The following is a 56947-nucleotide window of genomic DNA, read 5'->3' on the forward strand; positions in this document are numbered from 1 at the left end:
TGTGCGCAAAACTCCGCTGTTATCCAAAACTTCTACGGAATAGGTACCTTTTGGAAGAGCATTCAAATCATAGCGCTTGGCGAAAGCCTCAGACTTGTTGATCCGATCTCTCAAAACCAATCGGTTTTCCTCATCCAAAATTTTAACAATCACGGTACTACTTGGAGCTTCAGTCATAGCAACTGTTACTTTAGCAGCATCTGAGTGAATAATTTCTACAGATTTCTCTGCACCTGTGGCAAAGGCTCCTGTTGCCATCCCGGCAACAAAAAGCATAGTCATTAATTTTTTCATACTAATAATTGGTTTAATAGGTTCTAGTTTTTCTGTGTAACCCAGGAATGGCGAATCCATTCAAGGGGGGGGTATTTTGGGCTACAGGGTCCATCGGGTCTGATGGGTTTGTCTTCAAATGACATTACAAAGGTAGCAAACGGATCTAAAAATGAAAATGTTTCAATTTTTTTACTGATTTATTTATAAATCAATAATTATACAGCTTAATAATTGAAAATAATATAATCAATTCCCGCAATCGATAGCGAAAGTCTAGTTCATTGGAAAAAATGAATGTTTATAAAATTTTATTTCGTAATTACCTATTTTATAAAAATCATGTCATAACATCAATTACTCATTCCCATATTTCGCAATCGATTGTATCGAATAAAAAATTTTTCAATCTTTTTTTAAAACCTTATGATTTCTATGCAAAATGATTGTTTTTTCCAAAAAGTAAAGAAGCTTGAACTGAGTGTAAGGACTCTTTTTATTATCAAAGAAAGTACCCAAAAATAGTCCATGAAATTATCCTTTTCCCCTTATTTCAAATGTTCAAATAGTCGAGTAATTTGATAAAAAAAGCTACCAACTTTCGTTGATAGCTTATTATCCTTTAAAAGGAAAAATCCTACTTGCTATGCTTCATCGCTTCCGCGACCAATTCTTGAGCAAAACTTCCTTTGAGCTCGACAACCATCAAGTCGCCTTCATCTCCTCCCACCAAGACTACCAAATCTGAAATGGTTTTGCCTCCTTTAGAATAAATGACAATCTCCCCTTCGTCTGACATCTCCATGAGAAGCTCGTAGCGCTCTTTTTCCAGTCCTTTTTTCAAGGTCTTGTATTCATCACCGCTTCGATCAGCATTTTCCGGCAGTTTGAAGAAGTTAAGTTTCTCAATGGATTTGGCTACGGTGGCCATATCATCTTCATCCAAATCAATTTTGAAGCCTTCAGCGAAATTCATGAAATTCCCTCCTAGCTCCATGTGGAAGAAGTCCTCTTCCCCCCTGTATTTTTCATACAAGGCCTTTACAGATTTACTTTGTGCCTGTGCGGAAAAGATGATTCCCAAGAAGGCGATTGCAAAAAACAGCTTTTTCATAATACGTAGTTTAATAAATAATAGTGATTTAGTTTATTGTGGCATATTTCCTTTTCCATATTCCTCCATTCCGGGAATATTGGTCTTTTCCGCGAGCATGTTCAGATCTTCGTAGGTGAAATTTCCTAACATGGAGAGCAAGGTGAATTCACCTTTATCACCGGCAAGCATGAGAAGTTCCTTGACAAGTCCGTTTTCTTCCCGTACCAAAAACTTGATGCTGGAATCCTTATCCTGAACATCCATCAGCTCTTCATATTTCTGCTTCGTCAAAGAACCATAGGCTTCATTGTACATTTTCATTCCATCGACTTCATCAGAAGAAAGGATTCGAATGCCTTTGATTTTCTGGATTAAAGCGCCCAGTTCCTGTGAGTCGGCTTCCTCTGCATTATTTTTCAGAAAACCTCCAGCCATCTGCATCATTTTAGGTGAAATGTACACTCGGCTAAAACGATCATCTTCCATATAATTGGAAAAGAATCGCTGGATCGCATCATCCTGGGCCATTACTTGAAATACCGCCATCAGGACAAATACAGGGATTAATAGTATCTTTTTCATATGTTTATTTTTTTTGATTTTCAAACAAAGAGTTTGTTGTATTGAGGTATTTCAATTCATTCATTTTTTGCATTTGGCTTTGACCCTCCGAAAACTTGTCCTGGATAAGCGATAAGGCCGCTACTACTTCCCGATAAGCCTCTTGCTGCTGCTGCCGTTCGTAAGCCTGCCAACCTGAATAGGAGCCAATCAGGATAAGAATTGAAACTGCCCAACCTAACCATGAGAAGCTCCGGGATTTTCCTTTACCCGGTATTTTAAGTCCGACGGGTTCTTCCATAGCAAGGTCTTGAAGAGAAAGAAACCATTCCTTTTCTGTTTCATAGCCTTCTACCTTAGAAAGCAAGTCCCGCAACTCAGCCTCCTCCGCTAGCGTGGATTCTGTGTTCCAGTATTTTTCAAGTAACTCTTCAATTCGGGTATTCATGACTTGGTTTCTTTTTTGGCAAATTCCTCTCTGAGCTTTTTTCGAGCCCGGTGAAGATTAACTTTAACTTGCTCGATCGATATTTCCAGGTATTCCGCCACCTCTTCGTAGGTTAGTCCTTCAACTTCCCTAAGCTGAAAGATTTGCCGTTGCTTTTCGGGAAGACGGTGGACCAACTGGAGAATCTTTGGAATCTTGGAATCGCTTCGCTCTGGTTCCGGATTTATAAGTCTCGCTTCTCCATTCTCATCCAGGGCAACCATTCGCCCAGTTTTACGAAAGTGCATCAAAGCCTCATTTTTCAAACTTGTGATTAACCAACCTGTCAAATTCGGATGATGCTGCAGTTCCTCTTCTTTCCGGTAGGACTTTTCAAATACATTTTGAAGAATGTCTTCAGCCAAAGCCCGGTCTTTTACCCAGAGAAAAGCCATCCGGAAAAGCTTCCCTCGCAAAGGCCAAATATTTCCTTCGAAAAATGAATTCATTTGTGTAGGTGATGCGGGTCTTTTTCAAATGTTACACTTTTCATAAAATATTTTTCAAAAACCCCAAGATATTGACGGAGGCCTCCAACACTCAGCTCTCACCGGAGTTTAGAATTTACCAGTAAAACAGATTTTAGATTTATTTTAAATTAAGCTTAAAAAATAGTATGCATGCAGACTATTTCTTACTTTGCATCCATGAATGATCGGACATCAACTATCACAAATCAGAATCATAAGGGCATAAAAAAAGCCCCGAATTGCTTCGGGGCTGGTGGTGATGAGTGGACTCGAACCACCGACTCACGGATTTTCAGTCCGATGCTCTACCAACTGAGCTACATCACCTTTTCATAAAGTGATGCAAAGGTAGGTATTTGTGATTTTGATACAAATCATTCGCATAAAAAAATATTAAAAAGAGTATTCACAATTCATTAATTGCATCAAAATGAGCTTTTTACCTCAAGTAGCATTTTTGATCATCTTAGCGGTTGCTGTATTCATTTTGACCAAGAGGGTTCGTTTCCTGAAACGAAACATCCAATTGGGCAAAGCTGAAGCCCGCAATGATCAACCTGAAGCCCGCTGGAAAACCATGCTTATGGTGGCATTTGGACAGCAAAAAATGTTCAAGCGCTTCATCCCGGCTTTCCTCCATTTGCTGATTTATGTCGGCTTTGTGGTAATCAATTTGGAAGTTCTTGAATTCATTCTAGATGGTATTCTTGGAACGCATCGGCTTTTTGCACCTATATTAGGCTCTATTTACACGGCTGCGATCAATATTTTCGAGTTTTTAGCTGTAGCTGTGTTGTTTTCTTGCGTGGTGTTTCTCTTTAGAAGAAATGTCACTAAAGTCCCCCGCTTCCAAAAGCCAGAAATGAAAGGTTGGCCAACCTTGGATGGTAATTTGATCTTGGTTATCGAAATCATCCTCATGTTTGCCATTCTTACAATGAACGCGACGGATCAAATTTTAGCTAATCGTGGAGATGAGCATTACATCGCTTTGGGCACCTTGTTTTTCAGCAGTTTGATTCAGCCACTTTTTGAGGGAATGAGTACCGGTACCTTGGTGTTTGTGGAGCGATTTGCCTGGTGGTTTCACATTGCAGGGATTTTAGCTTTCGCAATCTATGTGACCTATTCCAAGCATTTGCATATTTTCTTGGCCTTCCCGAATACCTGGTATTCAAATTTGAAACCGAAAGGGGAAATGGCGAACATGCCCGAGGTCACCAATGAAGTGAATATGATGCTGGGAATCCCAACTGATGCTCCAGCAGATCCTCCTGCGGAAATTGGGAGATTTGGGGCAAAAGACATCAATGATCTTTCTTGGGTGAATATTCTCAATTCCTACTCCTGTACGGAATGCGGTCGCTGTACTTCTGAATGTCCCGCAAACCTGACCGGGAAAAAACTTTCCCCCAGAAAAATCATGATGGATGTCCGGGATCGAGCAGAGGAAGTTGGAAAAAGCATAGACGCTGGTGGTCCTGGTTTGGAAGATGGCAAATCTCTGCTCGGGGATTATATCACGAAAGAGGAATTGAATGCCTGTACTTCCTGCAATGCCTGTGTAGAGGCTTGTCCGGTCAACATCGACCCACTGAGCATTATCCTTCAAATGCGCCGCTATGTAGCAATGGAGGAATCCGGCACGCCGGCACAATGGAACGCGATGTTCCAAAACATGGAAACCAGCTTTTCCCCTTGGAAATTCAGCCCTCAAGATCGATTCAACTGGGCTGATTCTGTAAAAAATGAGGAAGTAAAGTAATTACCCTCTTGCTTCTTTTCTCTAATATCTAAAAGTCTAAAAAATGTCAACATATCAAGTTCCAACCATGGCCGAAATGGCCGCTAAAGGCGAAAGTCCGGAAGTTCTTTTTTGGGTCGGATGTGCAGGTTCCTTTGATGACCGATACAAGGCAGTGACCCAAGCATTTGTAAAAATCCTGAATAAAGTCGGTGTCTCATTTGCAGTTTTGGGTCCTGAGGAAGCCTGTACAGGTGATCCAGCAAGGAGAGCCGGGAATGAATTTTTATTCCAAATGCAGGCCGTTGCTAATATCCAAGTACTCAATGGCTATGAAGTAAAAAAGGTGGTGACTGCCTGTCCTCACTGCTTCAATACGATTAAAAATGAATATCCTGCCTTAGGAGGCAATTATGAAGTGATTCACCATTCGCAGTTTCTTCAGCAATTAATAAACGAGGGAAAAGTTGTCTTGAAAGGAGGCGGTGAGTTTAAAGGAAAAAAAATCACCTTCCACGACTCTTGCTATCTAGGCCGCGCAAATAATGTTTATGAAGCTCCTCGGGAAGTCATCAAGGCACTGGATGTGGAATTAGTGGAAATGAAAAGATGCCGTACCAAGGGTCTTTGCTGCGGTGCAGGTGGGGCGCAGATGTTTAAAGAGCCGGAACCTGGCAAAAAAGACATCAATATTGAACGTACCGAAGAAGCCTTAGCCACAGGAGCACAAGCGATTGCAGTAGGCTGTCCATTCTGCCTGACCATGATGACTGATGGTGTGAAAAACAAAGAGCGGGAGAATGATGTCAAGGTTTTTGATCTTGCTGAAATGATCGCCAAAGACATGGGAATATAAGTGAAGATAAAATTGAATCAATTCGACCCTTTTTGCCGTTAGGTAGAAAGGGTTTTTCTTTGTCAAAAAATCAAATTATGTACGTAGCATTCCAAAATTTATCAGAATCAAGTCGTGTTTGGGTATACCAAGCTGACCGAAAACTCAATGAAAAAGAATTGGAGATAGTCAAAAGTGAATTGAAAAAATTCTGTGAAGGATGGAATGTACATGGAAATGGAATTTTGACTTCTTTTGAAATTTTAGAAGATCAGGTAATCGTTTTGGCTGCGGATGAATCTCAGTCCCAAACAAGTGGCTGTTCAATAGATAGCTCCGTTAGAGCCTTGCAAAAGTTGGAAAACCTACTCCAGATCAACCTGACGGATCGAGGAAAAGTAGCATTTAAAGAATCAGGCCAAATCCAAGTTGCGCCGGCTTTGGGAATTCGAAGCAAAGTTCAAGAAGGTGCGATTGTTTCTGATACGCCCGTAATTAATCCCCTCATCCAAACTAAATCCGATTTGAATTCTTTGTGGATTCCTGCTTCAAAAAGTTGGTTGAACAAATACTTTCCAAATTAATTAGTAATATTCAGACAAGATCATCAAAACACCGTCAGATGAAACAGTACTTTTTGAGTCTATTCGTCTTTATGCTTGTTCTTGGAGGCTGTAAAAGCTTGCAAGAAAAAGGCACTGACCAATACCTCTCTGGACAATACCAATATGCTATCAATACTTTTTCGCAAATTTTAGAGGAAGACCCTGAAAACGAGCAGGCAAATGAGGTCATTGCAGAAAGCTATCGACTTTCCAATCGCATCGAAAATTCTGCAGATTATTACCAAAAGCTGATCGAAATCGATCCGAGCTTTGAACGCTATTTCTTTTTAGGACAAAGCCTAAAAGCACAACAAAAAAATGAGGAGGCGAAGGAAGCTTTTGAAAATGCCAAAGATTATACGCAGGACGAAGCATTACTTGCTCGAACCCTGCGGGAAATCGAATCGATTAATCTTGCCGCAGGGATAGAAAATTATTGGCCTTTTCACGAATTAGTTAATTACCGGGAATTGAATAGCCCGGGCGGAGATTATGCTCCAATTGCGAGCGAGAACTTCTTGTATTTCACTTCCGCTCGGCAAGCTTCCGGAATCTATCCGGCTACAGGTACTCCCTACACCAAACTGTTCCGAGCTCGGGCAGATGGTCTACGGGTGGACGTAGGAGCCATTCAGGCTTTACCGGAATTCCCCAATGAAGAAGGATTGAATCAGGCGGCTTTGGCTATCAGTCCTGATGGAAACACGCTGATTTATGCACGTGGAAATTCCACTTCTCCCAAAGATTTGCCAGAAACAGCACTTTTTGCTTCCTACTTTAGAGGAGGGGGATTTACGCTTCCAATTTGGCTTCCTGTAAATGAAGAAGAAAGCTGGTGGAATTCTACACCGGCTTTCAGCCCAGAGGGAGATGTATTGTATTTTGCTTCCAATCGGCCAGGCGGTTATGGGGGAATCGATTTGTACAAAGCTACCAAGCTAGCAAATGGAGATTTTGGAAATGCGGTGAACCTCGGTCCAACCATCAATACTCCCGGAAATGAGCTTTTCCCTCGACCTACCCCGGATGGGAAATTTTTCTTTGCATCAGATGGACATCCAGGCTATGGAAAACTGGACCTTTTCGTAGCGGAACAGGATGAGTCTGGGAAGCAAGTCATCAAGAATTTAGGTGAAAACATCAATAGCACTGCGGATGATTTTGGGATCTTTTTTACCAATTATCCCAAAGAAGGGTTCCTTTCTTCCAACCGGGAAGGTGGAATTGGCGACGATGATATTTATTATTTCGAAGACAAAACTCCGAAACCGAAAATCGTCAATGTTTTGCTGAATGTATTTACCAAGCAGCGCGTAGCAGGAGAGCCTGATCAAGTGCTCGACCAAGCTCGAGTTGTCCTATACGATGGGAATAACAAGCAAATTGGAGGCGACTTCTCCAATCGGAATGGCCGAGTTCGATTCACTTTAGAGCCTCAATCAGATTACACCATCATCGCTTCGAAAGGAGGATATTTCTCGAAATCTGTTCCTTATTCCACTCGGGGAAAAACTCCTGACCCAGCAACTTTAATCCAAGATGTAACCAATATCGATTTGGATACTACGATTGTGTTGGATCAATTGATACTCGAAAAATCTATTGTTCTTGAGAACATCTACTATGATCTAGATAAGGCTGACATACGGCCGGATGCAGCCCAGGAATTGGATAAATTGGTGCAAATCCTAAAGGATAATCCAAACATCCGAATCGAGCTGAGCTCTCACACAGACTCCCGATCTTCAGATGAATACAATTTGGACCTGTCGCAGCGAAGAGCTGAGTCTGCGGTAAATTACATCGTGTCTCAGGGAATCGATCCAAGCCGATTAGTAGCTAAAGGCTATGGAGAAACCCAGTTGATCATCAAAAATGCCCAAACAGAAGAAGAGCATCAGGTTAACAGAAGAACCGAGTTTAAGGTGATTGAGATTAAGGAGTAGACGAATATGTCTCTCGCTACGACGCAGCGGCGCGACGGTTTTTCTCACGTCAAGAGGCAAAGTTGTGAAGAAATTCTGAAGATTATAGAATTATTAGCTTCGGACTGAAAGCCAAGGAATTTTCAGAGACGCTGAAGGCGTCAAACTGTGGATAACCCTAGGTAAGGCAGAACGACGTAACCCGGGGAGAAAAGATCCAAAATACCCTAGCGCTGGCTCATTCTCATTGTGTGAAAAAAACACGATCGCCAGCAAGATGAAAACGAAATGTTTTTGGGATATTTTCAAAGGCAAGGCAGTCAAGAGACTGCCTTACTTTGGGTCCAAATCCTGAGACTTGAGCAATCCTAGCTCGCACGCGAACTGAAACATATTTAAATAACTTCCCTTATTTGATCATATATCAGCCGAGGAACGAGGCTATATTTCGCCGCAGGCGTATTTCACCGAGGGAAGGGAGGGATATATCCCCGAAGGTATCCTAATTCAAGAATATCGTTTCCAGATTTCGGCTTTTTGCTTTTGTCGCTCCCAAAGTGCTTTTGCTAAATCTTCCGCAACTTGATCTGGAGCAGACTCATGTAAAATCTCCTTCAATCGTTGCTCTGACAAATCAATTCGATAACAGATTTGAAGCAATTTTTCCAAGTCCCGATTCAATAGCTCCCCCACTGCTTTGGCAATAATCTTTACTGCCCGGTCCTCATCGAATTGTTCTGGGAGTTCGGGCAAATCAAATTGCTTTCTTGCTAGCGCATAAGCTGTTTCAACCAATTCTGGATTTTTCATGGATTAAAAAAGCCCGGTTTTCCCGGGCCTTAAATTTTATTCAGTTTCTTTCTCTTCTGTCTCTTCATCCGAAGCTTGTAATACCTCAGGTATTTGCTGATGGATGATTGAATACCAAGAAATCAATTTTTTAATATCGGATACATAAACCCGAGACTCGTCCACTTCAGGCAGAATATGCTTCATAAATGCGCGAAGTTCTGCCTCATCTGGATTCGAATCCAATCCCAAGTCACCCTGAAATTCAGCTTCGATTTTCTTCATCACGCTTTCCAAAGGTTCGGCACCTTCTTCATTCAGGGTATAAATGGAAATATCGGCAAGAATGGAAACTCGATGGGAAATTCCGGCTACGAGCTTGGCTTTTTTAGCATCCAAACTCTCTAGAATTACTCCAGTTCGGGTTGGTTTTAAAACTCTAAATAATCCTGGCTTTCCAGATACGGTAGCAATGTCTTTAAAATTCATGGGTTTAGATTTTCAGCTTGCAAATATAAAAGTTGCGCTCAATCCTGCGCACCAGTTTCGTATTCTTTGACCAATTCATCGATAAATTCCAGTAATTCATCTTTCCCGAAAGCGGTCTCCGAACTTGTAACAAAATAATCCGGGGCCTCCTCAAAGATTTCTTCAGTCTTTTTCAGGAATTTCTGAACATTCTGATGGGTCTTAGTTTTGGACTGTTTATCGGCTTTTGTAAAAATCAAAGCCGCAGGTACGCCATTCACCCCACACCAAAGCAAAAACTCCAAATCAATTTTTTGAGGTTCCAAGCGGCTATCGATCAAGACAAATACTCCAGTAAGATTATCCCGTTTCGTCAGATAAGTTTTGATCATATTTTCCCAACCCTGCTTGACCTTAACGTTGACTTTCGCAAATCCATAGCCCGGCAAATCCACTAAATACCACTGATCGTTGATCAAAAAATGATTGATCAATTGCGTTTTTCCAGGCTTTTGCGAGGTTTTTGCCAAATCCTTTTTGCCAGTCAACATATTGATCAGCGAACTCTTACCAACATTGGACCGCCCAATAAAGGCCACCTCTGCCCTGTCTGGCTTCGGGCATTTGCCTGGGTCTGAATTGGAAACAACGAATTCTGCTTTTTTGATCATGTCCTTGGAATTTGATCACAAAATTAGGGTTTAATTCCATAGCGAACACCCTGTATCTTTTTTAACATTTTTCACTTCCTCGGGTTTCTTCAGTATTATTGCGCACCAAAAGTACCATTCTGATGTCCGTAGTCCCTTATAAAGATAAAGAAGACCCTAAAAAAGCACAGGTAGCTGAAATGTTTAACAACATCAGCCCCAAGTATGACCTACTCAATCATGTGCTGAGTTTAGGAATTGATATTATTTGGCGAAAAAAAGCCATCAAAATGCTCCAAAAAGATCAACCTAAATTGATTTTGGACATTGCTACAGGTACAGGGGACTTCGCTATTGAGGCTTTGGCTCTAAATCCAGAAAAAATCATTGGGGTAGATATCTCCGAAGGGATGCTGGAAGAAGGTCGAAAAAAAATGAAGAAACGAAAACTGGATCATATCATCGATATGCAACTGGGAGATTCAGAAGGTTTGTTATTTGAGGATAATAAGTTTGATGCAGTCATCGTTTCATTTGGAGTTAGAAACTTCGAAAATCTGGAAAAAGGCCTAGCCGATATGTATCGTGTATTGAAACCTGGAGGGAAAACAGTCATTTTGGAATTTAGTAAACCAAAGGCTTTTCCGATGAAACAGGCCTATTCCTTTTATTCGAATGCGATCCTGCCTCAAATTGGAAAAATTGTATCCAAGGACAATTCTGCTTATACTTATCTTCCAGAATCAGTCCAGGCTTTTCCGGATGGGGAAGATTTTCTGGCTGTATTGAAAAAAGTTGGATTTCACAGCACGGTATGCAAACCACTCACTTTTGGAATAAGCTCAATTTACGTAGGGAAAAAGTAGGTTTTCTTGCTCTTCTCCTTTTTTTAGTTGCGAATTCAGCTAATTCCCAAGGGCTTTTTGGATTAACCAGCACTTCAGGTTCTGACGATAAATTCATCTCCTACGGGTTTTTCTTGGCTGCTCATACAAATACTTACCGACTGAAATATACCGATGAGTTTGTAAGGGCTTCTGATCCTGCTTCGCCCAATGTACGCGGCATTTTCCCACAGTATAATCCCGGGTTTTCCTTGGGATTCATTGGAATGATGCGTTTTCATGACCAGGTCCAGCTTTTATTTACCCCCAAAATCGGGTTTTATGAATTCCGAACGGAAGTTCAGTACTTTCCGACGGATTTCACTTCTGACCTGGGGAATACACCCGAAGAACCAGTAACACCTGTTGCGGATGTTAATACAATTATCAATGAGGCAACGATGATTGAATTACCGTTACTTTTAAAATACCGCTCGCAACGCTTCAACAACACCCGGATGTATTTCCTTGGAGGAGCTAGTTACCAGTTCCGGACAAAAAGCCAGGATGAAGCCAATTTGGAAGATTTGGTTACTACCGGGCAGGATTATTCCATCGAACTGGGAATGGGTTTCGAGATTTATTTTCGTTTTTTCAAGTTTGCGCCGGAAATCCGGTTTTCGCATGGACTCAATAATATATATCAAGCGGAAAACACCAACCCAGACATCCGAGACGCCATTTCAAGCATCAAACGGAAATCCGTCACGCTCTATTTGAACTTCCAATAAGTGATATCTTTTTAGAAATTTTTCTTTTCCCCTAACTTGGGGCTATGGAAAGAAAAATCGCACTCATCACCGGAGCAACTTCAGGTATTGGAAAAGCTTGTGCTCTTATTTTAGCAAAAAACGGATATGATCTAATCGTCACTGGAAGGAGAAAGGACCGGTTGGAGGAATTGAAAAAAGAAGTGCCATCAGGCATTGAAATTTTACCCTTGACCTTTGATGTTCGGGATAAAGAAGCTGTATTTCAAATTCTAGGAAACCTTCCCGATCGCTGGAAAAATATAGACGTATTGATCAACAATGCTGGGAATGCGCATGGTCTTGACCCTATCCAAACAGGAGATACCGATGATTGGGACGCCATGATGGATATCAATGTCAAGGGGCTATTATACGTTTCCAAGGCAATTATTCCAGGGATGACCGAACGGAAATCAGGCACTATCATCAATATAGGATCCATTGCGGGGAAAGAAGTCTATCCAAATGGAAATGTGTATTGTGGTTCCAAACATGCAGTGGATGCAATCACAAAAGGGATGCGAATCGATCTAAATCCTTTTGGAATAAAAGTAATTGGCATTCATCCTGGATTGGTTGAAACGGAGTTTTCTCTTGTTCGATTCAAAGGAGACGAAGAGCGGGCAGAAAAAGTTTATCAGGGCTATGAGCCGCTACATGCCCAAGATATCGCGGAAATCGTAGAGTTTTGCATTAATCGACCTCCACATGTCGTATTGGCGGACCTTGTGGTACTTCCTACAGCACAAGCATCTGCGACATTGGTAAATAAAAATGCCTAATCCTCTGATGAGATTCCTGTATATCGCCCTTGTTTTGATTATTTGGAGCTGTAGTACCCCAAAAAGTGATCAGGAAATTTTCTCCGAAAAACAAAAGGAAAACCTGTCTCCTATTGCTCAAGTAGAGCAAGAATCTATCCCAACATTAGAACAAACCTTGATTGACCAAGGATTGGTAAATCTAGAAGATGTAATTCCAGGGATTCGGATAGAATTGAAGTATTCTACTACGGACAATTTTTTCGGACAGGATGTTTATGGAGATTTAACTCATGCCTACCTTCAACCGGAGGTTGCGGAGCGATTAAAAAAGGCGCAAGAGATTTTACAAGATGAATATCCGCAGCTTTCCCTTTTGGTTTATGATGGGGTTCGGCCACTTTCTGTACAGCAGATCTTATGGGATAATTTGGACAAACCCGACAGCATCAAGCCACTCTATGTTGCAGATCCCAAAAAAGGCAGCTTACATAACTTTGGCGTGGCGGTAGACCTGACCATCTTTGACACGGAGGCAGATTCTGTTTTGGATATGGGAACTGGCTATGATTTCTTTGGCTATGCTGCCTATCCGGACCGGGAAGCCCAAATGCTGGCCGAAGGAGTCCTCACGGAAGCTCAAATAAAGAACCGGGAAATCCTTCGAAAAGTCATGACTGAAGCTGGATTTACCGGAATTGGATCAGAATGGTGGCATTTTAATGCTTATTCCAGAAAAGAAGCTGGTGAGAAATTTAAAATTGTAGATTAACCCAAACATGGAAAAGCATTTAGGGTCTAAACCTTGAGGTTATTCCAGCTAAAAATTTTGGATCGGATTCCCTACTTTTGCCTGTAGCGAAAAAACCATTTCCCGTGTACAAATCCCTACTCAAACCGCTTCTTTTTACTCAATCTCCTGAAGCTGCCCATCATTTCACCTTCGACTTAACAAAGACCACCTTCAATCTTCCAATCATTGGAAGTATCATCCGAAAGTCTTTTTCATTTGAGGATAAAAAGCTGGAGCGCGAAGTTTTTGGATTGAAATTCAAAAATCCGGTTGGATTGGCTGCGGGATTTGATAAGGATGCCAAACTGATCGATGAAATGGCGATGCTTGGATTTGGTTTCATCGAAATCGGGACCTTAACGCCAAAACCACAAGACGGCAACCCAAAACCTCGCCTTTTTCGCCTTCCTCAGGATGAAGCGCTCATCAATCGAATGGGCTTCAACAACGGTGGTGTTTTAGCGGCCGTCGAGCGATTGAAAAATCGAAAATCAGATGTCATTGTGGGTGGAAACATTGGAAAAAACAAAGTCACTCCCAATGAAAAGGCTGTTGAGGACTACCTCTTTTGTTTGGAAGCCCTGCATCCTTATGTGGACTATTTTGTGGTAAATGTAAGTTCGCCTAACACCCCCAACTTACGGGATTTGCAGGAAAAGGAGCCGCTTAAAGCCTTGCTGACGGCAGTCAAATCAGCCAATGACGCAAAGGAAAAACCGAAACCTATTTTACTCAAGATTGCACCTGATTTGACCGATGGGCAGTTGGATGACATTGTCGAAATCATTCAAGAAACCGGAATAGATGGTGTAATTGCGACCAACACGACCATCGACAGAACTCAATTAAAAACTGACAAAAACCAAATTGAAGCGATCGGTGCAGGAGGTGTCAGCGGAAAAGTCTTAAACAATCGAAGCACAGAGGTCATTCGTTACCTCCATCAAAAATCCAAGGGTACTTTCCCCATTATTGGAGTGGGAGGAATTTTTGGGCCAGAGGATGCAATTGAAAAACTAGAAGCGGGTGCATCCTTGGTACAGGTTTATTCAGGCATGATTTATGAAGGACCTAACCTTATTAAACGCATCAAAAAGGGCTTGGCTACATATTTCTCCAACTAATTTTACGAAACCGACCCGAAACCTTATCTTCAAATTCAGGAATTGAACCGCATCTATGCCCAGCAATTCACCCAAACAAAATACTTTTAGGAAAAAAGGCGAAAAGAATACAAAGACCAAATCAAAAGGATCTGGAATTAAACTATCCTTTGGAGGTTTTAAAAGTTCAAAAATCGTCCTCACCCTTGGGATCATCATGATGTCCTTGGGCATCTTTCTATTTTTTGCATTTATTAGCTATCTTCTGAACGGTCCGGCTGATCAAAGCCTGGTCATGAACAATCCGGTTTCCGAAAGCCGGGAAATTGCACAGGAATCCCAAAATTGGCTGGGACTTTTGGGGGCAAAAGCAAGCCATATTTTGATCTATCGATGGTTTGGTATTGCAGCCTTTCTCATCCCTCCTTTTCTATTCATTTTGGGATTTCGATGGGCTTTTAAGCTTTCTTTAATTTCCCTCACCCGCTACACGAGTTTCGCACTCTTCTTTACATTCTGGCTTGGGTTGCTCACCGGATATATCGTTATTCTGGTAAAAGGATATTCCTATTGGAGTTTCTTGTCGGGTGGATTTGGCTATGAATTAGCCAAGCTTTCCGCTGATTATTTAAGTTGGGGAACCTTTATTTTATTGGCAGGCTCCCTGCTGGTTTTCGTGGTTTTCTTTTTTGACATTGACAAATTGGAATGGTTCAGTACCAAAAATTCAGAGACTGATCTGGATTTATTGGAAGATGATAAAATTACCGAGGATGAATTAGCAATAAAGCCAAGCTCTAAAAATGAGGATCCATTTGGATTAGACGAAGAGGAAGATGAGGTCTTGGACGATGGCTCTTCCTGGACGGTAAAAAATTCAGAAGAACCAGAGACTGAAGAAAATGAATCAGAATTGGATGATTTATTTGAAGTCAAACAAGTAGATCTTCTGGCTGAAAACACGGAAAAACCTACTTCTAAGCCTATTGAAGAAAAACAGTTTTCGGTAACAAAAGCTCAAAACCAGGAGAAGACAGCGGAAGAAGTCGAAAATCTGGATCCCTATGACCCAACCTTGGACCTTCCTCGCTATCAATACCCAACCCTTGATCTTTTGAATGAATATGATCTTCAAAAAGTAACTGTCACTAGACAGGAACTCGAAGAGAATAAAAATAAAATCGTAGAGACCTTAGAGAATTTCAAGATCGGAATTCAGGAGATCAAAGCGACCATTGGTCCTACAGTTACGCTCTATGAAATCGTACCAGAACCAGGTGTAAAGATTTCTAAAATCAAAAACCTGGAGGATGACATCGCCTTGAGTTTGGCTGCTTTGGGAATCCGAATCATTGCTCCGATCCCAGGAAAGGGAACTATCGGTATTGAAGTTCCAAATAAAAATCGGGAACTCGTACCGGCGCGAGCAGTCATCGGCACTGAAAAGTTCATGCGATCGGACAAAGATCTCCCGGTAGCTCTTGGCAAAACGATTTCCAATGAAGTTTTCGTGATGGATCTTGCAAAAATGCCTCACTTGCTGATGGCAGGGGCAACGGGTCAAGGGAAGTCTGTGGGCTTGAATATGATTTTGGCTTCTCTGATTTATAAGAAGCATCCAGCTCAATTGAAATTTGTCCTAGTCGATCCGAAAAAGGTGGAATTGACCCTTTTCAATAAAATTGAGCGGCACTTCCTCGCAAAACTTCCGGGTTCTGAAGAGGCTATTATCACCGATACCAAAAAGGTAATCTTCACATTAAACTCGCTCTGTATTGAGATGGACAACCGATACAATCTTCTTAAAGATGCCGGTGCCAGAAACCTCAAAGAATACAATGCGAAGTTTATAGCCCGGAAACTCAACCCTGAAAAAGGACATCGATTCATGCCTTACATCGTACTCGTGATCGATGAGTTAGCGGACTTGATGATGACGGCAGGAAAAGAGATTGAAGGTCCGATTGCACGATTGGCACAACTGGCACGAGCTATCGGAATTCACTTAGTTGTAGCTACCCAACGACCTTCTGTAAACGTAATTACAGGTATTATCAAAGCTAATTTCCCAGCACGCCTTTCCTTCCGAGTTACTTCAAAAATAGACTCCCGCACGATTCTCGATGCAGGCGGAGCGGATCAATTGATAGGAATGGGTGATATGCTTCTTTCTCAAGGTTCTGAGGTGATCCGCTTGCAATGTGCCTTCTTGGACACTCCCGAAGTAGAAGCAATTTGTGATTGGATTGGAGAGCAAAAAGGATATCCAGATGCCTATCTGTTACCTGAATATGAAGGAGAGGATAGCGACAATTCCATTGGAGATGTTGATCTATCAGATCGGGACCCTTTGTTTGATGAAGCTGCTAAACTCATCGTATTGCATCAACAAGGAAGTACCTCCCTGATTCAGCGAAAATTGAAACTTGGGTATAACCGCGCGGGAAGAATTATTGATCAATTGGAAGCCGCTGGAATTGTAGGGCCTTTTGAAGGATCAAAAGCAAGAGAAGTCCTAATCCAAGATGAAGCTAGTTTGGAACAGTTATTGAATAGTTTGTAGTCGCTGTTTTTAATACTTACGGCTACAAATTCATGAAAAAAATTGCCCTAGTTTTCTCCATCATTGTATTGGGTCTATTTAGTACCCAGGTGGAAGCCCAACAAGATCCCAAGGCCAAAACCATTTTGGATGCAATGAGTCAAAAGTTCCAGAGCATGAATGGCTTTACAGCTCAATTTGATTTTATTTTTCAGGATGCTACCGGTAGTAGTGACCGACAAACCGGAGAAATAGCAGTCAAAGGAGAACAATACCGTCTCAAACTTCCCGAGCAGGAAATCTATAATGATGGTAAAACGGTTTGGACTTTTATTCAAGCAGATGGCTACAAGGAAGTGACCATCAATGATGTCTCCCAGATGGAAGGTGAACTCACCCCTTCGAATATTTACCGGATGTACGAATCAGGGTACAATTACACTCTTTTACCATCCAAGCAGTTTCAAGGCAAAGCTGTGGATGTGGTGGAATTAATTGCATTAGACGGAAATGCTCCATTCGAGCAGGTCAAATTAATGATCGATAAGAACAGCAAAGATCTTTTGGGATGGGAAATGTTTGATGGACAAGGAGGGATGTATTCTTATACATTTAAAAACCTACAGCCAAATGCCAATTTGCCTGCTACCTATTTTGCCTTTGATACCAAAAAGTATCCCGGAATTGAAATTATTGATCTGAGATAAGCAGCCCTCGAAAGGACTGCTTTTCTATTTTCCAATGGTTGCTTCTTTTACTTTTTCAACCAGCTCTTCAAATTTACTTTTAGTGGATTTTACCGATGGGAAGAAAGGCTCTACCGCATCAATCACGGTTGGCGCTAAAGGTTCAACATAGCCGATTAACTCAGATTCGCGCTTCCATTTTTTAGGAAGATCCAAATCAAACTCTTTGGTGAACCACAAAAAAAGACTAAGAAAGAATCCAACTTTCAGCACACCGAAAAACAATCCCGCCACTTGATCAAAAGAGCCTAAAATGGTCAGATCCATGAATTTTTTCAGCACCCAACCCACACTATTGATCAGAAGGACACTAATGATAAAAATAATCAGAAAGCCAATAATCGGATAGGACAGGTTGACGGTTTCTACATTCTCCTCCAGCCATGCTGCTGCCGGTTCCATAAAATAAAATCCTAAAACTAGCGCTACAACAAAGCCGACAAGCCCCAGAATACCCAAAAGAAAACCTTTTTTGTACCCTTCATAGGCACCTAAAGCCAGCACAGCTACGATGACAATATCAACAATGGATTTTATTTCCAAGGCTTATGCGTTTAGTAAAGCTTTTACCTGATCAGCAATAGCCTTGCCATCTGCCTTCCCTGCTAATTCTTTGCTGGCCATTCCCATCACTTTTCCCATATCCTTCATACCACTTGCACCGGTTTTAGAAATGATTTCAGCAATGGCAGCCTTGATTTCTTCCGGAGATAAAGCTTTCGGCAAAAACTCCTGGATCACCTTCAATTCTGTCATCTCTACTTCATACAAATCAAAGCGTCCCTGCTGCTCATAGATATCGGCAGAATCCTTTCGCTGCTTGGCTGCTTTGGTGAGCAATTTCATTTCTTCATCCGCAGAAAGCTCACCTTTTGCCCCTCCCTTCGTTTCTTCCAATAAAATCAAAGATTTGATGGCACGGAGCGCAGTGAGACGGGTTTTATCTTTTGCCAGCATGGCTGACTTAATTTCACTTTCTATGTTTTGTTTTAAACTCATGGGTACTCAGTTTATGTTATAACTTTGTTCTAAAGACAAAAATACCCTTTTCGGGCTTTTTATGACCAAGCTTAGTGTAAATATCAATAAGATCGCTACCCTGCGAAATGCACGAGGGGGCAATAATCCCAATGTGGTACAAGTGGCAAAGGATGCAGAACGTTTCGGTGCCGAGGGCATTACCGTACATCCTAGACCCGATGAACGCCATATCCGGTATCAGGATGTTTTGGATTTGGCAGAGGTGGTCACTACAGAATTCAATATCGAAGGCTATCCGGATAAACGCTACATGGAATTAGTTAAGCAGGTCAAACCTGCTCAAGCTACCTTGGTTCCCGATCCACCGGATGCATTGACATCGAATACCGGCTGGGATACCATCACGCATCAAAGCATGCTTCAGGATATAGTCGCAGAGCTCAAAGAAGCTGGTTGTCGAGTTTCTATTTTCATCAATCCAGAGGCTAAGTACTTTGAACCAGCAAAGCAAACGGGGACAGATCGGGTGGAACTTTACACCGAACCCTATGCTGTCCTTTTTCCAAAAGACCGCGAGAAGGCCGTTCAACCCTATGTAGAAGTTGCCCTTATTGCCCGTGAAATTGGATTAGGGCTCAATGCCGGTCACGATTTGGACTTGAATAATCTAGCGTTCCTGAAACATAAAATTCCTTTTTTGGATGAGGTTTCCATTGGCCATGCTCTTATCTGCGATGCCCTGTACTATGGATTGGAAAATACCATTCAGATGTATAGAAGGAGGTTGGAGCTTTGATTTTTTGTCAACAGACGACAGTCAATAGCCGACAGTTGTTAAAAAGATAATTTCACTAACAGTATCAGCTAAAGAAATGGCTTTTAAATTCGAAGATTTACGAGTTTGGAAAATAGCAATTGAATTATCCGGAGAAATAAATCAAATAACCAAAGCTTTCCCTTTGGAGGAGAAATTTGTTTTAGCTACCCAAATTCAACGTGCTGCAGATTCTGTTGCTTTAAATATTGCGGAGGGGTCGACCGGACAATCTACCCCGGAGTTTAAAAAGTTTCTTGGGTATTCAGTTCGCTCGGCAATTGAGGTGGTTAGTTGCCTTTATCTTGGCAAAAAGAGAAACATTATTAGGGAAGAAGACTTTACTAAACTTTACAGCTCTTATGAAGATTTAATTAAAAAAATTCAAGCCCTAAAAACTCAATTTAAAAACGAAAATTTAACTATTCATAAGTTGGCTGTCGTCTGTTGACAGTGGACTGTTGACTCAAAAATTATGAAATTAAACTATAAAAAATCAGGCACTGGTAAACCCCTCGTAATTCTTCATGGGCTTTTTGGCTCGGCAGATAACTGGTTTTCCATTGCAAGGGAATTGGAAAATGAGTTTACACTTTACCTTGTAGATCAACGGAACCATGGAGAATCTCCACATGCTGAGGAGTGGAATTATGAGGTCATGGTGGAAGATTTGCGGGAATTGATCGATGAAGAAGGGCTCAGCGAAATTTTCCTGATGGGGCATTCCATGGGAGGAAAAACCGCCATGAATTTTGCAGTGACTTATCCAGATCGAGTTGAGCGGTTAATCGTTGCGGATATATCTCCTCGGTATTACCCAATCCATCATCAGACCATTTTGGAGGGATTGAATTCCATCAACCTTTCCGAGATCCAATCCCGAAAAGATGCGGATGATCAATTGGCTAGATATATTAACATCCCAGGAATTCGCCAGTTCCTTTTAAAAAGTCTTGGGAGAGATAGAAACGGTTTTTATTGGAAAATCAACCTGCCGGTCATTACCGAAAAAATCGAAGAGGTAGGAAAAGCATTAGAGGAAGACACCGTCTATGAAGGACCTACCCTTTTCTTAGCAGGAGCCAATTCCAATTATATCCAGCAAAGTGACCTCCCAGATATTCTGGAACACTTCCCGAATTATGAACTCGAGTTTATTGAAGGAGCAGGACATTGGCTGCATGCAGAAAAGCCAGATGCAGTAGTTCGGGAAATTCGTAGATTTCTATTATAAAAACAGAACATTGATGAAAGAAGCCATGCTAGAGATGTTGGTTCAGATGGAACTGACTAGTTCAAATCTTCAACAAGTACAAGACATACACTGGAATTGGAAACTTAATAAAAACTCCAATTCCATTGGATTTATTCTCTTGCATATGGGTGAAATCGTCAATCTTTTTGGGACTTTTTTTGAGATCCCTACTGATGTCCAAAACACCACTTTAGGCTTTGAAGACAATGGGCAAGGAAAGGACATTCAAGCCAGCCTAGCCCTAATAAAGGAAGGATTCTCCAACTTAAAGGACCTAATTGAAAGCTCTGAAGAGGAGTTCTGGAAAGGAATTATTTTCACTCCATTCTTTGGTGAGGTAAGCAGATTTCGCTTATTCTCTCATATCCTCTTCCACCACTTTCACCATTCAGGTCAGATTTCTGCCATAATGAAAAAGGGTAGAAAATTTGACTAAGTCTACCAATAAACCATCTGAAATGCCCCAAGGAAAGCTTTTCTTAATTCCAAATGTGCTCGCTGAAAATACAGCTGATGCTGTTATCAGCCCCCAGGTTCGGGAAGTAATTCGACACACGAAAGTATTTTTGGTCGAAAACCCTCGGACCGCGCGCCGATATATTTCCAGTTTAAAACTAGGTGTAAACCTGGAAGAAGTACACATGGAAATTCTGGACAAAAACACAGCTCCAGAATCCGTAAACCGTCTACTACAACCTCTTTTTAAAGGAGCTGATGTAGGGATAATATCCGAGGCAGGTTGCCCGGGGATAGCTGATCCGGGTGCGCTCGCCGTAGCACATGCTCATACCAGAGGGATTCAGGTGGTTCCACTTTCTGGACCCAGCTCTATGTTTTTAGCTTTGATGGGATCCGGTTTTTCCGGGCAATCTTTTGCTTTCCATGGGTATCTTCCGATTGACAAAAAAGAACGAGCCCAAGCCTTAAAAAAGTTAGAAACTGAATCCCTTCGGGAAAAAAGAGCCCAGATATTTATGGAAACCCCTTTTCGCAACAATCAGCTTTTGGAGGATTTACTGCGGGCACTTGCTCCGCAAACCAAACTTTGCATTGCGAAAAATTTAACTGCCTCGGACGAATTGATCCAAACCAAAACCATCCAAGACTGGAAAAAAACATCGATTGATCTTCACAAAGTACCTACTGTTTTTGTTTTACAAAGCTTCTGAACATGTTTACCGTTGACGCCCACTTGGACCTGAGTATGAATGCCCTCGAATGGAATCGGGATCTTACGAAGCCGGTATTTGAAATCAATGCAAGAGAAGTTGGACTAGACGACAAACCTGACAGAGCAAAGGCCGTTGTCTCTTTACCCGAACTCCGAAAAGGAAATATTGGCTTGGTAGTAGCTACTCAAATTGCTCGATATGTTGCCCCTGACAATTCCCTTCCGGGATGGCATTCTCCTGAACAGGCATGGGCACAAACCCAAGGACAATTGGCTTGGTATCAGGCCATGGTAGAAAAAGGGGAAATGGCACAAATTCGAAATAAGGCTGAACTCGAAAATCATGTAGCGCTTTGGGAAAACGGAAAAGACAACAGCCAAAAACCAATTGGGTTTATTCTTTCTCTCGAGGGTGCCGACTCCATTATCTCTTTGGATTACCTTGAGAAGGCGTACGAATCCGGATTGCGTGCACTAGGTCCTGCCCACTATGGTCCGGGCAGATATGCTCATGGCACAGACGCCTCTGCCCCGCTAAATCAGCAAGGAAAGGAATTACTCCGGAAAATGGATGAATTGGGGATGATTTTGGACGCTACCCATCTTTGTGATCTGGCCTTTTGGGATGCACTGGAAATTTTTCAAGGTCCCATTTGGGCGAGCCATAATAACTGTCGGGCCTTAGTGGATCACAATCGGCAGTTCTCAGATGAGATGATCAAAGCCTTGGTAGATCGAGGTGCTGTTATCGGGGGAGCTTTTGATGCATGGATGCTGAGTCCTGAATGGATTCGGGGGAAAAGCACGCCTAAACAACGAAATGTCACCATTTCCACCGTGTTGGATCACCTAGACCACATCTGTCAACTGGCCGGAAATGCCAACCATATTGGGATTGGATCCGATTTAGACGGAGCCTTTGGAAAAGAACAATGTCCTTGGGATTTGGAAACCATCGCAGACTTGCAGAAAATCCCGGATTTGCTTCAAAAAAGAGGATACTCAGAGAATGATATCCAAAAAGTCATGAGCGGAAATTGGTTGAACTTTTTGAGGAAAAATTGGCCCTAACCAAGACTATTTTGTTCAAATCTGTCTTTCTTTAAGTTGCATAAATAATTCTAATTGAATTATTTGCAGACAAAATCGCCAACCTTAAAATTTATGATAAACAAATACCTTTTGACTTCGGTCCTAGTGACTCTTTTTGCTTTTTCGATTGCTCAAGCTCAAAAATTAACCATTAGCGCCAATCATTCTGATGCCAAATTCATCCTTTTGAATGATTATGATGATTCCGAAATGCAGGAATTAGGGATGGGAACCATTGAATACAAGCTTGAAAAAGATTCCCGAAACCGAATAAAAATCACGAAACCTGGTTTTCAACCCGTGATCAAAGAGTACAATAAAGACTTAAAATGGGACAAAGACCAGCGTGTTTCTTTGGATGCCAGAAGAGTTGAAATTTCTGCTGAACCATATGATGCAGACATTTTTGTAGATGGGCGAAACATCGGAAAAAAGGCTATTTATCTGGTTATTGAAAAAGACCGATTTCATACTGTAGAAGTTAAAAAAGCCGGTTTTGCACCAATCAGCAAGACTTATTACAATTCTCCTGATAGAGAAACTCCCCCAATCAAGGATTATTTCGAATTGAAGGATCGCCAAGTAAGATTGGAAGTTCTCCCAGCAGATGGAGTAGTAACTGCCAATGGCGTTTCCATGGGAAGAGGAAACCAAGATATCAATGTGCCTTTGGGAGAATGTGTAACTGTAACCGTGAACAAGGATGGCTATGTGGAATACACAAAAGTATTCTGCAACAAACCGGATACCGATCCAGAGCCCCCAACACGGGAGCAGGCCTTGCTTGCTGATCGATTGGTAAAAATTACTACTAACCCAGCAGATGCAATTATCGAAATTGGTGGAAAAACTGTAGGAACAGGAAGCTATGACCTAAAAGTACCATCCAATGGTAGTGTGGAGGTACGAGTCATGAAAGATGGCTATGTTCGATACACCAAAAATTATTACAACCAATCCAATATGCAGGAACCTCCGGTGACTGATTATATTGAAATGGCTGTAGATGAAGCCTATACTTCTTCGGTATCCTCCGATTTGGCAAATGTGCGAATTACTGTTCCTGTCAATTCCCAATATTCACCAGAAGAAGCTTGGCGTATTCTTTCTTCCATCATTACACGCTACTTTGACATTCTGGAAACCGTAGATTTCAATACCGGATATTTAACCACTTCTTGGCAAGTTGAAAACTTTGCCTCTAGTGTTATCCGAACGCGAGTAATTGTGAGCAGCGGTGGAAACTCTGATCAATTGGCTTATGCTGTTAAATTAATCAGTCAGGAAGCCTATTTGGATGGAAGAAACCAAGTGACCGTAAAAGACGACGAGAAGTTTGAAGACTGGTCCCGAATTCTGAAAAAGTATGAAGGACTAATCCAAGAAATTCAAGCTCGACTACAATAAATGAAAAGGTCCCGAAAATCGGGGCCTTTTTTGATTTTACAAACTCCAAGTATTTCCTACATCCGAAAGCGGGATACATCCCAAATAATCCCCAGGAATAGGGTCATAGCTCAATATGTTTTTCCCAATTTCTTCGGAACTGAAGTATGCCCACAATACCATGGATTTCAATCCCCTGTAGAAACCAACCGGCTCTTGGGGACCTACAGTTGAACCCCAAACCTTGGGAGCATATTTCGGTGATTTTGCCTCATGTTCCTTTACACAAGAGGCTTTTTCTTCAGCATTAAGCTCTGCAAAGACTTTCCCATACTTTGATTTGCAATCCGAATTGAACTTTTCGATTTCAGCAATCACCTTCTGCTGTCCTTCCTCATCGTAAGTTTTAGCATAAATCAAGTCGATGAAAATATCCGCCTTTACATCTAATCCTCCAGGGGTTTCGGTTTTAGGTAAAAGGAACTCAACAAATGAACTGATAAACCCAGCTTGATCTTCATTCAAAAACAAGGGAGTCCAAGACAGTCGATCCTGCTTGGCACATGCCTGCAGAAGGCTAAGCAAAGTTGGGGTTCCGGCAGCAGCACCGAGGGCCAAAGCCGATTTTTTGAGTGCATCTCGTCTATTCATGGCTTAGAGGTTCATTTTTTTAAGTTCAGATACGGCATGATTGGCTGCGCGGGCAGTCAAGGCCATATAAGTCAAGGAAGGGTTCACACAGGAAGAAGAAGCCATACAAGCTCCATCCGTGACAAAAACATTTTTGCAGGCATGAACCTGATTAGTTCCGTTCAAAACAGAAGTCTTTGGATCTCTACCCATTCTGGCAGTTCCCATTTCATGTATACCATAACCCATCTCATGCTCATTGTCAAAATCATGGATATCTTTTAATCCTGCTCGTTCAAGCATTTCTTTCGCATCAATACGAATCTGCTTATTCAAGGCCAATTCATTGGGACCCCATTCAGCATCAATGGAAAGTGTCGGTTGCCCCCATTTATCCAAAACATCTTTATTGAGATACACCTTGTTTTCATGAGATGGAAGGCATTCTGCAAATCCTGTGATGAAAAACTCCCACGGCCCGGGTTTCATTAAACCATCCTTAAAATCTCCTCCAAAATCTTCCTGATTAGCTCCGGCGCCCCAACCATGGCGATATCCTCCACCCTGGAAGCCCCAACCTCGAACAAATGAATCACTTTGTGGACCATCTTTCAGATTGACATATCTGGGTATATAAATTCCATTTGGACGACGTCCTTTATAATATTTATCCTCATATCCCTCAACACTACCCATGGCACCAATTCGATAGGTATGATCCATCAAATTATGGCCCAACTCTCCTGAATCATTTCCCAAACCATTTGGAAAACGATGAGATGTGGAATTCAAAAGAATTTGGGTAGTACTTAATGTCGAAGCATTTACAAAAATGATTTTTGCCTTATATACGATATCCTCGCCGGTCTCAGCATCAATGATTCGAACACCGGAAGCTTTCCCTTTTCCCTCATCATAAACGATGGATTGAACAATTGAAAATGGACGAATTGTAAGGTTTCCAGTGGCATTTGCTGCTGGAAGAGTTACTGCATTCGAACTGAAATAGGCACCATAAGGACAACCTCTATCGCAGCGGTTTCGGAATTGACACTTTCCACGCCCATTCAATGGTTCGGTCAAATGAGCCACACGACCAATGATTAAATTTCTTCCAGGAAAATCCTTTTCAATCCGTTCTTTGACATGCTTTTCAACGCAGTTTAACTCCATAGGAGGTAAAAAGTGGGAATCCGGTAATTGGGGTAAGCCCAATGCTTCACCACTGATTCCGGCAAATTTTTCCACATGCGTATACCAAGGCTCCAAGTCCTTATATCGAATTGGCCAATCAACTCCATGACCGTCTTTGGCATTGGCTTCAAAGTCTAGATCCGACCAGCGATACGTTTGCTTTCCCCAAAGCAGGGATCTTCCGCCCATTTGATGTGCACGAACCCACATGAAAGGTTTTATTTCTGTGTAAGGATTTTCAAGATCATTGGCGTGAAAATGCTCATTAAACGCTCCAATAAAACCCGAGCGTCCTCCTTTAGGATGACGTGCCGCTTGCTCAGGAGTAAGTCCGCCCCGGAGTTCGTGATCCCAAGGGTCCAAATTCATGGTAGGATAATCCACCACATGCTCCACGATCCGTCCCCTTTCCAGAACAAGGGTTTTGAGGCCGGCTTCGCAAAGTTCTTTGGCAGCCCATCCTCCACTGATACCCGAACCGATGACGATGGCATCGTAGATAAGGTTTTTATCGGCATCGATATTAAAATTGGCCATAGGTTAATAGGTTTATTGTAAAGATTAATATTAGCCAATTTTCCTCTAAAAACCCTGTGCCAATTTTGAATGATTAAATGGATTTATGAAAATGGAATTATAGGTATGTATCCAATTGTAGCCAAAATAATCTTGCCACCACCCGGTTTTTGCTGTATTTTCCCATCATGAAAAAACTCACCCTCATCCTGATTTTGGCTTTTGGGCCAGTATTTTGTTTTTCACAGCAAAAACTCAATAAAGACGAGCAGAAACTGATCGAACTAATAGATAAAAACTACCAAGAGACGGTTGCCCTCTTGGAGGAAGTCCTCAACATAAATTCCGGTTCCTTAAACAAGGAAGGCGTAAGAGAAGTCGGTCAGGTTTTCGCCCGGGAATTTGAAAAAATCGGATTCCAAACCGAATGGGTGGAAGTCCCTGCTGAGGTAAACCGGGCCGGACATTTTGTGGCAACTCGAAAAGGAACCAAAGGCAAAAAACTTCTTCTCATAGGTCATATTGATACAGTTTTTGAAAAAGATATGCCCTTCACTCCCTTCACCTGGCTCAACGATAGCACCGCCACCGGACAAGGTGCCAATGATATGAAAGGTGGAGACGTATTGGTTTTTGCCAGCTTGAAAGCACTTCATGAATTGGGGTTATTGGATGACCGAAGTATCACCGTGTATTTTATGGGAGATGAGGAGAGTTCAGGAGATAATGAGCTCTCTCGAAGGGACTTTATCGAACGAGCCAAATCCCACGATATCGCTTTGGGCTATGAAACAGCTCAGGGATTCAATACCGTTACGGTCGCCCGTCGGGGTTCCAGTGGCTGGACTTTGAAAACAAGCGGCAGACAAAGCCATTCCAGTGGAGTTTTCCGCGAAAGTGTAGGCTATGGAGCCATCTATGAAGCCGCAAGAATTTTGACAGAATTTCGGGAAGAGCTTGGTGGAGAGCAATACCTGACTTTTAACCCTGGACAAATCATCGGGGGATCAGACATCTCCTATGACGAAGAAACAGGAAAAGGTGAAGCTTTAGGTAAGACTAATATCGTTGCTCGTGAGGCATATGTGACTGGAGACTTGCGGTTTTTAGGGGAGGAGCAAAAAGAAAGAACCAGAGCAAAAATGAGAGAAATTGTCAATCGTAACCTCAATCAAACTGATGCAGAAATTACTTTCCGGGATGGTATACCTTCCATGAGTCCGCGGGAGGAAAACTACGAATTAGCAGCTGTATTGAATCAGGTGAGTTTGGATATGGGATTTGGTGAAGTTCAGCCGGGCGATCCGGGGAGCCGGGGCGCTGCAGATATCGCCTATGTAGCGGATATCCTTCCAGGTTTGGATGGCTTAGGAGCCTCAGGACGAGGTGCACATGCTCCAGGAGAGACCATCAATATGAAACAATTTCCTGATTTGATTAAGCGAAATACGATCTTACTATACCGATTGATACGCTAAGCTAATGAAGAGATTTTTATTCATGGCAGCACTAGCGGCCACCTTTTTTTCCTGCGAAAGCGACAAACCTGAACTCACAGAAACAGAATCTATGAAACCAAAAAAAATTGTTGTCTACCAGGTTTTCACTAGACTTTTTGGGAATACCAATACTACCAACAAACCTTGGGGAACTAAGGAGGAAAACGGAGTCGGGAAGTTCAATGACTTCACGGATACCGCTTTAGCCGAAATCAAAAAGCTGGGTGTATCCCATATTTGGTACACTGGAGTCCCACATCATGGGGTGATCGGAGATTTTCCCGAGATCGGTGTTAGCTCTGATGATCCTGATGTGATCAAAGGGCGTGCAGGTTCGCCCTATGCGGTACGGGATTACTATCAGGTCAATCCAGATTTGGCGGTAGATGTAACAAAGCGAATGGAGGAATTTGAAGCCTTGATCGCCCGTACTCATAAGCATGGAATGAAAGTGATTATCGACATCGTTCCAAACCATGTTTCCCGGCACTATGAAGGAAAGAACAATCCAGCAGGCGCCAGGGATTTCGGGGCAGATGATGATAAAACCGTCGAATACGCCAAAAACAACAATTTCTACTATATACCCGGAGAGGCTTTTCAGGTACCCGAACCTAAAAATGGTTATCAGCCTCTTGGAGGAGAAAAACATCCGCTTGCAGACGGGAAGTTCGATGAAAACCCAGCCAAATGGACTGGAAATGGTTCCCGCCTAGCACAGCCCGATTTCTATGACTGGTATGAAACCGTGAAAATAAATTACGGAGTAAGACCGGATGGAACCAAGGATTTTGATGAATTACCTTCGGGAGCGGATTCCTTGGATTGGAAAGCCCATTATGACTTTTGGCAGGGCAAAGATGTGCCGGATTCCTGGAAAAAATTCAAGGACATCACCCAGTTTTGGTTGGGTAAAGAAGTTGATGGATTCCGTTTTGATATGGCCGAGATGGTACCGGTGGAGTTTTGGTCCTATCTCAATTCTCATATCAAAATGACCAAACCCGATGCCTTCCTTTTGGCGGAAGTTTATAACCCAAGTCTCTATCGAGATTACATCCAAAAGGGTAAAATGGATTACCTCTATGACAAGGTGGAACTATATGACACCCTGAAGCACATCATGCAAGGTCACGGTTCCACGGATAATCTAGTACCGATTTTGGAAGGCTTGAAAGACATCGAACACCACATGCTGCACTTCCTGGAAAATCACGACGAGCAGCGAATTGCCAGTCCGGAATTTGCTGGAAATCCCTGGAAAGCTATGCCTGCGATGGTGGTTTCCACGACGGTTTCTACTTCTCCGACGATGATCTATTTCGGGCAGGAAGTTGGCGAACCCGGAGCAGAGGATGCGGGTTTTGGCGACCCGAGCCGGACTTCGATTTTCGATTACATCGGCGTGCCACAGCATCAGAAATGGATGAATGGAGGGAATTTTGATGGAGGGCAGCTAACGGAAAATGAAAAAGCGCTTCGAAACTACTACTCCGAGGTGCTGAACTTCACACGTAACAGTCCCGCTTTGATGGGAGAATACCTGGAGCTTCATACGTTTAATAGGCATGAAAATCCAGACTATACAAATAAGGCTTTTGCCTTTGCCCGCTGGGATGAAAGTCAGAAGCTGATCGTGGTGACCAACTTCGACGAGTTTCAATCGGTAAAAACCACCTTGAAACTTTCGCCAGAATTACTGAATGCATGGAACTTGGAAAAAGGTGAGCGGGAAATTAAGGAAGTGATGTTTGGGAAGAAAAAGACTATGCTTCGGGTAACGAATGAAGGGGCTGAAATCGATCTCGACTTTGGGCCTTGGGAATCGGCTGTTTTTGATGTGAAATAAGGTTTCCAAAATATGCCCCGAAAAAAGGCTTCCAATTCCTGGGTTTGGGTAATTTTTCTAATCCTTTTTACCCTTACTATAGGAACGGTTTTTCTTATCAAATACAATAAATGGATCAAACGGGAGCTTTCTGACTATACAAGAAAGACTCCTCCTTGGACGGAAACACTCAAGTTTGAGCAGGTTTTCAATCAATTCCCAGATGGAATATTGGGAGTTGACATCTCCCAGTATCAAGGAAAAATTGATTTCAATAAGTTATCCCTTCAAATCAAAAATCATCCTATCCAATTCTTAGTATTTAGAGCTACAATGGGAGATGATGGGTTGGATAGAAGGTTTAAGGAAAACTGGGAAGCTTCCAAAAATTTACCAGTAGTCCGAGGGGTTTACCATTATTATCGCCCAAATGAAAACAGTAGCCTGCAGGCAGAAAATTTTATCCAAACTGTCAAATTGGAATCGGGTGACCTAATCCCGATTCTGGACATAGAAAAGCACAGTACAATTCAATCTAGAGAGCGTCTGCGGCAAGGAATCAAAAACTGGTTGAATCTTGTGGAAGCCCGTTATGGAGTAAAACCTATGATCTATACGGGTGACCGGTTTTTCTGGGAAGTGCTCCACAATCAAGGATTTGACGAATATCCAATTTGGGTAGCGAATTATAACCGAATTCTAGAACCTGAAACCAAGAATTGGGTGATTTGGCAATTTTCAGAAAAAGGGAGTCTAGAAGGTATTGGAGAACGAATCGATTTGAATATCCTTCGAGGCGGAAGGTTCCAATTTCATAAATTGAAAATGCCTTAACTGCAAAGCTTTTTAATCCGGCTTTGAACCTTGTGACCTAGCGCCCTGTTTTCCGAAAAATCAGTCCTAAAACTTATTACGCCAAGTTAATCTAATACCCTATTAATCTCCGCCGCCTCATACCCTATCCGATGGGAATTCACATAAAGCGAATCTCCGGCCACCGCTTCAAAAGCTCCAGTGTAGACATTCCAGGAATCGCTGCTGGATTTTCTCCAGCCCATCAAAGCAGAGGGAGTTGGACAGCTTAAGGTGACCTTTCCTTCGGAAAAATTTATCTTAGCCTTGGCAGTGGCAGGAGGATTTTCGGCTCCAGTCCACATCGCCTTGACCATTTCCATTTCATTGAGGGCACCTTTGTCTCCGTACTCAACGATCCAATCTTCATGTGCTTTGCGCAGCTCTTCCAATTTATCGGCATACTCAGGATTCCCAACCAGATTGGTAAATTCCCAAGGGTCGTTTTGTGTGTCATACAATTCTTCCTCAGGCTTGCTTTGAGCAAACCAACGAGCTTGATTTTCATTAAGCTTTCCTTGTTCATTCAGGTCCAAGAGATGTCCCATCAAGGGGTTTTGAAGGCGGTATTGGATATTTTGATAATTGGGTATCTCAGGCATGTAGTTACGAATATATTTAAATCGCCCATCAGAAACAGCCCGTACCCGATCGTATTCTGAGTCCATCCGATCCCGAGCGGCATAGACATAGTTTCGAGGCTTAGCCTTTTGCTCACCCAAAAAAGCCTGTCCCTGCATGCTTTCAGGAATGGGGATTCCCGCCAGCGAAAGGAGCGTTGGTCCAAAATCCACAAAACTGACCAATTCATCTGTTTTTGTACCACCCTCCAGCCAAGGAGCTTTGACCAGCAAAGGCACCTTCAAGCCTCGATCATAGAGCTCTCGCTTGAAATAAGGCATCCCATCCCCGTGGTCGGAGTAAAAGAAAAGGATGGTGTTGTAATATAGTCCGTCCTCTTTCAGCTGGGCAATCACCTCTCCTACCTGCTCATCCATCCGCATCACATTGGTAATAAAGCGGGCAATTGTCCGTCTGGTAAGCGAATCATCTGGATAGACAGGCGGTACAGTCACTTCCTTGGGGTCTACAAACAAGCTGTCTTTCCCTTCCCGAGCCCAAACCTGGGATTCATGGGTAGTGGTGAAATTGAAAATCGAAAAGAAAGGTTGATCTGGATCTTTTCTATTTCTCCAATGGGCATTTTTACTGCTTTCATCCCACATAAAAACCGGACTCTCAAACTGGTAGTCTTCTTTTACATTATTACTCACATAGTAGCCCGCCATTCTCAAATGAATGGGGTATTGAATCATCCCTTCCGGCAAGACCACATTGTAACTTTTAAAACCAGGAGGGTAAGCATCCAAGGCATTTGCTGACATGCCTGTTGTACGCATATGCATCGCGCCAATGGAGGTCTGATAGGCACCGGTGATCAAGGCCGCTCGACTTGGCGCACATACCCCGGCGGTTGAAAATGCATTCTGATACTGAAGAGACTCGGCGGCCAAGGAATTCAGATTGGGAGTTTTACCACCCGTTCCTCCGTAGGTCTCCAAATGTTCGGGAGACATATCCTCCACGACAATCCATACGATATTGGGTTTTTCAGGGTAAACAACTTCCTGGATTTGGGACTCCTTATTTTGACAAGAGAAAATCACAGTCAGAATTAAAAAAGTGAAAGTGAGATTTTTCATAGGGCAAGGAATTGATCTTGTAAGATAAACTTTTCTAAAAGAGAAGCTTACCTAGGCTCAAAAATATGGACCGAGGACTTTGACTGATGGTTCTCCTTTTTAGCTTGAAATTCTTAAATTCCATTTCAAACCCAAAAAACCTAAATCATGTTTAAATCGGATCACCTCAACCGCCGGGATTTTCTGGCTTCTGCTGCCACCTTTGCGGCTTCATTTACCATCGTTCCTTCCAATGTCATCGCAGGTTTGGGAAAAATTCCTCCCTCAGACCAATTGACTGTAGCAAACATCGGTTGCGGTACGCAAGGGCTACGGGAAATGAGTAGCCTTTTGCAAAATCCCAAAGTGAGAGTGGTAGCGGTCTGCGACGTCAACAAATTCTCAACCGATTACATCGATTGGTCCCCTTATGGTATTCGAAATGATATCCGAAGAACAATTGGAGACGATTCTTGGTGGGAAGGCAAACCCGGAATCCCAGGAGGTCGCGATATCGGAAAAGAATACGTTGAAAAATACTACGCAAAAAATAACGCTTCAGGTACCTATAAAGGTTGCGCAAGCTACGAGGACTACCGGGAGCTTTTTGCAAAGGAAAGCGGGATAGATGCCGTCAAAATCATGACCCCCGACCATACACATGCGCCGATTGCTTTGGCAGCTATGGATGGAAAAATGCACGTGGTTACCCATAAACCTATTGCCAATCGGCTTTTAGAAGGAAGAAAAGTCATTCAAAAAGCCAAAGATTCAGGATTGGTTTCCCATCTCCTAGCTTGGTCCGACCGTCCCGAATACCGGCAGATCAAAGCTTGGATGGATTCGGGATTGATAGGCGAACTTCAGGAGATCCACAACTGGTCTTACCGACCTGTATGGCAACAATGGACCAAAAGACCTGAACCTACTCAACCCATCCCAGAAGGCTTAAATTGGGATCTTTGGCTAGGACCTGTGCCTGATATGCCTTATCACAAAAACTACACGCACAATGTCTTCCGCGGCTGGTATGAATTCGGTGGTGGATCGGTAGCCGATATGGGACATTACAGTCTGTTTCCGCTTTTTGAAACCTTGGGAATTGACCGCAGTCCTATTTCTGCAAAAGCATTTGGAACTACCACCCGTGAAGAAGTAAATCAAGTCTATCAATGGGTCAAGAATGATGTAGCTTTCCCTGCCAGTTGCATGATCAAATGGAAGTTTCCTCAGCAGGAAACCTTACCAGCTTTTGACCTTTTCTGGTATGATGGAGGCATGAAGCCTTTTGCTCCGGAAGAACTGGAAATGGATGGCAAAGACACTCCAGAAGAGGGCTTGTTGATTGTGGGCACGAAAGGAAAAATTTTGGGAGGATTCCGGGGAGAAAACCCCGTTCTTTTACCAGAATCAAAGATGATGGCAGACCGCGATTCCGAGCGCATCAACTCCCGTGAAGTGGATCGCAAAACCGATCAATGGGTTGATGCCATGCTGGAAAAGCGACAGACTCCCGGTAGCTTTACCCGTGCTCAATGCATTACCGATACGATCAACCTTGGCGCTGTTGCCCTGAGAGCAGGAAAAAAAGTAGAATTCGATGCCAACCTAGTCAAAATCACCAATGATGAAGAAGCGAATAAGCTGCTGACCAGGGAGTATCGAGCTGGTTGGGAGATTTGATTCAGTAAGCAGTATACAGTGGGCAGTAGGCATAGTATTCCTGCCCCATTCCACAGATCAGGAAGGGAGAATGATAAACACAACAAAGCAATATCCCTCAAAATCATTAACTTAGATTATCACAACCATTAACTCTTTTAGCATTAACCCAAAAATCCTATGACTAACCGAAGAACTTTTCTCAAAACCTCCGGCCTGGCAGCTGCTGCGCTTGGGCTGGGAATCCCTGAATTTGCACTATCTAAAACTAAGGCCGATCCCATTTTCAAGATTTCCCTGGCTCAGTGGTCTTTGAACCCGCTCCTTTTCGGAGGGAAAATGGACAATCTTGACTTTGCTATCGAGACCAAAAAACATGGCATTGATGCAGTGGAATATGTCAATCAGTTTTTTATGGACAAGGCCCAGGACAGAGCCTACCTTCAAGAGATGAAAACCCGCTCCGATGGGGAGGGCGTCACCAATGTACTGATCATGGTGGATCGGGAAGGCCAGTTAGGTGCTGCGACCCCCGAGGAGCGACAAAAAACCGTGGAAAATCACAAAAAATGGGTAGAAGCTGCCAAATTCCTGGGCTGTCACTCCATTCGAATCAATGCCTACACTGCAGTTCCATTTAGTCAAGACCCTAAATTGGAGCAGGAAGCCATCGATATCTGTAGTTCTACGCTACGAAGAATTTGTGAGTTTGCGGATGATTTTGACATCAATGTAATTATCGAAAACCACGGAGGCTACTCTTCCAACGGCAAATGGCTTGCGGAATTGATTAGACAAACTGCACATCCCCGGGCTGGTACCTTACCTGATTTTGGCAACTTTGTAATGAATCGGGATGGAGATCAAATTCTTAGCTATGATTCCTATCGAGGTGTAGACGAACTGATGCCCATGGCAAAAGGAGTCAGCCTTAAGCCAAAGGTATGGGATGATCAAGGTCATGAAACCGGGCTGGACTATACCCGAATGATGAAAATCGTTCTTGCTCACAACTACCACGGGTATGTGGGAATAGAGCATGGAGAGCGAGGCCGCGAATGGGAAACCATTGAAGAAGTTCGAGTCAACCTGGATCAGGTAAGAAGAACTTTGGAAAATGAAGCCTAAGCCCAAGTAAACTCCTAATTATTAAAATCTGCCCCAACTAAGCTTATAACTTTTTGGGGCAATCTTTTATTATTGCTTATCCTAAATAAATTATCATGCGGCGAATCATTCTCTCCCTTCTCCTTTTCAGCTTTTTTGTAAGCCCCACCTTTTCCCAGAAAAAATCAGATGTATTCAAGACTTTGGATACCGAACTTGAAAATGCCCGAGTGGCTTTAAAAGCTCCGGGCTTTGCAATAGCCATTGTACAAAAGGATCAAATTGTCTATGCAAAGGGCTTTGGCTACAAAGATTTGGAAAATCAGATTCCAGTGACGGAAAATACCCTTTTTGCCATTGGATCAACCTCCAAAGCCTTTACTTCTGCTGTTTTGGGTGTCCTCCGCAATGAAGAAAAAATTGGTTTTGATGAACGACCTGGCAAATACATCCCTGAACTGCGCTTTGCCGAACCTTGGATGAACGAGCAGATCATCGTAAAAGACTTGATGGCACATCGGACCGGTTTGCCGAGACACGATTTTGCTTGGTTTATGTTTCCATCAAATTCGAAGGAGGAATTAATCAAACGAATTGCTCATCATGAGCCTTTCACTGGCCTTCGACAACGATGGTATTACAACAACTGGATGTTTTTTCTCCAAGGAGAAATCGGCGCCAGACTCAACGGCAAAAGCTGGGAAGAGAATGTACAGGAGTTCTTTTTTGACAAGTTGGGTATGACTAGAAGTAACTTTACGATTTCCGACTTGGAAAAAGATGCTGATAAATCCTTTGGTTATTCGGTGGATTTAGAAGGAGAAACTACCCGGATGGATTATTATGACATTGCTGCTATGGGTCCAGCTGGAGCGATCAACTCAAGCGTCACCGAGATGTCGAATTGGCTCATTACTTGGATTAACGGAGGGAAATTTAAAGGTGAAGAGATCATTCCCATAGGCTACGTCAAAGAAGCGATGAGTTCACATATGGTGGTTTCTGATGGTTCTCCAACCAAGGAACACCCTGATGCACATTTTTCAAATTATGGCTATGGCTGGTTTTTGTCTTCCTATCGGGGACACTATCGGGCGGAGCACGGCGGAAATATTGACGGCTTTTCAGCCTCGGCTTCCTTCTTCCCTACCGACAGCTTGGGCATTATGGTCTTGACCAATCAAAACGGCTCTTCCTTACCAGGAGTCGTTAGAAATATGGTAGCTGACCGGATGCTCAATCTGGAGCCCTCAGACTGGTTGGGTGAAGCAGTAAAGCGATTAGAAGAAGCCAAAGAAGCTCAGGCCAAGGCCAAATCTCAAACTGATTCAACCAAAATCACCAATACCCGCCCATCACACAATCTGATCGAGTACATAGGTTCCTATAATCATCCTGGCTATGGGACAATGGAGGTAGAACTTAAAAATGACACCCTATTTGTTCAAACAGGCTTATTAGGGGGATTTTTAGAGCATAAACATTACGATGTGTTCGATATGATCTTGATCTATCAAGGAAAACCAAATAGAGAAAACCCTTTCAAATTTCAGTTTGTAAGCAATTTAACGGGTGATATTTCTGGTTTACAGGCTGCATTCGAACCGGCATTGGATCCAATTGAATTTAAGAGGACTCCTAAGGAGGTAGCAATCTCCGTAGAGGAGCTAAAAAAATATGAAGGCGCTTATCTTCTGATGGGAGTGCAAGAGGTGAAAATTTATGTCAAGGAAGATAAATTATTTGTTTTTGTACCCGGACAAACGGAATATGAGCAGATTCCAGTTGGAAACCACGAGTTCAGTTTCAAAGCATTGGATGGTTTTAAATTGAAGTTTGAGGAAAAAGATGGGGAGATCATTGCTGTGAGCTTTATTCAACCCAATGGGACGTTTCGAGGGGAGAGGAAGAATAAGTCACAAGAATGAAATCAGAAAGCTGAAATAGCATTACCGGTTTATTATCCTGCTTTTCCGAAAGCAGGATTTTTTTTTAGCTCAGATTAAAATTTGTAGCCTTTGGAGAAGTAGGAGAGCTCGAGAAACATCTCATCACTTTCTTTCTGGCAAAAAGAGAGAAAGTAAATATCTTTAATAATGAACCAACAACTCGGACAACTCTCTCTCCTAGTCAGAGACTACGACGAAGCTATCCAATATTACACTCAAGTTCTGAATTTCGAACTTCTGGAAGACACCCCTCTTAGCGAAACTAAACGATGGGTCAGGGTAGCTCCCCCAGGTTCAACTTGTCACTTGCTTTTGGCCAAGGCAGCAAATGAGACACAGGAAAAACAAATCGGCTTCCAAGCGGGAGGACGGGTTTTTCTCTTCCTTTATACTGATGATTTTTATCGGGACTATGCAAAATACCTCTCCAAAGGAGTAGAATTCATCCGGACGCCTAGCCAAGAATCCTATGGAATCGTCTCGGTTTTTAAAGACCTATATGGCAACTTATGGGATCTAATAGAACCAAATTAAGAGTTTTAAAGCCAAATAATTTTTAACTTCTATCCTTATAACTTTTCATTTTGAAATGATGCCAAAATCAAAAAATAAAATCAGCGATATCGCCCGACAAATGATGAGTGGGGTCGTTCAGATTCATGTGGAAGGCTATTTGGAAGAAGATATTCAGTCCGTTTTAAATCCATCTATCAAAATCCCAGGTATATGGTCAGGCTCAGGTTTTTTTGTAAAGCACAAAGAACTAGAAGGTTACATCGTGACCAATGCCCATGTGGTGAGAAATGCCGTAAAGATTGAGATTAGCTCCATGCTGACAAGTGAGGAACGCTTCGAAACCGAAGTAGTCGGATTGGTAAAACAACTTGAACCTGATGTAGCTCTGATCAAACTGACCAAAGAGGAGCTTGAAAGATTCAAAAAATTGGCAATCCAACCAATCGAATATTTAGTACTTCAAAGGGGAGCGAACCCTCCCCGAGGAGAAGTAATCAAGGCGATTGGCTACCCTTTGGGAATGATCGAACCAAATATCACAGGGGGTGAAATCACGAATTTTATTTCGGGATCAGAATTTACCACCGAACGGTTTGTTACTAATGCGGCTATTAATCCAGGTAATTCCGGAGGGCCCAGCATCAATCAGGATGGAGAGGTCGTGGGACTAAATACTGCCGTCATCGTCGATGCGGAAAATATCGGATTCATTACTCCTTCAAGTTTTATCAAGATCATTATCAAAAACCTTCTCCTACTGAATGAACCACAGTTTGCCGGTCTAGGGGGAAAACTGCAGAAGAATTCAGAAAACTTTAATCCATTTCTAAAGCAAAAAAGTGCTAAAGGAGTCATTGTTTCTAAGGTATTGAGAAATAGTTTTCTGGAAGCAGCAAAAATTCAATCCAAGGATGTAATTCTTTCCATTAATCAAGTCGAATTTGATAGACATGGCATCGTGATCGGAAAAGAGGGACTTTATCGTCACAAAAATATCTTTGATGTCATGAAGCTTGTTCCGATCGGAGAGGAAGTAGAGATCGGCTATTTGAGGGATGGGAAAGTCAAAAAAACTAAAGCTAAGGCAATGCCCAATCCTGAATTAGGAATCATCTCCAATCCAATTCTAAGCGAGCGGAAGTATTTGGAGATTTTTGGGATGGTTATTCAACCCTTGAGTTTTGAGATTATTCAGGCTATCCAGGAAGTAGATCCTTATGCCCAGATCGAAATGTTGAAAATTCTTGATGAGGAAAAACCCATGCTGGTGGTCACCCACATCCATCAAGGCACCCAAGCTGACGAAATGGAATGGCCATTAGGCGAATTGATAATCAAAGCCAATGACCAGGAAGTGCGTACACTAGATGATCTTCAAAAAATATTAGATAAGAACAAAGGTAAAAACATCCTCCTAGAGTGTATGAGTGGGGTCATTGGTTATTTTCAAGTGGATCCTGAGCTTGAATCTGCTCCAGAATCTTTGAAAGAGTAATAACTTTTGACTCCCTGTACCTGATCAAAATTTTAATTTGAAAAACTCGTGTCGACTAAACCTGAAAACGTTCAACCCAACAATCCACTTCATGGCATTCGCCTCGACACAATGCTGGAGCAATTAGTCGCAAATTATGGCTGGGAAGAACTAGGGGAGCGGATCACAATTCGTTGCTTTACCCATGATCCATCGATCAAGTCCAGCCTAAAATTTCTTAGAAAAACCCCTTGGGCCAGAGAGCGAGTAGAAGGTTTGTATCTGAAGATGTTGAGGGATACGAAAAAATAACCTACTAAACCTCAAAGGATATCCATCAATCAACAAAAAAGCCTGAATCAAGGACTCAGGCTTTCTAGGATATAAGTGGTTAAAATTATACGTAGTTATTCAACATTACTGGCATCACGAGCATTAGGATATCCTCATTTTCATCCTGCTCTGCTGGAAGAATCAATCCGGCTCTGTTTGGAGCAGAGAACTTCAAGCTTACTTCCTTAGAGTTCAAGTTGCTGAGCATTTCCACCAGGAATTTAGCATTGAATCCGATTTCGATATCCTCTCCATCATGCTCACAGGATAGACGCTCATTCGCCTCATTGGAGAAATCCAAGTCTTCTGCAGAGATCAATAACTCTGAACCAGTCAATTTCAATCGAACCTGATGCGTGGTTTTATTTGCGTAAATAGCGATACGACGAAGTGAACTTAACAAATCCTGACGATCGATGGTCATGATGTTTGGATTGTCCACCGGAATCACATTCTCATAATCAGGGAATCGCTCATCAATCAAACGGCAAATCATTTTGATTTGACCAAACTTGAAATAGGCATTGGACTGGTTGAATTCCACCGTCACGGAGATATTCTCAGAAGGAAGGGTAGACTTCAGTAAGTTCAAAGCCTTCCGAGGAATGATCAAGCTGGCAGGACTGGATGAAGCCACATCCACTCTTCGGTAACGAACCAATCGATGACCATCAGTAGCCACGAAGGTGGTGTTGGTATCACTCAAGTTGATGTAAACCCCGGTCATGGCAGGACGAAGTTCATCCGAACTGGTTGCAAAAATGGTATTAGAAATCGCGCTTGCCAACACTTCCGTAGACATATCCACAGAAGTTGGATTGTTCACCGTAGGAATTTTAGGAAAATCAGTCGCATTTTCACCGGCTAAACGATAACGGCCATTATCAGAGCTGATTTCAACTGCATAGGTATCATGATCGATGCTAAAAGTAACTGGCTGCTCGGGTAGATTTTTCAAGGTATCTATCAAGATCCGAGCTGGAACAGCAATGTTCCCATCTTCTTTGGCCTCTACATGGATTTCGGTAATCATGGATGTTTGAAGATCCGAAGCCGTAATAGTCAAGACCGAATCCTTAATTTCAAATAGAAAATTTTCAAGAATAGGTACTACCGGATTGGTAGTTACGACACCATTGATGGCCGAAAGCTGCTTCAAAAGCGCGGAAGAAGAAACAATAAATTTCATATGCTATAATTTTTTTCAAAGATCATATGTAATCTCGCATGCTCAATCATCATTCCTTCTTGTGATTCCCTTCTTCATGCTCGATTCCATATCGTAGGGCTTATTTAAAGATTACTTTTTGGAATGGGGGTAAATTTATAAATAAAATCGATTTAACACGGGAGGAATAGCCCGCTTCTCAAAATAAATTATGGTTTTTTCGGCTCTTTTAAAGCCAGATTTTTTCAAGAATATTTTTTCTTTCTCCAAAAGGAAACACCACTACCCAAAAGCAAGAGCAAAGCAACTGGCAATCCCACATTCACCAACTGCCAAAAACTTTTTTGCTCTACAATCTTCACGCGGTTGAGGGGACGGATTTGAAAGGTTCGAGTTCTACTGGCAATAATTCCTTCAGGGTTTTGCAGGTATTGAACCAGATTTCTTAAGAAAATTCGATTTGCAAAAACAACCTGATTAAAAGGATCCTCACCCAAATTCAAGGGAGATCCAGATTGAAAATCCACTTGGCTTTGGAAAACTTCTCCATCCCCGATAACGACCACTTTCCCTTTTCCACTTTCTTTAAAATCGGCCTGCTCAAATCCTTCAGGTAAAAACCTGTTTTTGAAAAGGGAAGTAAACTCACCTTCCAGCAAATAGACCAAAGGAAGATTTCGCAAAGGAAAATCAGCCACATTAGGTTCCATTTCCATATCCCGGAAAGCGACCCGTGCAGGTGCAGGCAAAATCCTGGTAAAATCCGATGAAAATATAAGTGGGGTTTTTGTAATGCCTTTTGCCATGACCGTATCCAAACTGCTGACAAAACGGAAATTGACCACATCCAATCCTTTGGTAATGGGATGTTGCTGCATGCGGGAAGCCTGAACGTAAAAAGGCCACGGTAATGGAACCAATTGTTCTTGGTTCCCGAAATTGCCACCCATAACCGGAAAATAGCCGAAATTTAGATCTTGGATCAAATCTTTGTTGATTCGGATTCCATATTTAAAGAGTAAATTTTCCAAGCCATTTTCCATGGGAATTGCCAGAGTACCCTCTCCTCCTGCCTGATTCACATCCACCTGCACCCCATCAGCCAGCACGACCAAATTTCCCCCTCGCATCACGTATTGATCCAGCAAGTACACTTCTCGCTCGGAATAACTTTCTTGGGGTCCTTGGATGAAAATCAATTCAAAATTAATCAGGTCCTCCACGGATCGAGCCTGCTCCAAAGGAACTTTAAATAGCTCAAAATCTCCATCTAGGGCTTCTACTAATCCATAGCCATCATCCTCTTTCATTTCCCCATGGCCCATAATCATGGCAATCGCACCAGAACCCGGGTTAGTAAGTTTGCGAATGGCGTTGCTCAGCTCAAACTCCAAATTCTCAATGGACTGATTTAAAATTTCCTCCTGCCCCATTCCCTTTTCTCCTTTGAGAATCAGAGCTCCTGTTTCAAACTCTTCATTGTATACCAAGATGCCGGGAAAAATCAATTTGGTTTGCTGACCTCCTGTCTGATTGACCATCAAACTGGTAGGATTGATTCCGTAATCATTGAGCTGAAGGATAAATTCTTCTTGTTCTTCTTCAGGCAAGCTTAAGGGATCCAAGTAAGAAAAACTGATTTTTTGATCCGAATAAGCATCAAAGGTTCGGATAGTTTCTTCAATAGACCGTTGCAAACGGCGCATCCCAGCAGGCATGTCATCACCCACTAATAAAATATCCACATGAATCGGCTCTTGAACTTCCTCCAACACCTCTTCCGTTGCTGGATGGAGTGAATAGCGCTTGTCTTCAGTGAGGTCAATTCGGAATCGTAAAAAAGCACTCAAGGCCAAAAAAATCAGCAAGCCGAAAATCAAAACTCCTACATGCCGGCCGATATGTTTGTTTTTTCCGCTCATTTATTTCTCAAAACCAAAACAGCTCCTCCTAAAAACAACCAGATCATCCCCAAATAGAAAAAGATGTCCGTGGAATCGATGACCCCCCTACTCAGATTGATGTAATGAAAACTCAAGCTGAGTTCTTCAATCCAATAGGCCCAAGTACCTAATCCCAAATCTGAAGCTGCAGAAAATCCAAAGTATAGGACAAAACATAAAAAGACCCCCAGAACAAAAGCCACTACTTGTTGGGTAGTCAAAGCAGAGGAAAAAATTCCAACCGCTCCAAATACAGCGCCCAACAAAATCAACCCAATCCAACTTCCAAAGAATCCAGCTTGATCCAGGTTCCCAACAGGATCCCCAAGCTGATACACGCTGTAGAAGTAGAGAAGGGTCGGCAACACAGCGATACATATCAGAATCAATAAAGCCATGTATTTCGCTATGACAATTTGGACTAAACTTAAGGGAGAGGTCCTCAGTAATTCCCAGGTATGATTACGTCTCTCTTCCGCAATGGCACGCATAGAAAGTGCTGGAATCAAAAACGTAAAAACATAAGGCGTGTAGGTAAAAAGCGGTTCTAAGTCTGCATAGCCATAATCCAATACACTGCTTTGAGGGAATACCCACACAATCAAGCCCAAGGCAACAAGAAACAAAGCCAAGATTAGATAGCCCAGCAGGCTGCCTAAAAAAGCATTGATTTCTTTCAAGATCAGACTCTTCATTGAGTGTATTGTCTAAATAGCTCTTCCAAACTCTTTTTCCCTTGATTTAGCGAAAGAAGATTCAATTCCTTTTGCTGAATAACCCTCATAATCACTTTTCGGGTATCTCCAACTTCAGATGTTTGGATAATCACCTGTGTATTTCCTTTTGGACCAAATGAAACCTCCGGGAAGCCTTCGAACCAAGCTAATTCCAGGCTTTCCTCTGTTTCCACAATAAGCTGATGTCCTGTTCCTTGCTGTTGGAAATTTTCTAAAGAATCGGCAGCCTTAATTTGTCCCTTCGAAATCAAAACCACATCCTGACAAATTGCCTCCACCTCTTGCATGATGTGCGTGGAAAGAATCAAGGTTTTGTCTTTTGCAATTTCCCGAATTAACCCTCGAATATCAGCCAATTGATTAGGGTCCAAACCCGTTGTCGGCTCATCTAAAATCAAAACTTTTGGGTCATGAATCAAAGCTTTGGCAAGTCCCACCCGCTGTTGATATCCTTTTGAAAGTTGACCAATCTTCTTGTGCTGTTCGGGGAGCAAACCTGTTTTCTCAAGCATTTCTCCCAAACGGGTTTTCAGCAGCTTACCTGATAGCCCATACAATCCTCCGGAAAAGGATAAGAACTCCTTCACATACATGTCCGAATAGAGGGGATTCTTTTCTGGTAGGTAGCCAATCAAGGGGCTTACTTGTTTTGGGTTTGCAAGTGCATCGATCCCATGAATATTCACCTGTCCGGAATCCGCTTGGAGGTAGCCTGTTATGATTTTCATGGTGGTGGATTTACCGGCACCATTTGGCCCCAAAAATCCCAAAATCCTCCCTGGCTTCGCAGAAAAAGTCACCCCATCCAGCGCTTTTTGAGAACCAAAATTTTTACAGAGTTGAGAGACTTCTAAGGACATAGGCTACAAAAGACCGACCGGGAGTTCACCCGCATGGCAAGGGTAAAAACCCGGTCGAAAGGTCTAAGGCAAAAATAGGGAATGAGCGGGGAAAGGCAAGGGTTCGGTAGGGAGTTTTCAGGTGGAGTCTTATTGCATTTTGGAAAATGTCAGACCGAGCGGAGTCGAGGTCTTTTTTGATTTTTTGATGAATCCCGAATAAACCGTAGGCTTCGACTCCGCTCAGCCTGACAAACAAGAAAATTTAAATAATCTCGAATTGACTCAATAGCTCAAACGTTTTTTAGGCCTTAACAGATAGAGGCTACTAACTGACTACTGTCCTCTCCTTACTGGTAACTGATCACTTCTTCCCTCTCGGTCTCAGTGGTCTACATTCTACATCCGCTACGAAATAGTTTGGATGTGTTTCCAAAGTTTGGACAATGGTCATCGCCACATCTTCTGGTCGCATCATATTTTCATGGGCTTGCATTCCCGGAATTTCGTCAAAGAAATGGGTCTGCACAGATCCCGGATAGATGGTAGATACCTTGATTCCGAAATCTCGAAGTTCCATGTACAATGAATGGGAAATCCCCCTGACAGCATGTTTGGTTCCGACATACCCCGCAAACTGATTCACCCCATTTAATCCAGCAATGGAAGCCACATTGATGATATGTCCCTCATCGGCCGCCTTCATGGCAGGGATCAAGCGCTTGGTCGTGTAGAAAATCCCGTGCACATTGGTATCAAACATGGCCTTCCAATCTTCGGAAGAAAATGTCTCCGTAGGTCCAGCGACACCAAAGCCTGCATTATTGATTAAAATTCGGATATCAGTTCCCAATTTGGCTTGTGTCGCCTGAAAAGCCTCTTCAACAGACTCTTCATTCGCTACATCACAGGTGAAAAAGTGAAAATTGGAGTGTGCTAGTTCTGGTTTATTTCTTCCCCAGCCAGCCACAATTACACCTTTATCCAAAAGGGTTTTCACCACTTCCAATCCAATTCCCTTACTTACTCCTGTTACGATTGCTACTTTATCTTTTAATTCCATAATTCTTGATGATTTATTTTAAAAAGCAGTTTTAAGCCATTTGGTTCGAATTATACTCAATTTTCAAAAATGTCCCGTTTTTGTGTCCCGAAATGGATAAATTGCCTTTCCATCACCAACCAAATTTTCGCATGAAAAAATTAATACTCCCATTATTTCTAATCAGTGGACTAAGCTTTGGGCAATCAAACCTTCGCCCCGCAATCGATCAGAAAGCTACCGAAATCGAATCCAAAGTCATCGAGTGGAGAAGAGATATTCACCAAAACCCAGAATTGGGAAATCAGGAATTCCGTACCGCAAAGAAAATCGCAGATCATCTTCGCTCTTTAGGAATTGAAGTGACCGAAAAAGTTGCCGTAACAGGCGTAGTAGGTTATCTCAAAGGCGGAAAACCCGGTCCAACTGTGGCACTTCGGGCAGATATGGACGCCTTACCGGTGACAGAACGAGTAGATCTACCCTTTAAATCAACAGTCACAACAACCTACAATGGACAGGAAACCGGCGTCATGCATGCCTGTGGGCACGATAGTCATGTCGCCATCTTAATGGGTGTTGCTGAAATCTTGGCCAGCATGAAGGACGAGCTGGAAGGCGATGTCAAGTTCATCTTCCAACCAGCAGAAGAGGCAATCAATGAGCCCGGAGTAACTACTTGGGGGGCCAAGCAAATGGTCGAAGAAGGAGTCATGGAAGATGTAGACGCTATCTTCGGATTACATATCTCAGCCCAAACAGAAGTTGGAACTATTGGTTATCGACCTGGACCAGCTCAAGCTGCCGTAGACAATTTGGAAATTATCGTTCACGGTACACAAGCCCATGGAGCTTCTCCTTGGTCAGGAGTAGATCCTATTGTGACGGCTTCTCAAATTGTGACTGGCTTACAAACCATCCTATCAAGAAGCGTTAATATCACTCAAAATCCGGCTGTAGTGACTATTGGGGCAATTCATGGCGGAATTCGGCAAAATATTATCCCTGAAAAAGTAGAAATGATTGGTACTATCCGAACATTTGGAGATGAACAACAGGCTTTGGTTCACAAACGAATCACAGAAATCGCTACCAACATCGCCGAAAGTGCCGGAGCACGTGCCGAGGTAAATATCCAAAAGCTCTATCCTTCCACCGTCAATGATCCTGAATTAACTGCCAAAATGGTCCCCACCTTAGAAGCAGCAGCCGGGAAAGACCACATCCGTGTCAACCCACCAGTTACAGGCGCCGAGGATTTCAGTTTTTACCAACGTGAAAAACCTGGACTATTTATTGGATTGGGAGGCATGAAAAAAGGCGGTGACCCTACCAAAACCCCTTCTCACCATACCCCTGATTTCTATTTGGATGAAAGTGGTTTTATCCTTGGTCTACGAGTAATGAGCTACTTTGTCGTGGATTACATTGGCATGAAGTAAATTCAAGAAATTCGATTAAAAGACCCGACCTTTCAAGAGGTCGGGTTTTATTTTTTGGATTTTTCGAAGACATAGCCGTTTTGATTTTGCTATCTTAGCCGATAAGCAAATTATCTCCCATGAAAAAGTTTATTATCCCCCTTTTATTGCTGTCCGGTACAGCATTTTCCCAATCCAATCTTCGCCCTAAAATCGACCAGCAAGCTGATGCGATTGAAGCCAAAGTCATTGAATGGAGACGGGATTTCCATAAATACCCCGAATTAGGGAATCAGGAATTCAGAACTGCAAAAATCATCGCAGATCACCTGCGTTCTCTGGGAATGGAAGTGACTGAAAATGTAGCCGTTACAGGTGTTGTAGGTGTACTGAAGGGTGGGAAGCCGGGCCCCATGGTGGCCCTAAGAGCTGATATGGATGCCCTTCCAGTAACGGAACGGAATGACCTTCCATTTAAATCAGTAAATACGGCTGTTTACAATGGCCAAGAAACGGGCGTAATGCATGCCTGTGGGCATGACTCTCATGTAGCGATCTTAATGGGAGCTGCAGAGGTATTGGCCGGGATGAAAGACCAGCTTGAAGGATCCGTTAAGTTTATATTCCAACCTGCAGAGGAAGGGGTTTACGACGTGGATATTGCTGGGGCTGAGTTGATGGTTAAAGAAGGTGTCATGGAAGATGTAGATGCAATTTTCGGCCTTCACATTTGGTCTCAAATTGAAGCTGGAAAAATAGGGTACCGCTCAGGACCCGCTTTGGCAGCAGTGGATAATCTAAGCATTACCGTACATGGAACCCAAGCGCATGGAGCTTCTCCTTGGTCTGGGGTAGACCCTATTGTTACCTCGGCTCAAATTGTAACGGGGCTGCAGACTATCCTTTCCCGTTCGGTTAATGTAACAGAAAACCCTGCCGTGGTCACTGTTGGTGCAATTCACGGAGGAATTCGTCAGAATATCATTCCTGAAAAAGTGGAAATGATTGGGACCATCCGAACATTTGGTGATGAGCAACAAGCTTTGGTTCACGAGCGAATCACAGAAATCGCAACCAATATCGCCGAAAGTGCAGGGGCAAAAGCTGATGTTGAAATTGGCAAACTATACCCTTCAACAGTTAACGATCCTGAACTCACCGCTCAAATGCTGCCTTCTATCCAATCAGCAGCAGGCAAAGAAAATGTGATTGCCATGCCTCCCGTTACCGGAGCGGAAGACTTTAGCTTTTTTCAACGCGAAAAACCAGGGTTCTTCATTTTCTTGGGAGGTATGAAAAAAGGGGGAGATCCCTTGACAACTCCTTCTCACCATACACCGGATTTTTATCTGGATGAAAGTGGATTCAAATTAGGAGTCAAGGCCTTGAGCTACTTCGTCGTGGATTACATGGGGATGAAATAATCCCTATTAAAAAAGGCTGTCTTATAAGTCCAGTTTGTCACTTTAAGCCCTGTCGAAATTTTACCCGAATCTCCAGAATTGGCCTTCGACTCCGCTCAGGCTGACAATAGAGTACGTAATAAGACAGCCTTTTTTTATTTAAACCATTTCAATCACTTCATTTTTACTTTCGCACCTTCCTTTAAGGTAATGATGATGACACCATTTTTACCTTTCTCTCCATAAACTTCGGTCGCAGATTTGTCTTTCAGAACTGAAATGCTTTCGATGTCACTAGGTTCAACACCAAGGTTTTCAGAAGATTTTTTTTCAACAGTTCCTTGATCGGATTTGATTATAAATAGAGGTTGCTCTCCTGTAGGAGTGCCTGTTACTACTACTCCAACCTTAGAATCAGGGGATACAGCAGAATAAGTAGTGGCAGAAGGCTGTCCTATCCTCACTTTCTCTTGGGATTTAAAGCCATTGATCCCAATCACGCTCGAACTTCCATAAGTACCCTTTCCTCTAAATCCAAAGGCTGAGGTTTGACTAAGTTTATCTATTTGATCCTCTGTCAATTCATTTTTAATAGCTACCAAGGTATTAAGTTGTTTCTTTTTAAGCTGGTTTTCCAGTTCCAAAACCTTATCAAGCTGTTTGGTAACCGCAATTGGATCAATTTTCGGCTCTTGAAGCATGTTTTCAAGCTTAGTATTTGCCTCATCTAAATCCCATTTTAAGGTTGAAAACTCTCCAGCATTTTCAGCATGGATTTTCTTGATTTTGGAAGCCTGCGCATCTGTCAGGTTGATCTTTTCTCTTGCTTCCATGATTTGATCGGCCGAGTAGAGATTTTTTCTAAAGATGTCCTGCCCTACTGCAAAATGTGTGAACAGGAAAAGGGTTATTACTATTAGATTTTTCATGGTAGTGTTGGTTTAGAATTCAGTCAAAAGGGAGGAAGTGGAAGATTCCCAAATATCGATGTAAGCCTTTTCTTCGATTCGGAATTCCTGTTCATGATCTTCATTCTCCTGAAGCGAAATGATAATCACATCTGCAGGAGGCTCTGGGATTTCGGGTCTTTGGAAAATCAGGAAAGCCCCAATAATCAGACTGGCAGCCACCCCCATTGGAATCCAATAAGGAAAACTTTTCACCTTGACTTCAGGGAATTCAGGGATCGGAATGTTTCGATCTTGTTCCTTTAGGTCCTCAAAGAAGGCCTTGATCAATTTATCTTCATTTTCCATTTGCTGCTTGGGTTTGCAATTCAATCAATTCTTTCAGTTTCTTTTTCCCCCGCTCATAATGTGTCCGAGCAGTACCCAGTCCGATTTGAAGAATTTCGGCGGCTTGAGCAATGGTCATTTCGTGGTAAAATACCATCAACAAGACTTCTCGCTGCATAGGAGAAAGCTTCATCAATAATTTCTGGAAGTCAGTTTCCTGGTTAAGTTCTTCTACCTCAGGCGAGTCGTAATTCTCCTCTAAACTCACCCATTTCCCATTTTTCCGAAGCTCATCTATTGCCGTAAAACGAATAATAGAAAAGAGCCAGGATTTTACTTTTTCTGGATAGCGTAAGGTAGCCTTCCCCTCCAATATCTTCAAATAACTTTGCTGAAGCACATCCTTGGCCAGATCATCCTCAAAACCACAACATTGCCTTGCCCATAAGTAGGCATCCCTGTGGAACTCTTTGAGAATATTTTCCAACTGATTGTGCTTCATATTCACTTAGTAATCGGGGAAAAGAAGAAAAATAGGACAAGGTCCTCGATTTTTTTTAAAAAAACTTCTTAAGGCTCTTTCCGCTCCCGAACTCGGAATAAATACGAAAGTCCAAATTCTAAGGTGGTGGAATTCATATCGAAAATTCGTTCCTGACTTTCTGGATTAGTAAAATCATAAGAAAAGCGAACTTCTGCTGCCAAAGAGCTTTTTCCAAAAACTTTGGAAATCCCCGCTCCGGCATTAATCCCGTACATGAATTTCTTTGGATTATCTCCGGCTCCTCCATAGGTGGGGATTTCAGGTATACTGGAATTCGAAAATTCACGCTGGATATCACGGGCATTGAATAAATACCCCACATGGGGACCTAATTTGATTTGAAACCGACCAGATCGACCCGCATAAAAAGAAGCCAAAAATGGGAGTTTGAGGTAGTCAAACTCGGTCACATTTTGAAGTGGATTTACGGGATCTTCATTTACTTGTCGAAAACCCAGTGTAATCCACTGAATATTTAACTCCACCCCTGCATTTTTGGCATTAAAATGTTCGACGACAAGGGCGAAAGTAGGATTACCGACACTTTCAACGCCACGATCGCGAAGGTTTGCGGCAGGTCGGTAACTGAAAGATGAAGTTGCATACCCTCCGCGAATTCCCACGCTAGTTTGGGAAAAGACTTCCATTCCAAATGCCAAAAAGAAAAAACAGAGCAGGGAAACTCTCATAGGTTTTATCGATTTTCCTGATTGATCGTAAAAGTGCCTGAAATTGGCTTGCCATCCAAACTCAATCCCCGAATCTCGACACGCATAGGACCGACCGAATCATTTGTGAAAAAGCTGATTTCAACCTCACCGGATTCATCTGTTACCAGGCTTCCATTCCAATACAAGGTCTTTCTCAAATCCTGGTTGGGTGATTCCATACCTGCATCATAAGAAAACTCGAAAAAACTTCTCGGAACCTCATATCCTTCCACAACAAATTCTGAAAGGGCTGAAGGGATTGCCATTTGTCGCTCCGGACTCATCCCATCTTTTAAATAAATCGCTATGACTCCATTTCTTCCTTGATCTCCCAGCATAGAGACGGTTCTGGAAACAATTTCTACACGATCAATATCATTCGGATTGATGTTGCGGAGATTATCCGCTGCGGTGGCATCGGGAGCAGAAACCAAAATCGCCCCGTTAACCATCACAATAGGTTCCATCGATCCAAAAACAGAAGTGGCACCTCCCCGAAGACGGATTTGTTGTTTTCCACTTGCACCAGCGACCGTCACCCGCATTCCGGGTACATTTCCTGCCAAACTGTTCACCAAATCTACCGCACTACCCGTAGCCAAAATTTTATCACTCGTGACCACAAAATCCGGATTACCATAAATCGCTCCTGAAGATGGGAATGCTTTTTCGTCTACCTCTACCTCTTCCAATTCCACAAACTCTTCCCTAGCGAGGTCACGCTGAGGCCCTCCAGTCCCCTCTTTAATATTAGGCCAATCTACATTCGGGAAAGAGGCGATAGGAGCTGAAAGGGACTCCAGATATTCCACTTCCGGTAAAGGCCTACCTTTAGAATCCAAGCCTTGAATTGCCAAACGCATAGGGCCATAGAATTCCATTTCCTCCAGGGCAAACTCTCCATTTCGATTGGCTTCCAACTCAACAATCCCCTCAAAACCATTAACAAAAACTGTTACATCTCCGGCTGTCCCTTTTCCCTTTTGGTCTTTCAACAAAAACTGCTCATTCAGGCTTTTTTCGATGGTGTAAGAAAATCGATCCAAGCCAACCGATTCTGGTATTTTTTCAAGCTCCAAAGAACTTGTACTTACAGCCCCTTCTAAAACTGGTTGTACTTGTGTCAAATCATATACGGAAACGGCTATACGGGCAGCTAGAGGTTTTCCTGTCAACTCTTGGGTATTGATTTTCAAATTGACTTTTTCCCTTTTTCCGTACTGAGCACGATCCGCATTCACCTTGACAAGTTCTGAAACCATCTGATTTGAACTGGATTTTTCCACTTCCTCACTAGACTTCAGAATCAAAAGCGGCTTGGTAAAGTAATGATCTGGACCATAATTCCGATTCCAGTTGGTATAGGCTCTGAGGAAAAAATGATGCCCAGACAAAGAGTCCGGGATGAAAAAACTACCTCCGGCAGCCCCTTCGAAGATTTTATATTTCTTTCGAAACAAAAAGTCTCTATCCTCAGAAATCAACTCCACATGCAACACCTCACTTAACTCATTCTTAAGGTATGGATTCCCGTAATTAATGAAGGCTTGAAAAAACACTTCCTCTCCCTCCTGATAGTAAGGCCGATCAGTGTGAAGATAGATTCGTTCTTGGTAATTAGCAGCTGTTTTATCTAGATTCTGAAGTTGAATCGCTCGTTCTGCATCATAATCCAAAGGCAACATGGATGCTACTCGCCTACGGTCCATATCTCCTGAAAAAACCACATCCTGTGGATTGAGGATCATACCATTTTCACGAACCCGAACTTTCCCCCCATTCACTTCTAGCCAAGAAACCGGATAGGGAGCATCCCGATAGGTATTTTGTTGACTATAACCTTTCTGATAATGAATCTCAATTCTCCCTTTGAGGTTTATCCAATACTCCCCAGGTTTATCCGCAGGAACAACCAATTGCTCGGGTTTGTAAGGAATAACGGATTTTCCGAGTTCGTTGGCAAAAATATCCGAACGCATATTTCGGGAATCGGCACCGCCCGGTTTGTCACCATAAAGAAAAAAACCTTCCTTTTCATGGGTACCGGCAATCATTGCCCGAAACATATTTTGGGGAGATTTTCGATACACCTCCATGCGATTTTTCTCCCATTCCTCTTCTTGCCCGGAAGCCTCCGGACTCAATTCTTCAAACCGAGCTGCACCCGAAATTCGGTAATTCATCGGATTGTCGAAGAATTCCTTCAAGTCAAAGGTGATTTTATAACCTAGGTAGTTGTTAACCAATTCAATGGGCAGTTGAGAACTCGCTAAAAAGGTGTTTTTTTCATCAGAGGGAGGGAAATCTATCACCCATGGATTTTCAATCTCTGTTTTTGCAGCGACTAAATCATTCCCTAAAAACAGATTCTCAAACTTTCGCAGATCCCGTTCCCAAGTTTTGTCCCGTTTGGCTTTAATTTCCACATCCGATAGCTCCGTTTCAAGAGGCTTTAGAGACACATTCAGGGTGAGCTTACCACCCGGATTTAGAGTTACCGGCTTGGTCACCGCCTCATAACCCATAAACGAAAACCCTATTTCCGTCGCTCCCGGTTGCAGTTCCTCCAAGATATATACCCCATCCAAATCGGTAGTTGTCGAAATCGTAGTATTATTGATAAAGACATTACAGAAAGGAAGCGTTTCTCCGGTTTCCGCATCTTTTACTATACCGGATACGGTACTTGTCTGTGAAAATCCTATCTGGATAAAAAAGAAGATTAGGAAATGGATTAGCAAAAGTTTTTTCAAAGGAGCTAAACGGTTTAGTTTGGGTTGAAATTACTGAATTGGTCGGTAATTTTTCTTCACTTTAAAACGAAGAAAAAGGATTCAAGTTGAGCAAGGGGAAAATCAGCGCCTTTTGGAAAAACGCTTGGATTCCATCATATCCAGAAAACGAAAAAGCTCCTTGCGGAGCCTTTACTTTTCATCTTCTTCAGAGCCACCTTTAATCTCATCCAAATCGTCTCGATCTTTGAGCTTTTTATCTTCTACATTTTTATTGAGAAACTCGTTGATCTTATCGATGGAAAAGCTGGAAGATATTTCTCCAAAGGAATCAATCTCCATTTTAAATCCTTTCAAATCCTCATGGACTTTGGGCTCTTCGTTTTTCTTTTTTTTCTTTTTACTCATGGTATTTCCGATTACTGAGCAAGCGGCAACGATTCCAAGGCAAATCGGATTCTTCGCGCAACTTCCTGAGGACCTAAGATAGCAAATATCTCCATCAAATCCGGACCCGCGCCCAGCCCTGTGACGGAAAGCCGAACGGCCTGCATGACCTTCCCAAGCTTGATCCCCTCTGCTTCTGCAGTTGATTCCAAAAGCAATTTAGCCGTCACCGCATAAAATTGTCCTTCGAAAGAATCCAACTTCTCTTGGTAAGCAGAAAGCACCTGAACCGCATCCGCATTCCATTTTTTTGATACGACCTGCTCATCAAATTTCTCTGGAGCAATAACGATGAAACGACTTTCTTGCCACATTTCAGCAGGGAAAGAAACTCTTCCCTTTGTTAGCGCAGCAATCGCTTCCGCTGTTTCTCCGGAAATCTGGAAACCATCTTTTTCGGCACTACCTTGAACATAAGGTGCCAATTCAGCATCAGATTTAGCTCGAAGATATTGTTCATTGTACCACTTGGCCTTGGCGATGTCAAACTTGGTTCCTGCCTTTCCAATGCGTTCAATGGAGAATGCTTCAATCAATTCCTCCTTGGTGAATAGCTCTCGATCATCCCCAGGATTCCAACCCAAAAAGGCTAAGAAATTCAACAAAGCCTCAGGCAGATAGCCCTGCTCTCTGAAACCGGAAGCTGTTTCTCCAGTCGTCTCATTTTTCCAGTCAATTGGGAATACCGGGAAACCTAATCGGTCACCATCCCGCTTGGAAAGTTTGCCATTTCCATCCGGCTTCAGCAATAAAGGCAAATGAGCGAATTCCGGCATGGTATCCTCCCAACCAAAATAGCGATATAACAACACGTGCAAAGGAGCAGAAGGCAACCACTCCTCACCTCGGATTACATGGGTAATTCCCATCAGATGATCATCTACAATATTTGCTAGGTGATAGGTCGGCATTCCATCCGACTTCATCAATACTTTATCATCCAAGGTAGAAGAATGTACCATGACCCAACCTCGAATTTGATCATGCAGACGGACTTCTTCTTTTCGAGGAATTTTAACACGAATTACATAGGGCTCTCCCGAAGCCAATCGCTCCTTCACTTCATCCTCAGGTAGGGTGAGGGAGTTTTTCATTTGCATTCGAGTGATGCTATTGTATTGCGGTTGTACAACTCGAGCAGCGGTCAATCGCTCACGCATCGCTTCCAATTCTTCAGCAGTATCAAAAGCATAATAAGCCAGTCCCTTTTCAACTAGACTCAAGGCATACTTCATGTAATCCGGCTTTCGTTCTGATTGCCTATATGGACCAACTGCACCTGGATTCCAGGGGCTTTCATCGGGAGTTATTCCCAACCAATCCAAGGAATCCTTGATATACATTTCAGCTCCCGGAACATAGCGGGCCTGATCCGTATCTTCTATTCGGAGAATGAATTTTCCTTGGTATTTTTTAGCAAAAAGGTAATTGTAAAGGGCTGTACGAACTCCACCAATATGTAAAGGTCCTGTGGGGGACGGGGCAAAACGTACGCGAACTTCTCTGCTCATGGGTTTTGGATATGCTTAGCTTTAAACAGGCAAATTTGCCTTCATGTTTTCAATGAAGCTGCAAAGATAGGGATTTGTCAGGGAAAGGTTGGGTTTCAAATCCGACCAAAGGTATAATATGCACGAACAAAAATTTAGACTGCTACAGATCCCGATCAATCAAGACCATTATTCCCAAAAATATCAGAAACTTCACTCCTGCAATCACACAAAAAACAGTAAGTATTTGATCAGGGCTTAGAACTGGCAATAGGTCAGATATCTCTGGTTCAATACGAATATTCCATTCTCGAAAAAATCCCGTCGTTGACAAATAAGCAAAAAAGAAAAATAAGAAAGCAAAGCCTGCAAAAAGCACTTCCGCCAATTTTACAACGATCTTACCCAATCGTAATCCTGGATCTATTGTAGCCGATGAATTCATAAATCAAGATTCTCAGGAATGAATTTAGGCAATAAAAAAAGGAACCCAAAACTGAGTTCCTTTTATCTGTAATCGGTTGAAGCTTAGTGCTTCACCTGAATTTTTTCCTTGATTCGGGCAGCCTTACCTTGACGTCCTCTCAAGTAGAACAATCTAGCTCTACGTACTTTACCTTGTCTCAAAACTTCGATTTTCTCGATAGCTGGAGAAAGGATAGGGAAGATACGCTCTACACCGATTCCGTTAGAAATCTTTCGTACTGTGAAGGTCTCTCCGTTAGAGTTAGGATTCTTTCGCTGAATCACAGTTCCTTGGAACTGCTGTACCCGCTCCTTGTTACCTTCTTTGATTCGTACGTGGACGTTGATAGTATCACCGGCTTTGAAAGAAGGGAATTTAGCTCTTGCTTCGTTGTATTCCGCTTCTACAATTTTCATTAGTTCGCTCATAGCTTCTATATTTTATGCTTTCGCTGTTTGGCCAACACGTGGCTTATTGAATTACTTTTTTCTCTTCTTTAAATCGCTTTCACCCAATCCGGACTTCGCCCACAAGTCGGGTCTTCGTTCACGGGTTCTACGAACCGAGGCTTCAAATCTCCATTCATTAATCTTTGCTTCATGACCTGAAAGAAGAACATCCGGCACCTGCATTCCCTGCCATTCAGCAGGACGAGTATAAACCGGCGGTGCCAACAGATGGTCCTGAAAGGAATCTGTTAACGCTGAGGTTTCATCATTCAGTACGCCAGGGATTAATCGAATTACGGCATCTGCCACAACAGCAGCGGCCAGCTCTCCTCCCGACAATACAAAATCTCCGATACTGATTTCCTTGGTAATGTATCGCTCCCGAATTCGCTCGTCTACGCCTTTGTAATGCCCACAAAGGATGAGTAGATTTTGCTGCAGTGAAAGCGAATTAGCCATGGGTTGATCAAAAGTCTCTCCATCAGGGGTCATGTAAATGATTTCATCATATACCCGCTGACTTTGAAGGCTTTCGATACAGGCAGCTATCGGTTCGACCATCATCACCATGCCTGCTCCTCCACCAAAAGCATAATCGTCGACTTGCTTTTGCTTTCCGGTAGCGTAGTCACGCAAATTGTGAACCTTTACTGAGGCTAGTCCTTTTTCTTCCGCCCGTTTTAGAATGGAATGTGAAAAAGGCCCTTCCAAGAGTCCAGGTACCACACTGATGATATCGATGTGCATGTCTCAGTCTTCCAGATAAATGTCAAGCAATCCTTCGGGTAATCGGCAGAAAACTTTTTTCGCTGCCTTGTCCACCTTGGTTAGAATTTCATCCTGAATAGGAATCAGAATTTCCTTGCCTTGGTGTTTGACGCCTAAAAGATCTTGGG

Annotated in this window: 58 protein-coding genes and 1 tRNA gene (2 of these 59 only partly in view); 29 read left to right on the forward strand and 30 right to left on the reverse strand. The window is 42.6% G+C overall.

Annotated elements, in window-relative coordinates; all coding sequences use genetic code 11:
- The 6 genes from HWE15_RS01800 to HWE15_RS01825 form a co-directional block, all read right to left on the reverse strand.
- A protein-coding gene (locus tag HWE15_RS01800; protein ID WP_290505783.1) for a hypothetical protein crosses the window boundary here: on the reverse strand, nucleotides 1-294 show its 5' portion. The gene continues 270 nt to the left of window position 1, outside the view; the window shows 294 of its 564 coding nt (coding positions 1-294); its start codon is at nucleotides 292-294; the stop codon falls past the left edge of the window.
- 616 nt (nucleotides 295-910) lie between these two features.
- A complete protein-coding gene (locus tag HWE15_RS01805) occupies nucleotides 911-1387 on the reverse strand; it encodes a DUF4252 domain-containing protein (RefSeq protein ID WP_290505784.1) in 477 nt (158 codons plus the stop codon).
- 33 nt (nucleotides 1388-1420) lie between these two features.
- A complete protein-coding gene (locus HWE15_RS01810) occupies nucleotides 1421-1951 on the reverse strand; it encodes a DUF4252 domain-containing protein (protein WP_290505785.1) in 531 nt (176 codons plus the stop codon).
- 4 nt (nucleotides 1952-1955) lie between these two features.
- Entirely contained in the window at nucleotides 1956-2378 is a 423-nt protein-coding gene (locus HWE15_RS01815; protein WP_290505786.1) for a hypothetical protein, read from the reverse strand.
- Complete coding sequence (locus HWE15_RS01820) at nucleotides 2375-2866, reverse strand: RNA polymerase sigma factor (protein WP_290505787.1); 492 nt, start codon at nucleotides 2864-2866, stop codon at nucleotides 2375-2377. The genes HWE15_RS01815 and HWE15_RS01820 overlap by 4 nt, the downstream gene beginning before the upstream one ends.
- A gap of 272 nt (nucleotides 2867-3138) precedes the next feature.
- A tRNA-Phe gene (locus HWE15_RS01825) sits at nucleotides 3139-3214 on the reverse strand.
- A 103-nt stretch (nucleotides 3215-3317) separates the two neighbouring features.
- Here HWE15_RS01825 and HWE15_RS01830 point away from each other — a divergent pair.
- From HWE15_RS01830 to HWE15_RS01845, 4 genes are all read left to right on the forward strand, one after another.
- Entirely contained in the window at nucleotides 3318-4652 is a 1335-nt protein-coding gene (locus tag HWE15_RS01830; protein ID WP_290505788.1) for a 4Fe-4S dicluster domain-containing protein, read from the forward strand.
- A gap of 43 nt (nucleotides 4653-4695) precedes the next feature.
- Nucleotides 4696-5487: a (Fe-S)-binding protein gene (locus HWE15_RS01835; RefSeq protein ID WP_290505789.1), complete on the forward strand. Its 792-nt coding sequence runs from the start codon at nucleotides 4696-4698 to the stop codon at nucleotides 5485-5487.
- Between the two features lie 77 nt (nucleotides 5488-5564).
- Complete coding sequence (locus HWE15_RS01840) at nucleotides 5565-6050, forward strand: hypothetical protein (protein WP_290505790.1); 486 nt, start codon at nucleotides 5565-5567, stop codon at nucleotides 6048-6050.
- 38 nt (nucleotides 6051-6088) lie between these two features.
- Entirely contained in the window at nucleotides 6089-8017 is a 1929-nt protein-coding gene (locus tag HWE15_RS01845; RefSeq protein WP_290505791.1) for an OmpA family protein, read from the forward strand.
- 486 nt (nucleotides 8018-8503) lie between these two features.
- On the opposite strand, the gene HWE15_RS01850 is transcribed toward HWE15_RS01845, so the two are convergent.
- From HWE15_RS01850 to yihA, 3 genes are read right to left on the reverse strand one after another with little or no spacing between them, the layout of a single operon-like run.
- Nucleotides 8504-8806, reverse strand: coding sequence for a hypothetical protein (locus HWE15_RS01850; protein ID WP_290505792.1), 303 nt, complete (start codon nucleotides 8804-8806; stop codon nucleotides 8504-8506).
- 36 nt (nucleotides 8807-8842) lie between these two features.
- Complete coding sequence (locus HWE15_RS01855; protein ID WP_290505793.1) at nucleotides 8843-9274, reverse strand: DUF5606 domain-containing protein; 432 nt, start codon at nucleotides 9272-9274, stop codon at nucleotides 8843-8845.
- A gap of 38 nt (nucleotides 9275-9312) precedes the next feature.
- Complete coding sequence (gene yihA / locus HWE15_RS01860) at nucleotides 9313-9924, reverse strand: ribosome biogenesis GTP-binding protein YihA/YsxC (RefSeq protein WP_290505794.1); 612 nt, start codon at nucleotides 9922-9924, stop codon at nucleotides 9313-9315.
- Between the two features lie 122 nt (nucleotides 9925-10046).
- On the opposite strand from yihA, the gene ubiE reads away from it, so the two are divergent.
- The 7 genes from ubiE to HWE15_RS01895 all read left to right on the forward strand — a co-directional run bounded on the left by ubiE (nucleotide 10047) and on the right by HWE15_RS01895 (nucleotide 17445).
- The gene (ubiE, locus tag HWE15_RS01865; RefSeq protein WP_290505795.1) at nucleotides 10047-10769 is read left to right on the forward strand and encodes a bifunctional demethylmenaquinone methyltransferase/2-methoxy-6-polyprenyl-1,4-benzoquinol methylase UbiE; all 723 of its coding nucleotides are present in this window, start codon (nucleotides 10047-10049) and stop codon (nucleotides 10767-10769) included.
- Nucleotides 10718-11518 carry an outer membrane beta-barrel protein gene (locus HWE15_RS01870; protein WP_290505796.1) on the forward strand — a complete coding sequence of 267 codons (801 nt, stop codon included), beginning with the start codon at nucleotides 10718-10720 and terminating at the stop codon, nucleotides 11516-11518. Before ubiE ends, HWE15_RS01870 begins: the two co-directional genes overlap by 52 nt.
- A gap of 44 nt (nucleotides 11519-11562) precedes the next feature.
- A complete protein-coding gene (locus HWE15_RS01875) occupies nucleotides 11563-12321 on the forward strand; it encodes an SDR family NAD(P)-dependent oxidoreductase (RefSeq protein WP_290505797.1) in 759 nt (252 codons plus the stop codon).
- Between the two features lie 7 nt (nucleotides 12322-12328).
- Entirely contained in the window at nucleotides 12329-13072 is a 744-nt protein-coding gene (locus tag HWE15_RS01880; protein WP_290505798.1) for a M15 family metallopeptidase, read from the forward strand.
- A 104-nt stretch (nucleotides 13073-13176) separates the two neighbouring features.
- Nucleotides 13177-14217, forward strand: a complete 1041-nt coding sequence (locus tag HWE15_RS01885; protein WP_290505799.1) for a quinone-dependent dihydroorotate dehydrogenase — start codon at nucleotides 13177-13179, stop codon at nucleotides 14215-14217.
- 55 nt (nucleotides 14218-14272) lie between these two features.
- Nucleotides 14273-16759, forward strand: a complete 2487-nt coding sequence (locus HWE15_RS01890) for a DNA translocase FtsK (RefSeq protein WP_290505800.1) — start codon at nucleotides 14273-14275, stop codon at nucleotides 16757-16759.
- A gap of 32 nt (nucleotides 16760-16791) precedes the next feature.
- Nucleotides 16792-17445 carry an outer membrane lipoprotein carrier protein LolA gene (locus HWE15_RS01895; RefSeq protein ID WP_290505801.1) on the forward strand — a complete coding sequence of 218 codons (654 nt, stop codon included), beginning with the start codon at nucleotides 16792-16794 and terminating at the stop codon, nucleotides 17443-17445.
- A 24-nt stretch (nucleotides 17446-17469) separates the two neighbouring features.
- Here HWE15_RS01895 and HWE15_RS01900 read toward each other — a convergent pair whose 3' ends face one another.
- Both HWE15_RS01900 and HWE15_RS01905 read right to left on the reverse strand, forming a co-directional pair.
- The gene (locus HWE15_RS01900; RefSeq protein ID WP_290505802.1) at nucleotides 17470-18027 is read right to left on the reverse strand and encodes a CvpA family protein; all 558 of its coding nucleotides are present in this window, start codon (nucleotides 18025-18027) and stop codon (nucleotides 17470-17472) included.
- Between the two features lie 3 nt (nucleotides 18028-18030).
- Nucleotides 18031-18483, reverse strand: a complete 453-nt coding sequence (locus tag HWE15_RS01905) for a GatB/YqeY domain-containing protein (RefSeq protein WP_290505803.1) — start codon at nucleotides 18481-18483, stop codon at nucleotides 18031-18033.
- Nucleotides 18484-18544: 61 nt separating this feature from the next.
- Between HWE15_RS01905 and HWE15_RS01910 the strand changes: the two genes are divergently transcribed.
- From HWE15_RS01910 to HWE15_RS01940, 7 genes are all read left to right on the forward strand, one after another.
- Complete coding sequence (locus tag HWE15_RS01910) at nucleotides 18545-19261, forward strand: pyridoxine 5'-phosphate synthase (RefSeq protein ID WP_290505804.1); 717 nt, start codon at nucleotides 18545-18547, stop codon at nucleotides 19259-19261.
- A gap of 76 nt (nucleotides 19262-19337) precedes the next feature.
- Nucleotides 19338-19730, forward strand: a complete 393-nt coding sequence (locus tag HWE15_RS01915) for a four helix bundle protein (RefSeq protein ID WP_290505805.1) — start codon at nucleotides 19338-19340, stop codon at nucleotides 19728-19730.
- 24 nt (nucleotides 19731-19754) lie between these two features.
- Nucleotides 19755-20513 (forward strand): alpha/beta fold hydrolase, encoded by a 759-nt coding sequence (locus HWE15_RS01920; RefSeq protein ID WP_290505806.1) that lies wholly within the window; start codon nucleotides 19755-19757, stop codon nucleotides 20511-20513.
- A gap of 13 nt (nucleotides 20514-20526) precedes the next feature.
- Nucleotides 20527-20970, forward strand: coding sequence for a DinB family protein (locus tag HWE15_RS01925; RefSeq protein ID WP_290505807.1), 444 nt, complete (start codon nucleotides 20527-20529; stop codon nucleotides 20968-20970).
- Nucleotides 20971-20992: 22 nt separating this feature from the next.
- Nucleotides 20993-21703, forward strand: coding sequence for an SAM-dependent methyltransferase (locus HWE15_RS01930; protein ID WP_290505808.1), 711 nt, complete (start codon nucleotides 20993-20995; stop codon nucleotides 21701-21703).
- Nucleotides 21704-21705: 2 nt separating this feature from the next.
- The gene (locus tag HWE15_RS01935) at nucleotides 21706-22776 is read left to right on the forward strand and encodes a membrane dipeptidase (protein ID WP_290505809.1); all 1071 of its coding nucleotides are present in this window, start codon (nucleotides 21706-21708) and stop codon (nucleotides 22774-22776) included.
- A gap of 93 nt (nucleotides 22777-22869) precedes the next feature.
- Complete coding sequence (locus tag HWE15_RS01940; protein WP_290505810.1) at nucleotides 22870-24204, forward strand: PEGA domain-containing protein; 1335 nt, start codon at nucleotides 22870-22872, stop codon at nucleotides 24202-24204.
- Nucleotides 24205-24240: 36 nt separating this feature from the next.
- On the opposite strand, the gene HWE15_RS01945 is transcribed toward HWE15_RS01940, so the two are convergent.
- Together HWE15_RS01945 and HWE15_RS01950 are read right to left on the reverse strand one after the other, a co-directional pair.
- Nucleotides 24241-24834, reverse strand: coding sequence for a gluconate 2-dehydrogenase subunit 3 family protein (locus tag HWE15_RS01945; protein ID WP_290505811.1), 594 nt, complete (start codon nucleotides 24832-24834; stop codon nucleotides 24241-24243).
- Nucleotides 24835-24837: 3 nt separating this feature from the next.
- The gene (locus HWE15_RS01950) at nucleotides 24838-26544 is read right to left on the reverse strand and encodes a GMC oxidoreductase (RefSeq protein WP_290505812.1); all 1707 of its coding nucleotides are present in this window, start codon (nucleotides 26542-26544) and stop codon (nucleotides 24838-24840) included.
- A gap of 167 nt (nucleotides 26545-26711) precedes the next feature.
- Between HWE15_RS01950 and HWE15_RS01955 the strand changes: the two genes are divergently transcribed.
- From HWE15_RS01955 to HWE15_RS01965, 3 genes are read left to right on the forward strand one after another with little or no spacing between them, the layout of a single operon-like run.
- The gene (locus HWE15_RS01955) at nucleotides 26712-28001 is read left to right on the forward strand and encodes a M20/M25/M40 family metallo-hydrolase (RefSeq protein WP_290505813.1); all 1290 of its coding nucleotides are present in this window, start codon (nucleotides 26712-26714) and stop codon (nucleotides 27999-28001) included.
- Nucleotides 28002-28005: 4 nt separating this feature from the next.
- A complete protein-coding gene (locus HWE15_RS01960) occupies nucleotides 28006-29871 on the forward strand; it encodes an alpha-amylase family glycosyl hydrolase (protein ID WP_367203697.1) in 1866 nt (621 codons plus the stop codon).
- A 12-nt stretch (nucleotides 29872-29883) separates the two neighbouring features.
- Nucleotides 29884-30684 carry a GH25 family lysozyme gene (locus HWE15_RS01965; protein ID WP_290505814.1) on the forward strand — a complete coding sequence of 267 codons (801 nt, stop codon included), beginning with the start codon at nucleotides 29884-29886 and terminating at the stop codon, nucleotides 30682-30684.
- An 86-nt stretch (nucleotides 30685-30770) separates the two neighbouring features.
- Here HWE15_RS01965 and HWE15_RS01970 read toward each other — a convergent pair whose 3' ends face one another.
- Nucleotides 30771-32405: a sulfatase gene (locus HWE15_RS01970; protein WP_290505815.1), complete on the reverse strand. Its 1635-nt coding sequence runs from the start codon at nucleotides 32403-32405 to the stop codon at nucleotides 30771-30773.
- Between the two features lie 147 nt (nucleotides 32406-32552).
- Here HWE15_RS01970 and HWE15_RS01975 point away from each other — a divergent pair, with 147 nt between their 5' ends.
- From HWE15_RS01975 to HWE15_RS02000, 6 genes are all read left to right on the forward strand, one after another.
- A complete protein-coding gene (locus HWE15_RS01975) occupies nucleotides 32553-34067 on the forward strand; it encodes a Gfo/Idh/MocA family oxidoreductase (RefSeq protein ID WP_290505816.1) in 1515 nt (504 codons plus the stop codon).
- 159 nt (nucleotides 34068-34226) lie between these two features.
- Nucleotides 34227-35174: a sugar phosphate isomerase/epimerase gene (locus HWE15_RS01980; protein WP_290505817.1), complete on the forward strand. Its 948-nt coding sequence runs from the start codon at nucleotides 34227-34229 to the stop codon at nucleotides 35172-35174.
- Between the two features lie 95 nt (nucleotides 35175-35269).
- Complete coding sequence (locus HWE15_RS01985; RefSeq protein WP_290505818.1) at nucleotides 35270-37081, forward strand: serine hydrolase; 1812 nt, start codon at nucleotides 35270-35272, stop codon at nucleotides 37079-37081.
- A 168-nt stretch (nucleotides 37082-37249) separates the two neighbouring features.
- On the forward strand, nucleotides 37250-37636 hold the full coding sequence (locus HWE15_RS01990; protein WP_290505819.1) for a VOC family protein: 387 nt from the start codon (nucleotides 37250-37252) through the stop codon (nucleotides 37634-37636).
- A gap of 58 nt (nucleotides 37637-37694) precedes the next feature.
- The gene (locus HWE15_RS01995; RefSeq protein ID WP_290505820.1) at nucleotides 37695-39113 is read left to right on the forward strand and encodes a trypsin-like peptidase domain-containing protein; all 1419 of its coding nucleotides are present in this window, start codon (nucleotides 37695-37697) and stop codon (nucleotides 39111-39113) included.
- 48 nt (nucleotides 39114-39161) lie between these two features.
- Nucleotides 39162-39404: a VF530 family protein gene (locus tag HWE15_RS02000; RefSeq protein WP_290505821.1), complete on the forward strand. Its 243-nt coding sequence runs from the start codon at nucleotides 39162-39164 to the stop codon at nucleotides 39402-39404.
- Between the two features lie 85 nt (nucleotides 39405-39489).
- Here the strand turns inward: HWE15_RS02000 and dnaN are convergent, their stop codons facing one another.
- From dnaN to HWE15_RS02025, 5 genes are all read right to left on the reverse strand, one after another.
- Complete coding sequence (gene dnaN / locus HWE15_RS02005) at nucleotides 39490-40614, reverse strand: DNA polymerase III subunit beta (RefSeq protein ID WP_290505822.1); 1125 nt, start codon at nucleotides 40612-40614, stop codon at nucleotides 39490-39492.
- Between the two features lie 224 nt (nucleotides 40615-40838).
- Nucleotides 40839-42515 carry a gliding motility-associated ABC transporter substrate-binding protein GldG gene (gene gldG, locus HWE15_RS02010; RefSeq protein WP_290505823.1) on the reverse strand — a complete coding sequence of 559 codons (1677 nt, stop codon included), beginning with the start codon at nucleotides 42513-42515 and terminating at the stop codon, nucleotides 40839-40841.
- The gene (gene gldF / locus HWE15_RS02015) at nucleotides 42512-43231 is read right to left on the reverse strand and encodes a gliding motility-associated ABC transporter permease subunit GldF (protein ID WP_290505824.1); all 720 of its coding nucleotides are present in this window, start codon (nucleotides 43229-43231) and stop codon (nucleotides 42512-42514) included. The genes gldG and gldF overlap by 4 nt, the downstream gene beginning before the upstream one ends.
- Nucleotides 43228-44133: a gliding motility-associated ABC transporter ATP-binding subunit GldA gene (gene gldA / locus HWE15_RS02020; protein WP_290505825.1), complete on the reverse strand. Its 906-nt coding sequence runs from the start codon at nucleotides 44131-44133 to the stop codon at nucleotides 43228-43230. The genes gldF and gldA overlap by 4 nt, the downstream gene beginning before the upstream one ends.
- 343 nt (nucleotides 44134-44476) lie before the next feature.
- A complete protein-coding gene (locus HWE15_RS02025) occupies nucleotides 44477-45175 on the reverse strand; it encodes an SDR family oxidoreductase (protein WP_290505826.1) in 699 nt (232 codons plus the stop codon).
- Between the two features lie 131 nt (nucleotides 45176-45306).
- Between HWE15_RS02025 and HWE15_RS02030 the strand changes: the two genes are divergently transcribed.
- Nucleotides 45307-46596 carry an amidohydrolase gene (locus HWE15_RS02030; protein WP_290505827.1) on the forward strand — a complete coding sequence of 430 codons (1290 nt, stop codon included), beginning with the start codon at nucleotides 45307-45309 and terminating at the stop codon, nucleotides 46594-46596.
- Between the two features lie 119 nt (nucleotides 46597-46715).
- Entirely contained in the window at nucleotides 46716-47999 is a 1284-nt protein-coding gene (locus HWE15_RS02035) for an amidohydrolase (RefSeq protein WP_290505828.1), read from the forward strand.
- 152 nt (nucleotides 48000-48151) lie between these two features.
- Here the strand turns inward: HWE15_RS02035 and HWE15_RS02040 are convergent, their stop codons facing one another.
- The 11 genes from HWE15_RS02040 to rimM all read right to left on the reverse strand — a co-directional run.
- Complete coding sequence (locus HWE15_RS02040) at nucleotides 48152-48907, reverse strand: periplasmic heavy metal sensor (protein WP_290505829.1); 756 nt, start codon at nucleotides 48905-48907, stop codon at nucleotides 48152-48154.
- Between the two features lie 12 nt (nucleotides 48908-48919).
- Entirely contained in the window at nucleotides 48920-49234 is a 315-nt protein-coding gene (locus tag HWE15_RS02045; protein WP_290505830.1) for a hypothetical protein, read from the reverse strand.
- Nucleotides 49224-49715, reverse strand: coding sequence for an RNA polymerase sigma factor (locus tag HWE15_RS02050; RefSeq protein WP_290505831.1), 492 nt, complete (start codon nucleotides 49713-49715; stop codon nucleotides 49224-49226). The genes HWE15_RS02045 and HWE15_RS02050 overlap by 11 nt, the downstream gene beginning before the upstream one ends.
- A 68-nt stretch (nucleotides 49716-49783) precedes the next feature.
- Nucleotides 49784-50446, reverse strand: a complete 663-nt coding sequence (locus HWE15_RS02055; RefSeq protein WP_290505832.1) for an outer membrane beta-barrel protein — start codon at nucleotides 50444-50446, stop codon at nucleotides 49784-49786.
- A gap of 5 nt (nucleotides 50447-50451) precedes the next feature.
- Nucleotides 50452-53220: a TonB-dependent receptor gene (locus HWE15_RS02060; RefSeq protein ID WP_290505833.1), complete on the reverse strand. Its 2769-nt coding sequence runs from the start codon at nucleotides 53218-53220 to the stop codon at nucleotides 50452-50454.
- Between the two features lie 171 nt (nucleotides 53221-53391).
- Complete coding sequence (locus tag HWE15_RS02065) at nucleotides 53392-53607, reverse strand: hypothetical protein (protein WP_290505834.1); 216 nt, start codon at nucleotides 53605-53607, stop codon at nucleotides 53392-53394.
- Nucleotides 53608-53618: 11 nt separating this feature from the next.
- The gene (gene gltX / locus HWE15_RS02070) at nucleotides 53619-55157 is read right to left on the reverse strand and encodes a glutamate--tRNA ligase (protein WP_290505835.1); all 1539 of its coding nucleotides are present in this window, start codon (nucleotides 55155-55157) and stop codon (nucleotides 53619-53621) included.
- Nucleotides 55158-55299: 142 nt separating this feature from the next.
- Nucleotides 55300-55581 (reverse strand): hypothetical protein, encoded by a 282-nt coding sequence (locus HWE15_RS02075; RefSeq protein WP_290505836.1) that lies wholly within the window; start codon nucleotides 55579-55581, stop codon nucleotides 55300-55302.
- An 83-nt stretch (nucleotides 55582-55664) separates the two neighbouring features.
- On the reverse strand, nucleotides 55665-56030 hold the full coding sequence (gene rplS, locus HWE15_RS02080) for a 50S ribosomal protein L19 (protein WP_135075999.1): 366 nt from the start codon (nucleotides 56028-56030) through the stop codon (nucleotides 55665-55667).
- A 51-nt stretch (nucleotides 56031-56081) separates the two neighbouring features.
- Nucleotides 56082-56798, reverse strand: a complete 717-nt coding sequence (gene trmD / locus HWE15_RS02085; protein ID WP_290505837.1) for a tRNA (guanosine(37)-N1)-methyltransferase TrmD — start codon at nucleotides 56796-56798, stop codon at nucleotides 56082-56084.
- A 3-nt stretch (nucleotides 56799-56801) separates the two neighbouring features.
- Nucleotides 56802-56947 carry the final stretch of a ribosome maturation factor RimM gene (gene rimM, locus HWE15_RS02090; RefSeq protein ID WP_290505838.1) on the reverse strand. 385 nt of this gene lie beyond the right edge of the window, so only the last 146 of its 531 coding nucleotides appear in the window; the start codon falls outside the window, past its right edge; its stop codon occupies nucleotides 56802-56804.

Origin of the sequence: Algoriphagus sp. (assembly GCF_013373065.1) — a bacterium.
Classification (GTDB): domain Bacteria; phylum Bacteroidota; class Bacteroidia; order Cytophagales; family Cyclobacteriaceae; genus Algoriphagus.

Excerpts from the sequence above, each read along its gene's own strand:
- HWE15_RS01805 (WP_290505784.1), bottom strand. The coding sequence starts at position 1,387 with ATGAAAAAGCTGTTTTTTGCAATCGCCTTCTTGGGAATCATCTTTTCC.
- HWE15_RS01810 (WP_290505785.1), bottom strand. The coding sequence starts at position 1,951 with ATGAAAAAGATACTATTAATCCCTGTATTTGTCCTGATGGCGGTATTT.
- HWE15_RS01815 (WP_290505786.1), bottom strand. The coding sequence starts at position 2,378 with ATGAATACCCGAATTGAAGAGTTACTTGAAAAATACTGGAACACAGAA.
- HWE15_RS01820 (WP_290505787.1), bottom strand. The coding sequence starts at position 2,866 with ATGAATTCATTTTTCGAAGGAAATATTTGGCCTTTGCGAGGGAAGCTT.
- HWE15_RS01830 (WP_290505788.1), top strand. The coding sequence starts at position 3,318 with ATGAGCTTTTTACCTCAAGTAGCATTTTTGATCATCTTAGCGGTTGCT.
- HWE15_RS01835 (WP_290505789.1), top strand. The coding sequence starts at position 4,696 with ATGTCAACATATCAAGTTCCAACCATGGCCGAAATGGCCGCTAAAGGC.
- HWE15_RS01840 (WP_290505790.1), top strand. The coding sequence starts at position 5,565 with ATGTACGTAGCATTCCAAAATTTATCAGAATCAAGTCGTGTTTGGGTA.
- HWE15_RS01845 (WP_290505791.1), top strand. The coding sequence starts at position 6,089 with ATGAAACAGTACTTTTTGAGTCTATTCGTCTTTATGCTTGTTCTTGGA.
- HWE15_RS01850 (WP_290505792.1), bottom strand. The coding sequence starts at position 8,806 with ATGAAAAATCCAGAATTGGTTGAAACAGCTTATGCGCTAGCAAGAAAG.
- HWE15_RS01855 (WP_290505793.1), bottom strand. The coding sequence starts at position 9,274 with ATGAATTTTAAAGACATTGCTACCGTATCTGGAAAGCCAGGATTATTT.
- yihA (WP_290505794.1), bottom strand. The coding sequence starts at position 9,924 with ATGATCAAAAAAGCAGAATTCGTTGTTTCCAATTCAGACCCAGGCAAA.
- ubiE (WP_290505795.1), top strand. The coding sequence starts at position 10,047 with ATGTCCGTAGTCCCTTATAAAGATAAAGAAGACCCTAAAAAAGCACAG.
- HWE15_RS01870 (WP_290505796.1), top strand. The coding sequence starts at position 10,718 with ATGCAAACCACTCACTTTTGGAATAAGCTCAATTTACGTAGGGAAAAA.
- HWE15_RS01875 (WP_290505797.1), top strand. The coding sequence starts at position 11,563 with ATGGAAAGAAAAATCGCACTCATCACCGGAGCAACTTCAGGTATTGGA.
- HWE15_RS01880 (WP_290505798.1), top strand. The coding sequence starts at position 12,329 with ATGAGATTCCTGTATATCGCCCTTGTTTTGATTATTTGGAGCTGTAGT.
- HWE15_RS01890 (WP_290505800.1), top strand. The coding sequence starts at position 14,273 with ATGCCCAGCAATTCACCCAAACAAAATACTTTTAGGAAAAAAGGCGAA.
- HWE15_RS01895 (WP_290505801.1), top strand. The coding sequence starts at position 16,792 with ATGAAAAAAATTGCCCTAGTTTTCTCCATCATTGTATTGGGTCTATTT.
- HWE15_RS01905 (WP_290505803.1), bottom strand. The coding sequence starts at position 18,483 with ATGAGTTTAAAACAAAACATAGAAAGTGAAATTAAGTCAGCCATGCTG.
- HWE15_RS01910 (WP_290505804.1), top strand. The coding sequence starts at position 18,545 with ATGACCAAGCTTAGTGTAAATATCAATAAGATCGCTACCCTGCGAAAT.
- HWE15_RS01915 (WP_290505805.1), top strand. The coding sequence starts at position 19,338 with ATGGCTTTTAAATTCGAAGATTTACGAGTTTGGAAAATAGCAATTGAA.
- HWE15_RS01920 (WP_290505806.1), top strand. The coding sequence starts at position 19,755 with ATGAAATTAAACTATAAAAAATCAGGCACTGGTAAACCCCTCGTAATT.
- HWE15_RS01925 (WP_290505807.1), top strand. The coding sequence starts at position 20,527 with ATGAAAGAAGCCATGCTAGAGATGTTGGTTCAGATGGAACTGACTAGT.
- HWE15_RS01930 (WP_290505808.1), top strand. The coding sequence starts at position 20,993 with ATGCCCCAAGGAAAGCTTTTCTTAATTCCAAATGTGCTCGCTGAAAAT.
- HWE15_RS01935 (WP_290505809.1), top strand. The coding sequence starts at position 21,706 with ATGTTTACCGTTGACGCCCACTTGGACCTGAGTATGAATGCCCTCGAA.
- HWE15_RS01940 (WP_290505810.1), top strand. The coding sequence starts at position 22,870 with ATGATAAACAAATACCTTTTGACTTCGGTCCTAGTGACTCTTTTTGCT.
- HWE15_RS01945 (WP_290505811.1), bottom strand. The coding sequence starts at position 24,834 with ATGAATAGACGAGATGCACTCAAAAAATCGGCTTTGGCCCTCGGTGCT.
- HWE15_RS01950 (WP_290505812.1), bottom strand. The coding sequence starts at position 26,544 with ATGGCCAATTTTAATATCGATGCCGATAAAAACCTTATCTACGATGCC.
- HWE15_RS01955 (WP_290505813.1), top strand. The coding sequence starts at position 26,712 with ATGAAAAAACTCACCCTCATCCTGATTTTGGCTTTTGGGCCAGTATTT.
- HWE15_RS01960 (WP_367203697.1), top strand. The coding sequence starts at position 28,006 with ATGAAGAGATTTTTATTCATGGCAGCACTAGCGGCCACCTTTTTTTCC.
- HWE15_RS01965 (WP_290505814.1), top strand. The coding sequence starts at position 29,884 with ATGCCCCGAAAAAAGGCTTCCAATTCCTGGGTTTGGGTAATTTTTCTA.
- HWE15_RS01970 (WP_290505815.1), bottom strand. The coding sequence starts at position 32,405 with ATGAAAAATCTCACTTTCACTTTTTTAATTCTGACTGTGATTTTCTCT.
- HWE15_RS01975 (WP_290505816.1), top strand. The coding sequence starts at position 32,553 with ATGTTTAAATCGGATCACCTCAACCGCCGGGATTTTCTGGCTTCTGCT.
- HWE15_RS01980 (WP_290505817.1), top strand. The coding sequence starts at position 34,227 with ATGACTAACCGAAGAACTTTTCTCAAAACCTCCGGCCTGGCAGCTGCT.
- HWE15_RS01985 (WP_290505818.1), top strand. The coding sequence starts at position 35,270 with ATGCGGCGAATCATTCTCTCCCTTCTCCTTTTCAGCTTTTTTGTAAGC.
- HWE15_RS01990 (WP_290505819.1), top strand. The coding sequence starts at position 37,250 with ATGAACCAACAACTCGGACAACTCTCTCTCCTAGTCAGAGACTACGAC.
- HWE15_RS01995 (WP_290505820.1), top strand. The coding sequence starts at position 37,695 with ATGCCAAAATCAAAAAATAAAATCAGCGATATCGCCCGACAAATGATG.
- dnaN (WP_290505822.1), bottom strand. The coding sequence starts at position 40,614 with ATGAAATTTATTGTTTCTTCTTCCGCGCTTTTGAAGCAGCTTTCGGCC.
- gldG (WP_290505823.1), bottom strand. The coding sequence starts at position 42,515 with ATGAGCGGAAAAAACAAACATATCGGCCGGCATGTAGGAGTTTTGATT.
- gldF (WP_290505824.1), bottom strand. The coding sequence starts at position 43,231 with ATGAAGAGTCTGATCTTGAAAGAAATCAATGCTTTTTTAGGCAGCCTG.
- gldA (WP_290505825.1), bottom strand. The coding sequence starts at position 44,133 with ATGTCCTTAGAAGTCTCTCAACTCTGTAAAAATTTTGGTTCTCAAAAA.
- HWE15_RS02025 (WP_290505826.1), bottom strand. The coding sequence starts at position 45,175 with ATGGAATTAAAAGATAAAGTAGCAATCGTAACAGGAGTAAGTAAGGGA.
- HWE15_RS02030 (WP_290505827.1), top strand. The coding sequence starts at position 45,307 with ATGAAAAAATTAATACTCCCATTATTTCTAATCAGTGGACTAAGCTTT.
- HWE15_RS02035 (WP_290505828.1), top strand. The coding sequence starts at position 46,716 with ATGAAAAAGTTTATTATCCCCCTTTTATTGCTGTCCGGTACAGCATTT.
- HWE15_RS02040 (WP_290505829.1), bottom strand. The coding sequence starts at position 48,907 with ATGAAAAATCTAATAGTAATAACCCTTTTCCTGTTCACACATTTTGCA.
- HWE15_RS02045 (WP_290505830.1), bottom strand. The coding sequence starts at position 49,234 with ATGGAAAATGAAGATAAATTGATCAAGGCCTTCTTTGAGGACCTAAAG.
- HWE15_RS02050 (WP_290505831.1), bottom strand. The coding sequence starts at position 49,715 with ATGAAGCACAATCAGTTGGAAAATATTCTCAAAGAGTTCCACAGGGAT.
- HWE15_RS02055 (WP_290505832.1), bottom strand. The coding sequence starts at position 50,446 with ATGAGAGTTTCCCTGCTCTGTTTTTTCTTTTTGGCATTTGGAATGGAA.
- HWE15_RS02065 (WP_290505834.1), bottom strand. The coding sequence starts at position 53,607 with ATGAGTAAAAAGAAAAAAAAGAAAAACGAAGAGCCCAAAGTCCATGAG.
- gltX (WP_290505835.1), bottom strand. The coding sequence starts at position 55,157 with ATGAGCAGAGAAGTTCGCGTACGTTTTGCCCCGTCCCCCACAGGACCT.
- HWE15_RS02075 (WP_290505836.1), bottom strand. The coding sequence starts at position 55,581 with ATGAATTCATCGGCTACAATAGATCCAGGATTACGATTGGGTAAGATC.
- rplS (WP_135075999.1), bottom strand. The coding sequence starts at position 56,030 with ATGAGCGAACTAATGAAAATTGTAGAAGCGGAATACAACGAAGCAAGA.
- trmD (WP_290505837.1), bottom strand. The coding sequence starts at position 56,798 with ATGCACATCGATATCATCAGTGTGGTACCTGGACTCTTGGAAGGGCCT.